Source organism: Promicromonospora sp. NPDC090134, from assembly GCF_044746965.1.
Lineage (GTDB): Bacteria > Actinomycetota > Actinomycetes > Actinomycetales > Cellulomonadaceae > Promicromonospora.
In genome coordinates, this window is sequence record NZ_JBIVCZ010000001.1 from 397,549 (window position 1) to 455,219 (window position 57,671).

Sequence of the window (57,671 nt, forward strand, 5' to 3'; positions counted from 1 at the left end):
GCGCGCCGTGGTGCGGTCTGCTGGGTGAGCACCGCGCGCGCCCCGTCGGCGTCGGGCGTGGCGAGCACCGTGGCCTGGCCGCGGAGGAGCCGGGCGATCTCGATGATCTGGTCCGAGGGGAGGCCCACGCAGACGACGAGGCCGGGGGTGGATCCTGGTGCGGGGTCGTGCGTCATTGACTCGCCCTCCATGGTCGACCGTTCAGTCGCGGACCGGGTTAAACCTGGCCGGCGCGCGCCAGTTTGCCTCCGAGTCGTACCGCTTGGGTCAATTTTTCGTTACCTGCCCGTTGCGTGCGGGATATGGCGCATTCCCGCCCGGATGACGGTATTGCGTCAATTGGAGTCATATAGGGTGAACTTTACAGCTCTTGGGGTGAAATTGATTCTGGACTCTTGACAAGGGCAACCGTCGGACTTCGCCCGTGTCTTGACCGGAAACTGACCTTTGCTCGACCGTGAACCGGCCTTGTTCCCAGGAGGCGTTCAGCGGACGGTAGGGGGCGATCCACAGCAAGTGGATCGCCGTCGCGCGCTCCCGTGGAATCGCAACGGGTGCGCCCGAGCATGGAGGCCCCATGTACCGTCGCAGGAAAATTGCAGGGAGGGCGACGACCGCCGTCACAACGGCGCTCGCGCTCCTGGCAACCTCAGCGGTGACCGTTGCGCCAGCAGCGCTCGCCCAGACCGTCCCGACGACCACCCTTGCCGCCGCCGACGAGCCCGAGGAGAAGCTCAGCGCCAAGGTCCTCGCCCAGCTCGAGGACAAGAAGACCGCGGACTTCTGGATCCAGTTCACGGACAAGGCGGACCTGGCGCCGGCCGAGGACATCGCCGACTGGGACGAGCGCGGCCAGTTCGTCTACGACGCGCTGCACGCCACGGCCAAGGCGTCCCAGGCCTCGGTGGCCAAGGAGCTGACGGCGGCCGGCGCGAACTACCAGAGCTACTGGATCAACAACGCGATCTTCGTCGACGACGGCTCGCTCGCGCTCGCCGAGAGCCTCGCGTCCAGCAGCACGGTCGCCGGCATCCACGAGCAGGTCACGATGCAGTACGAGAAGCCGGTCGAGAAGACTCCGTCCGGCGAGAAGACCGCGGCCGCCGTCGAGTGGGGCCTCGACGCGATCAACGCACCCGAGGTGTGGGAGCGCGGCTACACCGGCGCCGGCATCGTGGTGGCGAACTTCGACACCGGTGTGGACGGCACGCACCCGGCGCTGCAGAGCAAGTACCGCGGGTACAACGCCGACGGTACGTACGACAACGACTACAACTACTTCGACATCCCCGACACCTGCGGCGGCGGCGCACCCTGCGACTCCGGCGAGCACGGTACCCACACGATGGGCACCATCGTCGGCGGCACGGGCACCAACCAGATCGGCGTCGCGCCCGACGCCACCTGGATCGCCTCGAACTGCATCGACAACGCCGGCTGCGAGTGGGACGACTACCTCGCCAACGCGCAGTGGTTCCTCGCTCCGACCCGCACGGACGGCAGCGACGCGGACCCGTCGAAGCGGCCGCACGTGGTCAGCAACTCGTGGGGCATCCCGCCGGGCGTGAACCTGCCCCAGGACTGGATGAGCGCCGAGACGGAGGCCTGGAACGCCGCGGGCATCTTCGGCGCCTGGGCCGGCGGCAACGAGGGCCCGTCCTGTGAGTCCGGTCGGTTCCCCGGCTCGTTCACGCACACCTACTCGGTCGGCGCGTTCGACGTGAACGGTGCCATCGCGTCGTTCTCGGCGCGTGGTCCGGGACGTGACGGCACCCTGCTGCCGAACATCGCTGCCCCGGGTGTGAACGTGCGTTCCTCCATCCCCGGCGGTGGCTACGCGAACTACAGCGGTACGTCCATGGCCACCCCGCACCTCGCGGGCGCCATCGCGCTGCTGTGGAGCGCCGCTCCGTCGCTGGTCGGCGACATCGAGGGCACCATCGCGCTCCTCGACGAGACGGCCATCGACACCGAGGACCTCTCGTGCGGTGGTACCCCGGAGCGCAACAACGTCTGGGGCGAGGGCAAGCTCGACGTCGCCGCGCTCGTGGACGCTGCTCCGACGGCCGGTACCGGCACCGTCTCGGGCACCGTCGTCGACGCCTCGGGCACGCCGATCGCCAACGCGTCGGTCGTCGTCGACGGCGAGCGGGACCGGACGGTCTCCACGGACGAGTCCGGCGCCTGGTCGGCCGCGGTCCTCGCCGGCGACTACAGCGTGTCGGCCTCGGCCTTCGGCTACCTCACCTCGGCGCCCGCCGCCGTGACGGTGGACGTGGACGAGACCGAGACGGTCACCATCACCCTGGAGTCGGCCCCGCGGCACGCCGTCACAGGTACGGTCCAGCTCGAGGGGTCCGGTGAGCCGGTCGCCGGCACGCCGGTCACGCTCCGCGGCTCACCGTTCGAGCCGGTCACGACCGGTGCGGACGGCACGTTCGAGTTCGCCGACGTGCCCGAGGGCACCTACTCCCTGTCCGTCCAGCTGGGCGGCTGCGCCGCTCCGTACGACGGCGAGCTCGTGGTCGACGGCGCGGAGGACGTGGACATCGACATCGTCCCGAACGTCGACGCCGGCGGCTACTCGTGCTCGGTCACGACCGCCGACTACCGCCAGGGTGACACCCGCGTGACCCTGTCGGGCGACGACGCGTCGACGTCCGTGAACCTGCCGTTCTCCTTCCCGTTCTACGGCGAGGAGTACGCGCGGGCGTTCGTGACGACCAACGGCCACATCAACTTCCTGGCCGCCACCAACGCGTACGCCAACGTGTCGATCCCCGCGTCGGGCGTGCCCAACGCGGCGCTCTACCCGTACTGGGACGACCTCAACCTCGACTCGGCCGCCGGCCTGTACTCGGCGACGACCACCGTCGACGGCGTGGACGCCTACGTGCTGGAGTGGCGCAACATCCGGAAGTACGACACCGAGTCCGACCGGCTGAACTTCTCGGTGACGCTGCTGGCCAACGGTGACGTGACCTTCGGGTACGGCGCCGTGACCGACTCCGCCGGCGCGAAGGGCAACTCGGCCACGATCGGTGTCGAGAACGCGAGCGGTACCGTCGCCACGCAGTTCTCGTACAACTCCGCGGTGCTGTCCGAGGGCCTGTCGATCGCGTTCGACGCCCCGCCTGTCGCGACCGTGGCGGGCGTGGTCGAGGACTACAACACGCAGGAGCCGATCGAGGGCGCCGACGTCACCCTGACCGCGGCGGACGGCACGGAGGTCACCGCGACCACCGCGGCGGACGGCACCTACTCCACCCTGGTCAGCCTGGGTGACTACTCGGTCGAGATCGCGGCGGACGACTACCAGTCGTCCACCAGGACCGCGTCCGTCGTCGGCGAGGGTTCCGACGTCACCGTGAGCGCTCAGCTCAAGGCCGGCAAGCTGACGGTCTCGAAGACCGCCATCGATGCCAGCCTGGCGATCGGCGGCACCGCCTCGCGCAACATCAAGATCACCAACACCGGCTCCGCGCCGGCCGAGGTGGACCTGGCTGCGCGTGGCGGCGAGTATGTCGTCCTCGGCGGTGACAGCGCCTCGACGAGCGGCGTCGTGAAGGGTGTCCAGGGCAAGGCGACGGCGGCCAAGCTGCCGTTCTCCTCCGGCGGCAGCAAGCTCAGCGGTCTGCGCAGCAGCGCTTCCGCAGGCGTCGCCACGGGCCAGGTCGCCGCGGCGGCCTACCCGGACGTGGCCGCCGACGAGGTGGTCCTGTCGCACTCGACCTCGCACGAGATCGTCGCCAACGGCTCGGTTGCTTGCGGATCTGGGGTCACGAAGCTGTTGCGCACCTACACGCCTGGGGACTTCGGGATCACCAGCGGGTTCGCTCCGACCAGTGTGACCTTCGGGATCCAGGAGGCACCAGCGTCCACCGAGGCGACGGTGACTCTCTATACCCTGTCCGGCGCCTTCACCTATGCCAACTTGACACCGATCGGGTCGAGTCAGATCAATGTGACGGACGATTTCGGCTCTTGGTACACCGTCCCGATCGAGACAGCGACGACGATCGCCCCCAACGACATTCTCGTGGTCGAGATCGCGGGAACCGCGCTCTACGTGGGGGGCAATCCTTCCGCTGAGACGAGCCCGACCTACCTTGCCTCCGACGCGTGCGGCACGCCCGAGCCGACGACCGCCGACAGCCTGGGCTTCCCGGACTCCAACCTGGTCATCGATGTGACCGGTGAGGTGGCGGGCAGCGGTGGTGGCGTCGAGTGGCTGGACGTCCAGCCGCCGTCGTTCACCCTGGCGCCGGGCAAGAGCGTGACCGCGGTGGCGACCATCACGGCCGCCGTCGACCAGCCGGGCACCTACACGGCGTCGATCAACATCGGGAACGACACGCCGTACGACGTCACCCCCGTGACGGCCACCATGTCGGTGAAGGCGCCCGCGGGCTGGGGCAAGATCACGGGCACGGTGAGCGGCGGCGGCGCGCCGATCGAGGACGCGGTGGTGGCCCTCGACGGTGTCTCGTACGACGTGGTACTGCGGACGGACGCCGAAGGTACGTACTCGTACTGGATGCAGAAGTCCAACGCCCCGCTGCAGGTGACCGTCTCGGCCGACGGGTTCGTCCCGGCGACCAAGAAGGCCCAGATCATCGCGGGCCAGACCACGGTCTACAACTTCGGGCTGACCGCGCTGTAGGCGGTTCTGCAAGATAGGGACGCCTGTCCGGGTACTGAATACCCGGACAGGCGTTGCGCTGTCCCGATCTCAGCGATGCTGGGCGGGGCTGTGGCCACCGCAGACGCGAAGCGCACCGGCGCCGAGACGGTTGCCGTCGTTTCCGAGGCGGGCGGACACTGGCTGTTGCCAGCCAAGGGAGAACCAGCCTCCGTTCACGCGAATCTGCTGGTCCTGCCGTGGGAGAAGCCCTCGTGGTGTGCTGCAACATCAGCACGTCCTGGCCGGGCCGGCGTGCCAGGTCACGCACCGTGGCGTTCTCGTTCTCGCCGGTCACGGTGACTGATGTGGCCCAGGAGACCGGCCCGCGGCCGTGTTCGAACGCGCACGCTATCTCGTCCTGGGCAATCCACCCGCGCCGGGAACCGGCGGGCTCCCTTGGCGGTCCTGCCGTCGAAGGAAACCACTCCGCATTGGCACCGCGCCAACCGGTCCTGCCACTGTCTCTGGTAGAGCGCGTCCGAGACCCGTGGTGAGCCGTGACAACACCACATCAAGACGGTCCAACTCGATAGCGCACGGCACCCGGCGGAATGTGTCGGCCGACAGCGGAGCTCGCACGCACCCGACCCGGCCACGACCGCGAGGTCCAGATCCTGCGCGCTCTCGACAAACGTGGTCGCGTCGACGGCCACAAAGAACACTTTCAGACCTACGACCAGCGCCACCGAGAACCACACACCGCGCGGATCAGGAACGACCTCGAGCGCGACCGGGAAGTCCCCGACGACGACGCGGACAGCGACCTCCTTGGCGGCGGGCTGGCCAACAAGGGCAAGAACAAGACTGACTTCAAGCACGAGCACGGGTTCTGCAGAAGATCGGTTGGTGTGGTAACCCCGCAGGGGCCGCGCTCGCCCCGTCACAACAGCCCGCTCCTATCGGGCCGAAGCTGCGACGTGCCAGATCCGACGGCAAGATCTACCTTGCAAACGTCCTGGCTGGCAGGCACTCCAAACAGGGAGGCCCTGTCAGATCAAGAAGTCGACCCTAAGGTGAGTCGCCCGTGTCGATAAACCCATACAGATAGCGCGACAGCATATGTGAGAATCGTGGCACAAATAAGGACCCAGATTGGGAGGGCGGCTATGCCCACCGACGGCCACAGCACCGTGTAACCATCGGGCAGATAGTCGATCCAGGCCTCGGTGACACCAGCATGTATGGAGCCCGGCAAGTATGGGTAGTAACTGAACTGCTCGGCGAAGATCCAGGTGGCAGCGACGATGTATGAATATATCGTGCTGAGGGTAAGAGCGCTGACAAGCCAACCTATGCCAGCCCACAGGAGGAACCCCGTGTAAACGAGCAGGTTCGCAGTGAATACTCGAGTAAAACTTGCTCCGGAAGCAGGCGTGACACCACTGTCGATCGGCAAGACAATTGAACCAATCGCACACATTAAGTATGCGGCAGTGAACATTGCGCCGATGCTAAGGATCGCCACCAAGCTGCTGGTGAGCATCTTGATGAGAGCGAGCCTGGGCCAGCCGTGGCCGACCACAGCGGCTGAGTAGGCAGTACCGGACCGTATCTCATTAAGGGCGACAGAGATGCCGATGACGGTCCCCAATATTGGAGCGGCAGCTCGTCCCAAACCGGCGATGTACGTAGGTACGTACATCCAGGAAACCACGGTCACTTCCCTCATGACGGCGGAAGACGCGGAGATTTCGCTGAGGATCGGAATGCCATATGCGAAAATCGACAGCGAAGCGCTCAGAACGACAATCCACACCACGGTGCCACGTGCCTTGAGCAGTTCGTATCTTAGGATCCGGACCAATCTCATGCTCCCTGCTTGAAGTTCAGCCAGCCGAAGGAACCTAAAATGACAAGGGCCGCGATGAGTGACAGGCCAGGAGGCAGAGAACCATCGTCCGCGACTGTTGTCATCAGGGCAAATGTTCCGGCGTCCTGAATCTGCGGAGCGGTTGCGCGAATTGTGGAACTAAGTGCCGAAAAAGGAAGGATCCCAGGCGGGATCAGGTTGAGGAACCCCGTCGCGGTCGCGTCAAGCACATAGAGGCCGACTCCAATGAGCGCCCCGGACGCTGTTCGTCGGAGAATAAGCCCTCCAAAGAATCCTATCGCAGCAGGTGCCGCGCACAGTATTGAAGTCAGGAATACAACTTCCAGGCTTGGCCATTTGCTCGTGGCCGCCAAGTCGGAGAATCCAGGCAGGATGTTTTCGACACGACCTGTGATGTATGCGTTGACGATTATGCCTGAAAGCATTGCAACGAGTGTGATGCAAATTCCAGATAGAACGGCACATGCCAGCTTTACTGCCAGTACGCGAATCGGATTAAAAGCGAAAGCGGGCAGTGACATCCGCCGATCCCACTCGGAGCCGCTAAAGCTTGCACCTGCCAGGCAAAGGAGGAGCGCACCGAGAAATGATCCCGCTAGAAATGCCACTGCAGAGTCTTGGCCGTGAGCCGCTGTCAACGCCTGGAACTCTCTGGGAGCCTGACCGACGACCGTGCCGACAAACCCTGGAGAACCGGGTGGGTCGAAGCCGGCACCATCCATTCCACGAAACGCCAGGATCAGATCGGCGACATTTCGATACGCGAGAAGCTGGCCGGCTACGACCAGGGCGATTGTTGCGAACGTGACAACGAGGAGCGTGCGGCGTACCTTTATCCACTCGGCGTGAACTTGAAGAAGTGTCCACTCCAGATATCTCGGCTGCTGCACTTTCGAGACCTCATTCAATAATCTCGACATTATGGATGGATCCGGTCAGGCCGACTGAGGCGAGAACTTCCAGAAGTGGCCCCAGGTGTGTGCGTGGCCCCTTGACAGTCGCCTTTTCTCCATGGACCTCGATGTTCTGCGCCCACGAGCAATCCTCAATCGTCTTGAGAGTTGCGGCGTCTCGATATGTTACGACCAGACGGTAGTTCCCCGAATTGCTGGCGAGTTCAACCAGGTTCGATAACTTTCCACCCTCAATGACGTATGCGTGTTCGGCGATAACTCCAAGAATCGTGTGGTCCTGGCCGGTTGCGATGATTGATCTGCCGTCGCCTCTCATCGCCTCGCACTGCCGCGCGAATGTCGCACGTGCCGACTCGTCCAAGCCATTGGTCGGTTCGTCCATGACGACAAGCTGAGATCTACGGACAAGTGCTGCGACAAGCGTAACTTTCCGTCGTTGCCCGAAAGATAGGGTTCGAGCAGGCTTCCGCAACACAGGGCCCAGTTCGTAAAGCTCGACAAATTCCCTGTACCTGGGGTTGTCATCGGGGTGGATATTGCCGCTGAGGACCTCGATGTTCTGGCGCGCCGTGAGGTGTGGGTACAGGTTCGGATCTTCGAACACTGCGGCCATAGAATTCTGTAAGCCGTCCGGGAACCGGATCTCGCCCGTCGACGGCGAGCTCAGTCGGCAGAGCAGTTTGATAATGGTCGACTTTCCTGCACCATTCGGGCCGGTGATAGCTGTCGTCGAATTGAGATCGAAATCGACGTCCAGGCCGTTGAGGACAGTCTTCGACCTGTATCTCTTTGATACGTTGCGCAGACTGATCTGGTAGGGCCGGGGCCGGCCCGAATCGCTCGGACCGGCCCCGGAGTCCGCTGGAGCTACACCCACCGCGCGTTCCCGTAGCCATCGACGCGGATACGGATCAGGCTGTCGACTTCGGCACCGATCGGTCCCCACTTGGTGGGAACTCCGAAGACGAACGTCAAGAACGTTCGGGAGATACCGACGCCGCCGCTTCCAGAGCGGAACGATACCCAGCCCTTGCTGCGGTTCTTGCTGCTGCCTGGGGCGATGCTCGACGTTCGATCGATCGATCGAGGTGTGTTGTACAGGTAGCCAGAGCCGTTGTACGTGACCGTCGTGATCGAGCGGTGTTGTGCGATGCGGATGCCTGCCACCTCGTAGTTGCGTGTAGCAGTGAAGACACCAGTGCGCAGCGCTTCGCTGTCTTCGGTGACATCCTGGGTGAGGTCGCCGGTGACCGCGTTGCCTTCGCCATCGGTAGGTTCGAGCGCCGAGGATTCCTCAGTCTCGATAAACCCGACCTCTGCCGCGGTGGCGGGGACCCACTTGCCGGTCTCGTCCTCGATCCAGAATTCTCGGCCGATCGCAGGCTCGATCTCATCGGCTGTGGCTGGAACGGTCACCCCCGAAAGCAGGATCGCTGCGCCGATTGGCACCGCGACCAATCTTCTGAGCTTAAACATGTCGTTCCCTTCTCGTCACTTGTGGATCGGAATGGAGCTCATGTGTTCATGCCATCAACCTGCGGTGTGCGGCTGATGATCATGCTTGCGCACCCACGGAGGCATTGGCGTTCCGAGAGGCGTCGATGGCACGCTGAGAGTCTGACGGAAGCGGGCGTAATGTACAATTCGGACAAGCGTCCAAGTTTCCCGCACCGATAGCCGCGCATCGTTTCGATCTAGCGTCTTTTCACCCACGTTATCAACAGGGTGAATTTGCGATGCCTGACATTTCGGTCGAGGACCCGCGGGACTGCCTGTGGATGAACTTTTACATACGCGTTACATCGCCTGGCGTCGTGATCAGCGATTCTGCGTGCGCGCGCAGGTGCGCCCTGTCGGGCGGCGCGGGCCGTCCCGACAGGGCGTCGTCCGTCCCGCGTCAGCGCTCGATGTCACCGCGGATGAAGGCCTCCAGCTGGGCCCGGCCCGCGGTGTCCTCCATCTGCACGGGCGGCGACTTCATGAAGTAGGTCGCCGCCGACAGGATCGGGCCACCGACGCCGCGGTCCTTCGCGATCTTGGCCGCCCGCACCGCGTCGATGATGATGCCGGCCGAGTTGGGGGAGTCCCACACCTCGAGCTTGTACTCCAGGCTGAGCGGCACCTCGCCGAAGGCGCGGCCCTCGAGGCGCACGTACGCCCACTTGCGGTCGTCGAGCCACGCCACGTAGTCCGACGGGCCGATGTGCACGTTGCGGTCCTCCTTCTTGCCGGCCAGGGGGCCGGTGAGGTTGGACGTCACGGCCTGCGTCTTGGACAGCTTCTTCGACTCCAGCCGGTCCCGCTGCAGCATGTTCTTGAAGTCCATGTTGCCGCCGACGTTGAGCTGGTAGGTGCGGTCGAGGACGACGCCGCGCTCCTCGAACAGCTTGGCCAGCACGCGGTGCGTGATGGTCGCGCCGACCTGCGACTTGATGTCGTCGCCGACGATCGGCACGCCGGCCTCCTCGAACTTCGCGGCCCACTCGGGGTCGGACGCGATGAACACCGGCAGGGCGTTCACGAACGCGACGCCGGCCTCGATCGCGCACTGGGCGTAGAACTTGGCGGCCTCCTCGGAGCCCACCGGCAGATAGCAGACGAGCACGTCGACCTCGGCGGCGCGCAGCGCTGCGACGACGTCGACGGCCTCCTTGGTGGACTCGTCGATCGTGGCGCGGTAGTAGTCGCCCAGGCCGTCGAGGGTCGGGCCGCGCTGGACCGTCACGCCGGTCGGTGGGACGTCGGCGATCTTGATCGTGTTGTTCTCGGACGCGTTGATGGCCTCGGCCAGGTCGAACCCGACCTTCTTCGCATCGACGTCGAACGCCGCGACGAACTCGAGGTCCGACACGTGGTAGTCGCCGAACTGCACGTGCATGAGGCCCGGGACGGTGCTCGCCGGGTCGGCGCCACGGTAGTAGTGCACGCCCTGGACCAGGGACGAGGCGCAGTTGCCTACGCCGACGATGCCCACGCGGATGGAGGTCATCCTCGCTCCTTCTTCGTTTGTTCCTGCTGCGGGGCGGGGCCCTGCGCCGCGGCGCGTCCCCGCTCGGTGGAGATGAGGCTGTCGAGCCAGTGCACTTCGCGCTCGACCTTCTCGAGCCCGAAGCGCCGGAGCTCGAGCGCATATTCGTCGAGCCTCGACCGCGGATGGGTCGTGGACTCGCGGAAGGCCTCCAGGCGCTCGGTCAGCCGGGTGCGCCGGCCCTCCAGCACGCGGAGGCGGGTCTCGGCGTCGGTCTGCCCGAACAGAGCGAACCGCACGTCGAAGTTGTCGTCCTCCCAGGCCGCGGGTCCGGCGGTGGCCAGGACGGACTGGAGGTGCTCCTTGCCCTCGGCGGTCAGCTCGTAGACCACACGACGACGGCCGAGGGGGATGGGTTTGGCGGTCCGGCCGGGGATCCCGGCCTTCCCCTTGCGGGGTGCCGACGGCGTCGGTTCGCTCTCGGTGGTCGCGATCAGACCCCGCGTGACCAGGCCCTTCAGGGCCGGGTAGAGCGTGCCGTAAGAGAAGGCACGGAACGAGCCCAGCACCAGGTTGAGGCGCTTGCGGAGCTCGTAGCCGTGCAACGGGGACTCGTTGAGGAGGCCGAGGACGGCGGTCTCCAGCACGTCGGACCGACTACGCACGGCAACCTCCTTCCCGGAAAGAACCCGGCGGGCCGGGTCAAGGTCTTCTACACGATGTATCGAGTCGATACATCGGAGAATAAGCATGGTGCCGTCGGCGCGCAATCCGTCGGGGTCGGCCGGGGTTCCATCGTGAAGGTGAGAGAACTGTGAAATGAGGGCAGACGGACTGGGTTGACCATGCGGTGAAATGTCCCGCGTGGGGCGATGTGGACGGATCCGGCTACTGCGCTAGAGGGTGAATCCCCTATGGTTTCGGGTGGTCCGCCGTGCGGGTGCGTCAATGCACACCGGCAGGCCCCGAGTCCGAACGAGGAAGAGGCTGTTGTGTCGAACTGGAGTCCCCCTCCGATCTGGCCGCAGACACCCCGGCGCCGGGAAGGGATCTGGAACTACCCCCGGCCGTACCGCACCGGGATCCGCGCGTGGGTCCCGTCGTGGCGGTTCGTCGTGGGAACGCTGCTGACCGGCACGTCGCTCGTCGCCGGCGTCCTGATGGCCGCCTGGGTCAGCGTCCCCGTCCCGAACGAGCTGGGCACGGTGCGCTCCGAGACGACGACGGTGTACTACTCCGACGGCAAGCCCCTCGGGAAGTTCGCGGCGCAGGACCGCACGATCGTGGCGCTGGCCGACCTCCCGCCGCAGGTCACGCAGGCGATCATCTCGTCGGAGGACCAGAGCTTCCGGACCCACCTCGGCATCAACCCCCTGGGCATCGCCCGCGCGGCGCTCAACAACGTGACCGGCGGCGACCGGCAGGGCGCGTCGACGCTGACGCAGCAGTACGTCGAGAACTACTACGTGGGCGTGGAGTACGCGACGTACTCGTCCAAGCTCAAGGAAGCGATCATCGCCCTCAAGGTGACGCAGCAGCAGTCCAAGGACCAGGTGCTGGAGGGGTACGTCAACACCATCTACCTGGGTCGTGGTGCGTATGGCGTCGAGGCCGCGTCCCAGGCGTACTTCGGGCACCCGGCCAAGGAGATGACCATCTCCGAGTCCGCGTTCCTCGCGGGCATCATCCCGAACCCGACCTACTGGGACCCGCGGCAGGGCGAGGGCGCCGAGGCGCAGGCGAGGGCGCGCTGGGAGCGCACGCTGAAGCTGATGGTGGAGCAGGGCTACATCACCCAGGACGACCGGACCTCCGCCGAGTACCCCAAGCTCGTCAAGTACACCCAGGGGTCCGGCGACAACCGCACCGCCTACCTGCTGGAGCAGGTGGCCAACGAGCTCGACCGGAAGGGCATCACGGCGGACCAGCTCACGAAGATGGGCTACGAGATCCACACGTCGATCGACCGCAAGATGCAGGCCGCCGCGGCCGAGACCATGAAGCTGCCCGAGGACGCGAGCAAGTACGCGCGCGCGTCGCTGACGTCGATCGACCCGGCGACGGGTGAGATCAAGGCGATGTACGGGGGCCCGGACTACTCGACCTACCCGACCAACGCCGCGACCTTCGAGGCGCAGGGCGCGTCGACGTTCAAGCCGTTCACCCTGATCGGCGCGCTGACGGAGGGCTTCCAGCTCAACAAGAGGTACAGCGCGGTGGACGGGACGGTGATCGAGGGCTGGAAGCAGACGCCGGACGGCCCCGACGTGCCGCTGTACAACTTCAACAACGACTCGTGGAACAGCCTCGACCTGGTCGACGCCACCGCGAACTCGGTGAACGTGGTCTACGGCCAGCTCAACAAGGACATCGGCCCGGAGACGACGGCGCAGGTCGGCTACGACCTCGGCATCCCGCAGGCCGACGACGACCCGGACACCCGGGACTGCTGCGCCATCGGCGGCAACCTGGCCAACGTGCTCGGCACCGCCTACGTGACCAACGTGGACCTGGCGCACGCCTACTCCACCATCGCCGCCCAGGGCTACCGCACCACGCCCCACATGGTGGTCGAGGTGAAGAACGGCGAGCAGACCATCTACCAGGGGTCGAGCGCCGGCGAGGAGATGTTCGACCCCGAGATCATGGCCGCGGCGACGTACGCGATGAGCAAGGTCGTCGAGGAGGGCTCCGGCATGCCCGCGCTGGAGCTCGAGCGGCCGGCCGCGGGAAAGACCGGCTCCTCGAACGACAACATGTCGGCGTGGTTCGCCGGCTTCGTGCCGCAGCTCACCACCGTCGTCGGCCTCTACGAGTACAACATCGACGCGAACCGGTACGAGCAGATCAAGCCGTTCGGCGGCTACGAGCAGATCACCGGTGGTACCTGGCCGGTCACCGCGTGGACCGCCTACATGCTCAAGGCCACCGAGGGCATGGAGGTCGAGCAGCTCCCCGAGTACACGCCGCCCGCGCCGGAGCCGTCCGAGACGCCGTCGCCGTCCACGAGCCCCTCCGAGGAGCCCGAGGAGACGGTCGTGGTGCCCGACAACCTGGTCGGCCAGCAGTTCGTGGCCGCCGCGGCGGCGCTCGGTGGCCTGCAGCTCGTGCCCGTGCAGGTGGACGTGGACAGTGCCGAGCCCCCGGGCACCGTGCTCGACGTCGAGCGCGCGGGCGAGGAAGTCGACCGGAACTCGGAGATCGAGGTCCAGGTCTCCAACGGGTCCCAGGCCGAGGTGGAGACCACCACGGTGCCGTGGGGCCTGACCAACCGGGAGCAGGGCGACGCCGAGCAGCAGCTCCAGGACGCCGAGCTCTCGCCGGTGGTCCAGGAGGCGCCGTCGGACACCGTGCCCGAGGGCTCGGTGATCTCGGTGGACCCGGGCGAGGGCTCGGAGGTGCCGAAGGGCAGCGAGGTGACCCTCGTGGTCTCCACCGGGCCGGGTGACGACCCGACCGACGACCCGTCCGGGGACGGCGGGGGCATCTTCGGGTAGTGACGGGGACGGGCTCTGCCGGCGTCGGGTGAAGTACCGGGTGAAAAGGCCCGAAAGTCGCTGGTAGAGCCCGTTGAGACCTGCGTCTCGGACACGGGGCGTACACAGAGAAACCGCGTTTGTGCTACTTGCTGCCAACATCGATCCTCTATCGTTTCGACGGTTCAGTGCGCCCACTGAACCGAATCGAGGAACGAGGAAGACGTGGCGAACAGGAGTCCTTCTCCGATCTGGCCGCAGACGCCCCGACGCCGGCGTGGCATCTGGAACTACCCCCGGCCGCACCGCACGGGTCTGCGCGCGTGGGTCCCGTCGTGGCGCGTTGTCGTCGGCACGGCGCTGACCATGGTCTCGCTCGGCGTCGGTGTGTTCACCGCCGGGTGGATCGGCTGGGCGGTGCCCGACGAGCGCCCCGAGATCGGCTCGGAGACCACCACCGTCTACTACGAGGACGGCAAGGTGATGGGACGGTTCGCGGCCGTCGACCGCACGATCCGGTCGCTCGACGAGCTGCCGCCGTACATCGGCCAGGCCGTGGTGGCGTCCGAGGACCAGGGCTTCGAGGACCACATGGGCGTCGACCCGATGGGCATCGTCCGTGCGTTCATCAGCAACGTGACCGGCGGCGGCCGACAGGGCGCGTCCACGCTGACGCAGCAGTACGTGGAGAACACGTACTTCCAGCCCGGGCAGTCGTCCTACGCGGACAAGTTTCGCGAGATCATCCTCGCCCTCAAGGTGGACCAGGATAAGTCGAAGGACGAGATCCTCGAGGGTTACGTCAACAGCATCTACCTGGGTCGCGGCGCCTACGGGTTCGAGGCCGCGGCGAAGGCGTACTTCAACAAGCCGGCGGCCGAGCTCACCGTCTCGGAGACCGCGATGTTGGTGGGCATCATTCCGTCGCCGTCGTACTGGGACCCCCGCTTCGGCGAGGAGTCGAAGGCCGTCGCGGAGCAGAAGTGGTCCCGCGTGCTGCGCAACATGGCGGACATGGGCTACATCACTCAGGAGGAGCGGAACTCCGCCACGTTCCCCGAGCCCATCGAGTACAAGCCGGCCTCGCGCGCCGGCCAGGTCGGCTACCTGCTGGAGGAGGTCCGCAAGGAGCTCGCCGACGAGGGCATCGCCGAGGAGGACCTCATGAACAACGGTTATGAGATCCGCACCACGATCAACTCCAAGTTCCAGAAGGCTGCGGTCGAGGCGGCGAAGACCATCCCGTACGACGGAGAGAACCCCGCGTCCAAGAAGCTCGGCGTCTCGATCGTGTCGATCGACCCCAAGGACGGCTCCATCCGCGCCCTGTACGGCGGCAAGAACTACGAGGAGAACCAGTACAACTCCGCCACTATCGGCAAGGCGCAGCCCGGATCGACGTTCAAGCCGTTCACCCTCATCGGCGCGCTCGAGGAGGGCCACGAGCTCAACGAGTACTACAACGGCAACAGCCCGATGCAGATCCCGGGCTGGACCAAGGAGGCGGGCGGCCCCGAGGTGGAGCTCACCAACTTCGGCCCTGAGGGATCGGGCGGTGAGTCGTACGGCGACATCGACCTGATCGACGCCACGGCGAACTCCGTGAACACGGTGTACGCCCAGCTCAACGTCGAGATCGGGGCGAAGAAGTCGCAGGAGGTCGCGATCCGGGCGGGCATCCCCGAGGGGGACACCAACGCCACGCTGTCCAACGTGCTCGGTACGGAACCAGTGCGTGCGGTCGACCTGGCGGGGGCGTACGCCACGTTCGCCGCGCAGGGCACGCGGCACGAGACGCACATGGTCACGTCGGTGAAGAACGGCGAGGAGGACATCTACAAGTTCAGCGGCGAGACGACGAACGCCATCGACCCCGAGGTGATGGCCAAGGCCACCTACGCCATGGAGCAGGTCGTCAACGAGGGCTCCGGTACGCCCGCGAAGGAGCTCGTGGGCCCCGACGGCACGCAGCGTCCCGTCGCGGGCAAGACCGGATCCACCAACGGCAACAAGTCGGCGTGGTTCGCCGGCTACATCCCGCAGCTCGCGACGGTGGTCGGTCTCTACCAGACGGCCGAGGACGGCGTCGCCCAGGCCGAGATCACGCCCTTCGGCGAGTGGGCCGGCGGCAGCATCACCGGTGGTACGTGGCCCGTCACGGCCTGGACCCAGTACATGCAGGCCGTGACCGAGGGCATGGAGGTCGAGGAGTTCCCGGAGTACACCCCGCCGGCCCCGCCGCCCTCGCCGACGCCCACCCCGAGCCCGACGCCCACGGTGTCGGACGACCCGAACGAGAAGGTGATGGTCCCGACCGGGCTTGTCGGCCAGCAGTTCGTGGCGGCCGCGGCAGTGCTGTCGGGCGCCGGGCTGAGCCCGCAGCTCGTCGAGGTCCCGAGCGATCAGCCCCCGGGCACCGTGCTCTCGGTGGAGAAGGAGGGCCAGGAGGTCAAGCGGGGCACCAACATCAGGGTCGAGGTCTCGTCCGGGCCGGACGAGAACACCGCCACCGTGCCGGGCGGCCTGGTGGGCGGTGACGAGAACAACGCTCGCGGGCAGCTCCGAGGGGCGGGGCTCGATCCACGGATCGAGTACCAGGCGTCCGACGACGTGGCCGAGGGCACAGTCATCGCCGTGAACCCCGAAGAGGGTGCCACGGTGCCGGTGGGCAGCCCCGTGCAGGTGATCGTCTCGTCGGGTCCGGACGACATCGGGCTCCCGACCGAGGAGCCGACCGGTGGTCCCGGCGGCGGTGGTGGAGGCGGCAACGGGAACGGCAGCCCGTAACCGTCGTCCTGACGAACACGGCCGAGGGGCCGTCTCCTGCGGGAGGCGGCCCCTCGGCCGTGTTCGTGCCCGGCCCGCCCCAGCTGCAGGTACCGGGGCCGGTGTGAGAGGGGTCTCGCGCGCTCGATTCCGCCGTTGTCCACAGGGCGGGTAGGCTTGGCCCTTGCTGTGAACCCTCCTGTCACGGAACGACCGTGACCGCTGAGACCAGAGGAGGTGGGTATACACATGCGTCAGTACGAACTGATGGTGATCCTGGACCCGGAGGTCGAGGAGCGCACCGTTGCCCCGTCGCTCGACAAGTACCTGTCGGTCATCACGACCGAGGGTGGATCCGTCGACAAGGTGGACATCTGGGGTCGCCGCCGCCTGGCGTTCGACATCTCGAAGAAGTCCGAGGGCATCTACGCCGTCGTCGACTTCACCGCGACGTCGGACACCGCCAAGGAGCTGGACCGGCAGCTCGGCCTCAACGAGGTCGTCCTCCGGACCAAGATCCTGCGCACCGGCGACAAGTAAGTCGTCGGAACTGAACCTCCTACGCCCGCGCGAGTGTCAGTGGTTCGTGGTTGCATTCACCGCGAGCACGGACATCGCGTACGGAACGTCGACTGAATCGAGGAATTGGCATGGCTGGTGAAACTGTCATCACAGTGATCGGAAACCTGACCGGGGACCCTGAGCTGCGCTTCACCCCTTCCGGTGCGGCGGTCGCCAACTTCACGGTGGCGTCGACCCCGCGGACCTTCGACCGCCAGAGCAACGAGTGGAAGGACGGGGAGACCCTGTTCATGCGCTGCTCGATCTGGCGCGAGGCCGCGGAGAGCGTCGCGGAGTCGCTGACCAAGGGCACGCGCGTCATCGCGCAGGGTCGCCTGGTCCAGCGCTCCTACGAGACCCGTGAGGGCGAGAAGCGCACCGTCGTGGAGCTGCAGGTGGACGAGATCGGTCCGTCCCTGCGCTACGCCACGGCCAAGGTCACCCGGGCCCAGCGGTCCGGTGGCGGCGGCTTCGGTGGCGGCGGCGGTGGTGGCTACAACGGAGGCGGCGGCCAGCAGGGCGGCGGCTCCGGTGGAGGATTCAGCTCTTCCGGTGGCGGTCAGAGCAATGACGACCCGTGGGCCACGGCAGGCCCGGCGTCGTCGGGCGGCTCGTTCTCGGACGACCCGCCGTTCTGATCGGCACCACCCAGTTCACCTTTTTTGCTCGCGCGGCCTGCCAGGCCTCGTGAGCAGCACCTGACGAAGGAGCAACACCATGGCGAAGCCTGTGGTGCGCAAGCCCAAGAAGAAGATCAACCCGCTGAAGTCCGCGAAGATCGCCAACATCGACTACAAGGACACGGCGCTGCTGCGCAAGTTCATCTCCGACCGCGGAAAGATCCGCGCCCGTCGCGTCACCGGCGTCTCCGTCCAGGAGCAGCGTCAGATCGCGAAGGCCGTGAAGAACGCCCGCGAGATGGCCCTGCTGCCGTACACGTCGACGGCTCGCTGAGGAAGGGATCGAGAACAATGGCAAAGCTGATCCTGACCCACGAGGTGACCGGCCTGGGCGAGCCCGGCGACGTGGTCGAGGTGAAGGACGGGTACGCCCGTAACTTCCTCATCCCGCGTTCGCTGGCGACCCCGTGGACCAAGGGCGCCGAGTCCGACATCAACGCGATCCGCAAGGCTCGCAAGACCCGCGAGATCGCCTCGCTGGACGACGCGAAGGCCCTGGCCTCCTCGCTGTCCGCGAAGCCGGTCGTCGTCGCGGCGAACGCCGGCCCCGGTGGCCGTCTGTTCGGCGCGGTGACCACGGCGGACATCGCCGGTGCGGTTGCCGCTGCCGGTGGCCCGTCGGTCGACAAGCGCAAGATCGAGATCGGTCAGTCCATCAAGACGACCGGCGACTACACCGTGTCGATCCGCCTGCACCCCGAGGTGTCGGCCAAGATCGGCGTCCAGGTCGTCGCCGGCTGAGCTTCGGCCCAGCTGATCACCTGATCGCCAGAAGGCCCCGGTTCCCCCTGTGGGAGCCGGGGTCTTCTGTCGTGCGGGCACGAGCCGCGCGTCACGGCGCCGGCACGACGGCCTGCTCGTTCGTCAGCAGGACGTCCAGGGTCAGGGCCGCGGTCCAGGAGAACTGGCGGGTCCCACGGCCGGCACCGGTGTCGGGGTCCGTGTACTCGGGGAATCCCTGCGGCGCCGCGACGTCGAAGTGCGCGCGCAGGCGGGCGGCCAGGTCGTCGCGGCCCAGGGCCCGGACGGCGCGCAGCAACAGCCACGACATGTTGAACCACGCCGGCCCCCGCCAGTACAGGGCGGGGTCGAACGCCGGGTCGTCGCGCGAGGTGCTCGGCAGGTACGGGCCGCCGCCAAGAAACCCGGGACCGGCGAGCGTCGCGAGCAGGCGCTCGGTGCGGCCTCCTGGGGGATGGTTGCCGGCTCCCGGCAGGCCGGCCAGGAGCAGCGGGACCAGGCCGTTCACCGTCGCCCGCCGCACCTGCTCCCCGGTCGTGTCGTCGAGCGCCACGTACAGCCCCAGCTCCTCGTCCCACAGGTGCTCGTCCAGCGCGGCGATCAGGCGGGCGGCGGACGCCTCGTGCGCGCCGGCCCGCCCGTCGCCCCCGTCGTCCGGCAACGGCAGCCCGCACCCGCCGTCGGGCAGCGACTCCGCCATCCGGGCCAGGGCGACCTCCGAGACCGCCAGCACCGTGCTGAACAGGGGACACACCAGGGCGAAGCCGATCGCGACGTCGTCGGCGCAACCGGCGTCGCGGTACGTCTCGGCGAGCCGGTAGTAGCGCCGGTAGTCGCGGCTCCCCGGCCGTTCGCCGGTGCCGGCGTGCTGCAGGTCCGGCCGCCGGACGGGCGTGCGCGCCCGTGGCGGGACGCGTTCCAGCGCGGCGTCCCACAGGGGCGAGTTGTCCGTGCCGGTCTCCCACGGGTGCTTGGTAACCGGCAGCCCGACGCCGCCCGCTCGCCGGCCGTGCAAGTACTCGTGCCAGCGCGCGAGCCGGGGGTACACCCGCGCGAGGAAGCCCTCCCGCGCGGATCCGGCCGGGTCCGCGCAGTGCACCAGCCACGCCGCCCAGGCGTGCACCGGCGGCTGCACGAGCCCGGAGGTCGCCGCACCCCAGAACCCGGCTCCGGGGGCGTAGTCGTCGTCGCGCCCGATGTCGTAGACGATCTGCGGCACCCGCCCGTCGGGCCACTGGGCCTCGAGGAGCGCGACCAGCTCCGCCCGGGCACGCGCCGGTGCGCGGTGCCGGGCGCCGATCGCGACGAACGCCGAGTCCCAGCTCCATTGGTGGGGGTACAGGCCCGTGGCCGGGACGGTGTGCCGGCCGGTCCAGTTGGCCTCCAGGACGCGAGCCGCGGCGTCGGCGGGATCTTCCTCAAAGTCCTTGTGCATCTTTCGACAGTAGGCTAGACATAAGTGCCAGATCTACTCACTCGATGACGAGGAGAAGTCATGCTCCGGCACCACCGCGCGGCCACTGCCCGCCTGACGATCGCGGCCACGACCGCCGCGGCGGCGGTCCTCACGCTCACCGCCTGCGGCAGCGGCGGCCCCGAGTCCGACGGGATGATCACCGTCTGGACCGTCGAGACGCAGCCCGAGCGCCTCGCGATCCAGCAGGCTGCGATGGACGCCTGGGCCGAGGAGTCCGGCCTGGAGACGGACCTGGTGCCGGTCGAGGAGGACCAGGTCTCCCAGCTCCTGTCCGCCGCGGCCCTCTCCGGCGAGGACATGCCCGACGTCGTCAACGCGATCAGCCCCGGACTGGTCCGCTCCTTCGACCGGGACGGGTACCTCGACCGGGACGCCGCCGCGGAGGTGGTCGACGCGCTCGGCGCCGACACCTTCACGCCGCAGGCCCTGGAGCTGACCAGCGACGGCGACGAGCTGCTCGCCGTCCCGTCCGACGCCTGGCCCATGATGGTCTACTACCGCACCGACCTCTTCGAGAAGGCGGGCCTGGAGCCGCCCGCCACCTACGACGACCTGCGCGCGGCCGCCGAGGAGCTCACCGCCGACGGGCGGTACGGGATCACGCTGTCCACCGACGCGGCCGACCCGTTCACGCAGCAGACGCTGGAGTTCCTGGCCCAGGGCAACGGCTGCGAGCTCGTGGACGACGCCGGGGAGGTGACCCTCGACAGCCCCCCCTGCACCGAGACCGTCGAGCTGTACGGCGACCTGGCGGGCGAGTTCTCGCCCGAGGGCTCGCAGGGCGTCGAGTCCACGCGTGCGTCGTACTTCGCCGGGCAGGCCGCGATGGCCGTCTGGTCGTCGTTCCTGCTCGACGAGATGGCCGGGCTGCGGGAGGAGTTCACGCCGTCGTGCGACGAGTGCGCCGACGACCCGGGCTGGCTCGCCGACCACACCGGCGTGGTGCCCGTGGTGGAGGGGCCGTCCGCGGGCGGCGACGGCGGGGACGCCGCCGGCTACGTCGAGTTCGTGTCCTGGGGTATCACCGACGGCGCGGACCCCGAGACGACGGACTTCGTGGAGTACATGATGTCCGACGCGTACGAGGACTGGCTGGCCATGGCGCCCGAGGGCAAGGTGCCCGTGCGCACCGGTACGGCGGACAACCCCACCGAGTACACCGACGCGTGGTCCGGGCTGGAGATCGGCGTCGACTCCCGGCAGACGTTCTCCGACGTCTGGCCCGCCGAGGTGACCGACACCCTGGCCGCCGCCCCCGAGTCCGCGGACCGCTGGGCGCTGCCGCAGGGCCAGGGCGTCATCCTGGGCCCGATCACGAGCGAGCTGCCGCTCGCGAAGGCGGCGGCGGACCTCGGGTCGGGCAGCGTCGACGCCGCCGAGGCGCAGGCGACCATGCAGGAGGCGGTCGCCGAGATCGCCGGCCGCGACTGACCCGCCGGCCGGGGCAGAGACCATGGACAGGGGCCGGGTGCGGAGCGCGAGGCGCACGACGTCGAAGCTGCGTGGCCGCGAGAGCCGCGACGGGATCACGCTCGTCGCGCCGGTGGTGCTGGTGACGGCTGCGATCATCGTGGTCCCCATCGTGTGGACGGTGGTGCTGTCGTTCCAGGACGCGCGCTACGTGGACGTGGCCCGCAACGGCCTGTTCAACGAGCTCACTCTCGACAACTACGCCGACGTGCTCACGTCGCCGGCGTTCTGGCAGGCGCTCGTGACCACCGTCCAGTACTCGGTGGCGACCACGGTGGGCTCCATCGGCGTGGGCCTCGTGGCGGCACTCGCGTTCCGGGACCGGTTCCGGTTCCGGGCGCCGCTGCGGGCAGTGATGCTGCTCCCGTACGTGGCGCCGGTCGTGGCCACCACCTTCGTGTGGCAGGTGGCGCTCAACCCGCAGTACGGCGTGGTGAACGCGTTCGGCACGCGGGTGCTCGGCTGGGAGCACCCGGTCAACTTCCTCTCGGCCGCGCCTACGGCGCTCGGCACCGTGATCGTCTACGACATCTGGCGGTACTTCCCGTTCGCGTTCCTCTTCCTGGGTGCGGCCCTGACGGGCCTCAGCAAGGAGATCGAGGAGGCCGCGGTGGTCGACGGCGCCACACCGCTGCAGAAGTTCTGGTTCGTGGTGCTGCCCCAGCTCCTGCCCACGGTCGCCCTGCTCGTGCTGTTCCGCATGGTCATGGCCTTCAACGAGTTCGACGACGTCTACCTGCTCACCGGCGGCGCCGCAGGCACGCAGGTGGCCTCGGTGCGGGTGTTCGAGCAGCTCACCGGGTCGAGCGACATCGGCGGCGCCAGCGCGACCGCCGCCGTGATGGCCGTGTTCCTGGGGATCGCGCTGGCGATCTACCTGCGGCTCACGGCCCGGCAGCGGGAGGAGACGCGATGAGCACGGTGTCCGTCCAGAGCAGCGTGCTGCGGGTGCTGCGCGTCGTCGTCATCGTGGCCCTGGTCGCGGCGACCGTGCTGCCGTTCGTCTACATGCTGAGCCTCAGCTTCGTGCGCATCGACGACCTGCTGCGCGACCCGCTGCGGGTGTTGCCGCAGCTCGACCGGATCACCACCGAGACCTACCGCGCCGTCCTGGCCTCCGAGGAGGACGGCGGGTACGGGTTCGCGCGGTTCATGCGCAACTCCGCGATCGTGGCGGTCGCGGCGTCGGCGCTGACGGTCGCGCTCGTGGTGCCGGCGTCGTACGCGCTGACGCGGCTGCGCTTCGCCGGGCGCTCGCAGGTCTCGTGGCTCTTCCTGGCCGTGTACCTGTTCCCGACGATCATCATCGCGGTGCCGGTGTTCGTGGGCTTCCAGGTGCTGGGGCTCGGGTCGTCGCTGGTGGGGCTGGTCATCGCGTACGTGGCGCTGACCGTGCCCGTCTCGGTGCACATGCTGCGCAACTACCTCGCGGGCATCCCCGAGTCGATCGACGAGGCCGCGGTGATCGACGGGGCCTCCCGGTTCCAGATCATGACCCGCATCACCGTGCCGCTCGCGATGCCGACCATCATGTCGACGGCGCTGTACTCGTTCATGATCGCGTGGAACGAGTTCCTGTTCGCGCTCCTGTTCCTGTCCGCCAAGCAGGACCTGTGGACCGTGTCGCTCGGTCTCACCCGCCTCGCCGACGGCCAGGAGGTCTCGAAGACGGTTCTCATGGCGGGCAGCGTGCTCCTCACCGTGCCGATCGTGATTCTGTATGGAGTAGCCGAGCGTGCCCTCACCGAGGGACTGACCGCGGGGGCCGACAAGGGCTGATCGGCCCGGGAACGACGAGGGCCGACCGGCCCGAGAAGAACTGAGGAACGACGTGGCAGCAGGCGCGGGCGAGATCCTGCAGCTCATCCGGAGCGGACGGGCGACGACGCGGATCCAGGTGCTGGAGGCGACGGGGCTCTCCCGCGTCACCGTGGCGCAGCGGATGGACGCGCTCGTGGCGGCGGGGATCGTCCGCGCGGCGGGCGACGCCGGGGCGACGGGCGGACGGCGTTCGGAGCGGTTCGTGTTCGACCCGACCGACTCGCTGGTCCTGGTGGCGGCCCTGGAGCTGGGCCAGACTCTGCCTGATGCCGCGTCCTCGCGGGGCTCGCAAGCTCACTCCTCGGACACGGCGGTACTCGCGGTCGTCGACCCGCACGGGGCGCTCCTCGCCCGCGCGTCGCTGGCGGTGGACGTCGCGGCGGGACCGGAGGCGGTGCTGCCGCAGCTCCTCGACGGCTTCGACGACCTGCTGGCCGGCGCCGGGATCAAGCCCGCCGGCATCGGCGGGGTCGCGCTGTCGGTACCCGGCCCCGTGGACCCGCACGACCACCGCCTGTCCGATCCGCCGGTGATGCCGGGCTGGGGCGCATGGCCGGTCGTCGAGGCCGTGCGCGCCCGGTTCGACGTGCCCGTCCACCTCGAGAACGACGCCGACGCGATGGCGTACGGCGAGTTCACCGAGCTCGGCGCCGGGCGGGACCGCAGGCCCGAGCCGTTCGTGCTGGTCAAGGTGTCCCGATTCCTCGGGGCAGGCCTGGTCGTCGACGGACGTACCTACCGTGGGACCGACGGCGGGGCGGGCGACATCGGGCACGTCGACGTGGGTGGTGACGCCGTCTGCCGCTGCGGCCGGCGGGGCTGCCTCGCCGCGGAGGCGGGCGGGACGGCGCTGCTGCGCCGCCTCGGCGAGGCGGGGTCCGACGTCGGCTCGCTGGCGGAGCTGCGCGCGCTGGCCGAGCGTGGCGACGCCCTCGTGACGGCCGAGCTCGAACGGGCCGCCGGGCTCATCGGGCGCGTGCTGGCGGTCGTGGTCGGGGTGCTCAACCCGGCCGACCTGGTCGTGGCCGGCGAGCTTGCGGTGCCCGCCGTGATCGCGGGGATCCGCGCGGGCGTGTACGCGGGCGCGCAGCCCCGGGCGACCGCCCGCCTGCGGATCCGGGCCGCCGCGCTCGGGCCCGACGCAGTGCTCGTCGGGTTGGCCCGGGTCGCGATCGACGACCGCTTCTCGGCCGAGGCCGTGGACGCCCGGCTCGGCTGACTTCGGATCAGTAGAACCGATTCGCGCGAGCGGGTGATCTTCTCTCCTTTACTGAGTTGTGATCAGTAAAAGCGTTCCGCAGGGCCATGCCCCCAGGTAACTTCTGCGCAGACGCCCGCCACTACGGGCTTCGTGCTCGCCAACGACGGCGAGCCCGGCGGGCAGGGGCGCCGGTCCGACAACTTCCGCGGGGCGACGAAGCCCGCAGAACGAGAGGCGAACCGATGACGCAGCTTCATGCATCACCGAGACCACGATCAGGACCAGGGCCCACGATCCTCGCGGCCGTGGGTGTCGCCATGCTGTTGATCGGCGCCATCGTCGCCACGGCCTTCATGCTCCTGTTCCAGGGCGGCGTGGCGGACGGCGCGGTCAAGCTCGACGACGGCGCGAGCACCCTGAACGACGGCGTCCAGTCCGAGCTGGTCTCCGGCGTCGGCGACTTGAACGCCGGGGCCACCGAGCTCAACAACGGTGTGCAGAACGACGTGGTGCCGGGTGCGTCGAAGCTCGCGGACGGAACCGAGGAGCTCGACGCAGGCGCCGCGAAGCTGCGCGCAGGCGTGATCAAGCTGCACGACGGTTCCAAGAAGATCGCGGACGGCACCGCGGAGACCGCGGAGGACGTCTCCGACCTCGCGGACGCCTCGCTGCTGCTCACGGATGGTTCGACGAAGCTGAACGCGGGGCTCGGCGAGCTCAACGACGGTCTCGGTGAGCTGAACGCCGGGGCTCCGGCACTGTCCGACGGTGCTCAGCAGCTCGCGGGCGGTTCCCTGCTCGTGGCGGCGGGCGTAGCGACGGTCAGCGATGGCGTGACCCCGCTCGACGCGGGTGCGCGCCAGCTGGCCTCTGGGGCGCGCCTCGTCGCCGACGGCGTCGGCGAGGTCGACTCCGCCGCGGCGCAGATCGCGGGCGGTTCCGCACAGGTCCGCGACGGCAACCAGGAACTCAGCGCCGGGCTCTCGCAGCTCGCGGCCAACAACGGCACGATCCTCGGTGGAACCGCTGCGCTCCAGGCGGGTGCCGGCAAGCTGGCAGCCGGTGCCGTGACCCTCGACGCGGGGGCGGACCAGGTCGCCGGCGGCCTCGCGCAGCTCAACGCCGGTGCACCCGCGCTGGCCAAGGGCGCACAGGACGCGGCGGTGGGCGCGGAGGAGCTGAAGTCCGGTACCGCGACGGTGGCCGGTGGTGCTTCGGCGGCACAGTCCGGGGCGGGCACGCTGGCCGCGAAGATCGGTGACCTTGTGGCCGGGGCGGACAACGTGCAGGGCGGCAACCTGGCTCTTCAGGACAAGCTGACTCAGCTCGCCGGCGCCACCGACGACCCCACGCTCAAGGCGCAGCTCGCGGCTCTCGCAGAGTCGTCGGGTGACCTGGCTGCCGGTGCCGGTCAGGTCAGCGCCGGCGCCTCGCAGGCCCAGGCCGGTGCGTCGGGGCTCGCCTCGTCTCTCGGTGAACTGTCGGCAGGGGCGTCCAAGGTCGCCGGCGGTGCGGAAAAGCTGGCTGGCGGCACGGCTCTCGTGTCGGCCGGTGCGCAGAAGGTCGAAGGCGGCCTCGCGCCCCTCGCGGCCGGTGCGGCCAACCTGGCGGGCGGCTCGGAAGACCTCAAGGTCGGCAGCGCGAACCTGCAGGCGGGACTCGGGCAGCTCGCTCCCGGGATCCAGCAGTACGTGGCTGGTGTCGGCTCGGCGTACGCGGGCAGCACCGAGCTCGTCGCGGGTGCGAAGAGCCTGGCGGGCGGCTCTGCGACGCTGGCGCGGAGCACGCCGGTCCTGGCGGCGGGAGCCGAGACGCTCGCGTCCGGGAACGCCTCGCTGGCTGTCGGTACGGGACAGCTCAAGGGCGGCCTGCCCGCACTGCTCTCTGGTGCGACCCAGGTTGCCGGCGGAAACATCGCGCTGGCCGGCAAGACACCGGCCCTCGTCTCTGGCGTGCAGCAGCTGCACGACGGATCCGGGCAGCTCTACGACGGTTCCGGCCGCCTGGTCGTGGGCATCGTCGAGGTGCGCGACCGCGTCGTGCCGAAGGTCGAGAAGTCGCAGAAGCTGGCCGACGGGTCGGTCAAGGTGCGCGACGGGCTCAAGGAGGCCCGGACGGGTGCCCGCGACCTCGTCCAGGGCACGGGTGCGGTCGACGAGGGCACGCACACGCTGGCCGCGGGCGCAGTCACTCTGGCCGACGGCACGCAGCAGCTCGCCGACGGTTCCGCCAAGCTTGCGGCCGGCACGTCCGACGTGGCATCCGGGACCGAGCAGCTGTCCGACGGCACCGGTGAGCTTCGCACCAGCATGGACGGTTCACCGCTGGGTGCCGTCGGCGTCGGCGTCATCGTCCTCGCGGCGCTCGGCGTGCTGGCCGCCGTCGCGGGCCTGATCCTGCTGGGTCGGCGCCGCGCCTGACGTGATCGGCGGCGGCCTGGTGGGGCCGCCGTCGATCACCCTCGATCGCCGGGAACGGAGCACCCGCTCCGTTCCCGGCGATCGTCATGTCAGGGGCCCGCTGTCAGAGGCCGGCTGTCACAGCTCGGCGAGCATCTGGTCCAGGCGGTCGATCTCCGCCATCTGGTCGGCAGCGATGTTGTTCGCCAGCTCCAGCACCCGCTCCTCGCTGCCCGCTCCGGCGACGTCCTTGCACATGGCGAGCGCACCCTCGTGGTGCTTGATCATGCCCTCCAGGTACAGCCGGTCGAACTCCGCCCCGGACGCGTCCTCGATCTTCGCCATCTCGGCGTCGGTCAGCATGCCGGGCATGGCGGCGTCGTGCCCGTGCTCCGGCGCCCGCGGGCCCGAGCCGTCCCCGCCCTCCGCGGTCACGGGCACGGGATAGTCGTTCTCCTCCAGCCAGCCGGACATGAGGTCGATCTCGCTGCCCTGGACCACGTCGATCCGGCTTGCGAACTTCTTGAGCTGCTCCGACCCGGCGCGCTCCGGCGCGAGCACCGACATCTCGATCGCCTGCCCGTGGTGCCAGATCATGTCGGTCAGGAACTCGGCGTCCGCCTTCGAGAAGGGCGCCTCCCCGTTCGGCGCTCCCTCGTAGTCCTCGGGTGCGATGGTCTGCGCGGGCTCCCCCGGCTTGCCCGGCTGCACGACCACCGAGCTCGGCGTCGAGACCGCCTCCGGCTCCTCGTCCGGGCCGCAGGCCGACAGCACGAGGGTCGGCGCGAGCACGGCCAGGCCGATCACGGCCGTCCGGGCGCGGGCTCGTCGTCCGGCACCTGTCAGCGTCTTCACGGGCGGATCCTCTCGTACGGACTGAACCGCGTCATCGTTCGGTCATGGGCCGGGCGGCCGCACGCCATCGGACGACGTCTGCGCCGGAATCTACAACACGGCATGTCAGCCCGACACCACGGCCAGATGTCGCTTCCGCGCCGCTAGGTGACGCTTTGTCACCACCATGTTAAAGATCCCGAAACTCCTGGTCCTGAGAGGTCCCTGTGAGCAACACTGCCCTCAACCGACCTAGGAGGTGTGACGCCCGTGCGTCGTCCAACCTTTACCCGACCTCGTGTGCGAGGTGCCGCCGGCGCCGCTCTCGCCGCGATGATCGCGGCCACGGCCTTCGCGGCACCCGTTGCCGCGGACGTCGCAGCTCCGGACGTACCCCCGGGCGAGACCGCGTCCGAGAACATGACCCACCTGAGCAACCAGCCCAAGAACGGCGCCCTCCAGGGCACCGGCTCGGACATCGCGTTCCAGGGCAAGTACGCGTTCGCCGGCAACTACGACGGCTTCACCGTGTACGACCTCTCCGACAAGGAGAACCCGGAGCAGGTCGTGCAGGTCTACTGCCCGGGCTCGCAGAACGACATCTCGGTCTACAAGGACATCCTGGTGCTGTCCACGGACTCGTCCCGCAGCGACGACTCGTGTGCCTCGACGTCGCTCCCCGCCACCGAGAAGGCGGCCTGGGAGGGCATCAAGATCTGGGACATCTCGAACCCGCTCGCCCCGGAGTACATCAAGTCGATCGAGACCGAGTGCGGTTCGCACACGCACTCGCTCGCACCGTCCAAGGACGGCGACAACCTCTATGCGTACGTGTCGTCCTACTCGCCGAACGCGACCTTCCCGGACTGCCAGCCGCCGCACGACTTCATCTCGATCGTGAAGATCCCGGTGAAGAAGCCGACGTCGGCCACGCTCGTCGCCACGCCGAACCTGTTCCCGGACGGCGGCTACGAGGGCGACCCCGACCGCCGTGCCTCCACGACGAGCGGCTGCCACGACATCACCACCTACGCCAAGTACGACCTGGCGGCCGGTGCGTGCATGGGTGACGGCATCCTGCTGGACATCAAGGACCGTGAGCGTCCCCGGGTGATCAGCCAGGTGCGGGACACGGAGAACTTCGCCTTCTGGCACTCCGCCACGTTCAACAACGACGCCACCAAGGTGGTCTTCACCGACGAGCTCGGCGGCGGCGGTCTCGCGACCTGCACCGGCGAGTACGCGCCGGAGCTGGGCGCCAACGGCATCTACGACATCGAGCGCGGGCGCCACGGCAAGAAGGAGCTCGAGTTCGCGTCGTACTACAAGATCCCGCGCATCAACACGGCCAACGAGAACTGCGTGGCGCACAACGGCTCGCTGATCCCGGTCGAGGGCAAGGACCTGATGGTCCAGTCCTGGTACCAGGGCGGCGTGTCGGTGTACGACTTCACGGACTCGCACAACCCGCGTGAGGTCGCCTGGTTCGACCGCGGCGAGGGCATCAGCAGCGGCGGCACGTGGTCCACGTACTACTACAACGGCTACGCCTACTCGAACGACCTCGGCATCGGTTTCGACACGTTCGACATCGACGACTCGATCGACGGCAAGGCCGAGCGGGTCAAGCAGAAGTCGCTCAACCCGCAGATGCAGGAGTCGTTCGGGCGCTGACCCGGCCGGCGTCCTCCGACGTCTGACACCCGAGGCCCACCGGCAGTCCGCTGCCGGTGGGCCTCGGCATCTTCTTCGAGGCCGGGGTTGCTTCGCTTTGAACGGCCGCACAGCGGAGAAACCCCGGTCTCGAAGAGGAGTGCCTGGTCAACCCGTTGCGCCAAGCACACCGCATCAGGGTTTTCCGTGATGGCGCGGACGGTGCTTTCTGTGGGAACCTCCCGGACATGACGCCCCAGGACTCGACGACCGAGGAGACCACCCCGCCGTCGGGCAGCGTGACGCCCGCGGACGACGGCGGGACGCCGTCCGCCTACGGGCTCGGACGGCGGCTGCGCATCATGGGCGCCGTCCTCGCCGGCGGCCTCGCCGTGGTGCTGGCGCTGCTGCTCTGGCTCGGCGTGCTGGTCCCCGCCAAGCAGGAGGCGGCCGGGTACTCGGAGGCCGACTCCGGCTACGCCGCCGTGGCGATCGAGCACAACGCGCAGGCCGTGCAGCTCGCGGCCCTCGCGCCGGGACGTTCCACGGACGACGACGTGCTCGCCCTGGCCGTCGAGGTCGGCGAGGCGTCGGCGGGCCGGGTCGACGAGCTCGCCGCCTGGCTGGAGGCCCGGGACATCCCGGTCCCCGCCGCCGGCCGGGAGGCCCTGGCGCTCGCCGAGGGCGGCCTCACGACCGAGGTACCGGACGACGGCAGCGGGCCCCGGGCGGGCACGACGGCGCACTCCCACGAGGGCGGGAACCACGGCATGCTCACCGACGAGCAGATCGACGCCATGGCCGGTCTCCAGGGCTCGGAGTTCGACATCGCGCTGCTCGCCGCACTGGTCGAGCACCACTACGGCGGGCTGCAGCCGGCCGACAAGGAGATCGAGGGCGGCACGGACGCCGAGGCCATGGCGCTGGCCCAGTCCGAGGCCGACGCGATCCGGGTCGAGGTCGAGGACGTCCGTGACCTGCTTGCCGCCGTCGGCGGGCCGGGCTCCACGAACGACCAGACGAACTAGGGGCGCCGCGGCGCCCCCGTCAGGGCGCCGTGACGAAGATGTCGAACAGCTCCGGGTGGTGGCCGTGCACCAGTACGGCGAACACCACGGCGTCGAACAGCAGGTGCACCGCCACCACGTAGCTCAGCGACTTGAACTTGGCGAAGATCCAGCCCTGGACCAGCGCGAACGGCACGGTCAGCAGCGGCCCCCACTCGCGGTAGCCGAGCTCCCACAGGAACGACACGAAGATCATCGACTGCAGGATGTTCGCCTGCCACATCGGGAAGTGCTTGCAGTACAGGGCGAACACGACGCAGATGAAGAACAGCTCGTCCCAGATGCCCACGGCGTTCACGCCGATGAACAGCCGCCAGATGTCCCCCGTCCCCTCCAGGTCAGGCCAGTTCAGGTAGGCGCCCGAGCCCAGGAAGTAGAACGGCAGCAGGAAGTATCCGATGATCACCACGAGAGCGAGGTAGATCCACTGTCCGGGGCTCCAGCGCTGTCCGGTCGCCACCGGGAACCGGATGGTGTCCTGCTTGAAGACGAACCGGGACAGCGCCCACGGCACCAGCACCGACCCGCCGAGCGCGAGCGTGAAGCGCAGCATCCCGGCGTCGGACAGGTCAGCCTTGAGCGAGATCAGCGAGATGATCCCCATGCCCACGCCGACCAGCGCCAGGTCGCGGCCGAGGGCGCGGTCGGCCCACAGGCCGAGCGCGATGCCCAGCACCAGCGGCAGGTACGCGACCGGCCGGATGTGGACGGCGAACAGCAGGATCGCCGACGCCGACACGAGGAAGGCGGCGGTGAGGCGTGCCGGGCCGACCAGCGGCGTGGGCAGGGTAAGGGTCACGGGACGAGGCTCCCATACCGGGCGGGTACTCCGCTGACCTCGGGGCCTGGTTCTTGGTGCTCCGGGACAACTAGAGTCTGTCCGTAGTCAGGATTCACCCAGCATCCGGCCCGCGCCAGGGCCGGCCACCCGGCAAGGAGGCCGTCGTGCGCTCACCCGAGCACGTTGAGCTCGTTCGGAACGATCCGAACCTTCCCCCGGTCGCGGTCATCGACCGCAGACCCATGACCACCAGCAAGAAGCTGATCTTCGCCGTGATCGGGCTCGTCACGGCCATCGCGTGGGCCCTGGTCGCGTTCGTGCGCGGCGAGTCGGTCAACGGCGCGTACTTCGTGGTCGCCGCCGTCGGTACCTACGTCATCGCCTACCGCTTCTACGCCCGCCTGATCGAGTACAAGGTCGTCCGCCCGCGGGACGATCGTGCGACGCCGGGCGAGGAGCACGAGAACGGCCGCGACTACGCCCCGACCGACCGCCGCGTCCTGTTCGGCCACCACTTCGCGGCCATCGCGGGCGCCGGCCCGCTGGTCGGTCCCGTGCTCGCGGCCCAGATGGGCTACCTGCCCGGCACCCTGTGGATCATCATCGGCGCCGTGCTGGCCGGCTGCGTCCAGGACTACCTCGTCCTGTGGCTGTCCACCCGCCGCCGCGGCCGCTCGCTCGGCCAGATGATCCGCGACGAGATGGGCTCGGTCGGCGGCGCCGCCGGCCTGATCGGCGTGTTCGTCATCATGATCATCATCCTGGCCGTGCTCGCCCTCGTGGTGGTCAACGCCCTGGCGGAGTCGCCGTGGGGCGTGTTCTCGGTGGGCATGACCATCCCGATCGCCCTCTTCATGGGCGTCTACCTGCGGTACATCCGTCCGGGACGGGTGTCCGAGGTGTCGGTCATCGGCGTGGTGCTGCTGGTGCTCGCGATCGTCGCGGGCGGCTGGGTGGCCGACACCACCTGGGGCGCCGAGATGTTCACGCTCGACAAGGTGACCGTCGCCTGGCTCATCGTCGGCTACGGGTTCCTCGCCTCCGTGCTGCCCGTCTGGCTGCTGCTCGCCCCGCGCGACTACCTGTCCACGTTCATGAAGGTCGGCACCATCGTGCTGCTCGCCGTCGGCGTGATCATCGCGCAGCCCGCGGTGCAGGCCCCCGCCGTGTCGAGCTTCGCGATCGAGGGCAACGGGCCGGCGTTCGCCGGATCGTTGTTCCCGTTCCTGTTCATCACCATCGCCTGCGGTGCGCTGTCCGGGTTCCACGCGCTGATCTCGTCCGGCACCAGCCCCAAGCTGGTCGAGAAGGAGAGCCAGCTGCGGATCATCGGCTACGGCGGCATGCTCACCGAGTCGTTCGTGGCCATCATGGCGCTGGTCACGGCCATCTCGATCGACCAGCACCTGTACTTCACGATGAACGCCCCGGTCACGCTCACGGGCGGCGAGCCCGGCACGGCCGCGGACTACGTGAACGGGCTCGGCCTCGCCGGCCCGCCCGCCACGGCGGCCGACATCCAGGGCGCCGCGGACTCGGTGGGCGAGGAGTCGATCGTCTCGCGCACCGGTGGCGCGCCGACCCTCGCCTTCGGCATGTCCCAGATCCTGGGCTCGTTCCTCGGCGGCTCCGCGATGACGGCCTTCTGGTACCACTTCGCGATCATGTTCGAGGCGCTGTTCATCCTCACCACGGTCGACGCCGGCACGCGCGTCGCCCGCTTCATGCTGTCCGACACGCTCGGCAACCTCGGCGGCCCGCTCAAGCGGTTCCGCGACCCGTCCTGGCGCGTGGGCGCGTGGATCTGCTCGATCGTGGTCTGCGGCCTGTGGGGTGCCATCCTGCTGATGGGCGTGACCGACCCGCTGGGCGGCATCAACACGCTGTTCCCGCTGTTCGGCATCGCCAACCAGCTCCTCGCCGCGATGGCGCTCGCCCTGGTCACGGTGGTCGTGGTCAAGAAGGGCTACCTCAGGTGGGCGTGGATCCCGGCGGTCCCGCTGGTGTGGGACCTCGCGGTGACGATGACGGCGTCGTACCAGAAGATCTTCTCGCCCGAGCCGAGCCTGGGGTACTGGGCGCAGCACAACGCGTTCCGCGAGGCGCGGGACGCGGGCGAGACGTCGTTCGGCACCGCGGCCGACCCCGCGGCGATGGACGCCGTCATCCGCAACACGTTCCTGCAGGGCACCCTGTCGATCGTGTTCGCGGTGCTCGTGCTGGTCGTGGCCCTGGTGGCGCTGTGGGTGTGCGTCAAGGCGATCCGTGCGGGCGGCCTGCCCACCACGGAGGAGCCGGACGCCGAGTCGACCACCTTCGCGCCGTCGGGCCTCATCCCGACCGACGTCGAGAAGGAGGTGGCGGCCCAGTGGACCGCCTACTACGAGGCCAACCCGGACCAGGTCAGGACGGGGACGCACGCATGAGTGCGCTCGTGGCACGGACCCCGGGGCCGCTCGCCGTCGTGCGCCGGGGCTGGCGCGCCCTGACCTGGTACGTGACCGGCGTGCTGGGCGAGAGCGACTACCAGCGGTACGTGGCGCACCTGCGCCGCGCCCACCCGGACGCCGCGGTGCCGACCGTGGGCGAGTTCTGGCGGGACCGGTACGCGGCGCAGGACGCGAACCCGGGCGCGCGCTGCTGCTGACCCGCAGCCTCCGTGTCAGACGTACAGGTCACCGGAGTGACCTGTACGTCTGACACGTCCACGGTCGTCACGTCAGGTGGTCGAAGTCGCCGTTGGTCCAGGCCGCGTGGCGGTCCGCCGAGCGCAGCACGATGTCGCGGGCGTCGACCGGGATGACGCCCCGGAAGTTGTTGTAGAGCCGGTCGAACTCGAACCGCGCCACGTGGTGCGCCACGCGCCGCACGACCGGGCCCGACAGCGGGATCCGGTTCGGGTAGCTGCGCATGAAGGACACCGACGTGCGGTCGGGGTTGGCGAAGATGGTGTCACCGCTCAGCAGCACCCCCTTGCCCGCCGCGCCCGAGGCCCAGTGCGCCACCGCGGACCCCGGGAAGTGCCCGCCCGGCTGGCTCAACGTCACGCCGGGCAGGATCTCGCGGTCGCCCTTCCACAGCTCGACGGCGTCGTCGGGCCGGGCGAGCCAGCCGGCGTCGGCCTCGCTGACCAGGATCGGGACCCCGCCGAGGCGGCGGCTCCACTCGACCTGCACCCCGTACATGTGCGGGTGGCTCGCCACGATGAACGCCAGCCCGCCGAGCTCGCGCACGGCGTCGACCGCGGCGTCGTCCACGTAGCCGGGGACGTCGAACATGAGGTTCCCCGCCGGGGTCCGGACGATCTTCGCGGTGGGGCCGATGCCGACGTCGGGCACCGTGTCGAGGCCGTACAGGTCCGGCTCCAGCTCCTCGACCGCGATGCTCTCTCCCGCGGCCGCGAGCTCCTCCAGCGTGGTCCAGCGCTGGCCGTCGGCGGGCACCCACTGGCGTTCGTCGGCGCAGACGGCGCACATCTCGGGCCGGGACTCGTGCTCCACACCGCAGGTGCTGCAGATCCAGAACGTCATGCGAGGACTTCCCTTCGTCGGGCCGGTGCTCCGCCACGTCGCGTCAGCCGGTGCTCGCCACCTTGCGTCACCGTGCGGGCCGTGTCCAGCAATTCTCGTCCGGGACCTACGTCTCCGTCTCAAGGTGGAAGCGGCCGTGCCCCCGGTTTCCTACGCTGGGGGCATGGCCGTAGCCCTACCTCAGCCGGATTCCCGGCGCTCCGACGTCGACGCGCGGCGCCCCGACGTCGATGCCCGACGCCCCGACGTCGACGCCCGGCGGCCCGCCGCGCCGTCCGACCGCGCCCGGGCCGCCGGGAGCCGGCTGGCGGACTGGTTCGGCGTCGACGCCGACTGGGAGCGGGTGCCCGCCGGCCAGAAGGCCTACCGCCGGGACCTGTTGCTGGGGGCCGGCTTCGCGGTGTTCGCGGCCCTCTCGATCGAGCTCGGCCTCAGCATGGGCCTCTTCGAGGGCATCGACCTGCCGATGTGGCTCGTCTACCTGCTCGGTGTCGCCAGCACCGTCCCGCTCGCGTGGCGCCGCCGCTATCCCCTGATATCGCTGGTGCTCGTGTACGCGGCATGGCTCGGGCTCGGGCTGACCATCCCGTCGGCCACGATGCTCATGCCGATGCAGATCATGTACTTCGTGGCGATGTTCACCGCCGTGGCGTGGGCGCGGGACCGGCGGGCCATGCTCATCGTGGTCAGCGCGTGCACCATGGTGATGCTCGGGTGGGTGGTCTGGATGTTCGCGGTGCAGCAGGGCATCGAGACCATCCTGGACGAGTTCCCGACGCCGGCCGACTGGCCCGGCCAGATGGACCCGTACCTCGCCAACGCCATCTACCAGGTCATCATGAACGTCGCGTTCTTCGGCGGCGCGGTGCTGGCCGGCCAGATGCAGTGGAACGCGGCACGGCGCCGGGACCTGCTCGCGGAGCAGGCCGTCACGATCGAGCGGCAGGGGACCGCTCTGACCGATCAGGCCGTGGTCACCGAGCGGATCCGGATCGCGCGCGAGCTGCACGACGTGGTCGCGCACCACGTGTCCGTGATCGGCATCCAGGCGGCCGCCGCGCGCCGCGTGCTGGACCGGGATCCCGCGCGGGCCGCCGAGGCCCTGGCCACGATCGAGCGCGAGTCGCGCGAGGGCGTCACGCAGATGCGGAACCTGGTGGGCACCCTGCGCACGGTGCCCGACGGCGGCACGTCCGCCGGGCCGGACGGCGCCTCCCGCGCGCCCGAACCGGGTCTGGCCGACCTCCCGGCGCTCGCCGCCGCGGACGACGACGGTCTGGACACGACGTACCGGCAGGTCGAGGAGCCGCCCGGTGCGGCCCGTGACGTGCCCGATCCGATGGGGCTGAGTCTCTACCGCACCGCCCAGGAGGCGATGGCGAACGTGCGGAAGCACTCGACGGCCCGGTCCGCGACGGTCACGCTCCGCGTGGTCCGCGGCCCGGAGGCGCTGGCGGACGAGCGGTTCGCGCACGGCTACGCGGAGGTGGAGGTGCTCGACGACGGCCGGCCCCGCCACGGGACGTCCGGCTCGGGGCTGGGCCAGCTCGGGATCCGGGAGCGCGTCTCGACGCACCGGGGTGTGGTCGAGATCGGGCCGCGGGCGATCGGCGGGTACCGCGTGCGTGTGCGGCTGCCGCTGCCCGCCCCGGACACCCGGCCGGCCGCGCAGCCGGCGGCCCGGCCGGTTGCCCGGACCGAGGCCGCCGGATGACGCGCGTGCTGCTGGTCGACGACCAGGCGCTGGTGCGCTCCGGCTTCTCCCTCATCCTCTCGGTGGAGGACGACCTCGACGTGGTCGGCGAGGCCGGCGACGGCGCGACGGCGATCGAGCTGACGCGCGAGCTGCGTCCCGACATCGTGCTCATGGACGTGCAGATGCCTGTCATGGACGGCATCGAGGCCACGCGCCGCATCGTCGCGGAGGACCTCGCCAAGGTGCTCGTGCTGACCACGTTCGACCACGACGAGTACGTGTTCGACGGCCTCGCGGCCGGCGCCTCCGGGTTCCTGCTGAAGAACTCGGACGCGGAGCACCTCGTGGAGGCCGTGCGGACGGTGGCGGCCGGGCACGCGCTGCTGGCCCCGCAGATCACGCGGCGGGTGATCGAGCAGATGGTGGCGGGGGAGCGGCCGCCGTCGGGCACGGTGGGGGCCCCGCGCCAGACGGCGAAGCCGGCCCCCGCCGGGCTCGCGCTCCTCACCCCGCGCGAGCGGGAGGTGCTGGAGCTGGTCGGCACCGGGCTGTCGAACGCCGAGATCGCCTCGACGCTGTTCCTCGGCGAGGCGACGGTCAAGACGCACGTCTCGAACGTGCTGTCCAAGCTGCACGTGCGCGACCGCGTCCAGGCCGTGGTCCTGGCCCACCGCCTGGGCCTGGTCTGAACGGGGCCTGATCCGAACGACGTGAAGTGCGCTTCTACCCAGTCATCGGGCCCGAAACACAGCCTGTTCCGGGCCGAATGACTGGGTGGACGAAGAAAGCGGACTCAACCGTCCAGGCCCGCTTTCTTTCGTCCGGCATAAACGCCGGAAATGGACTATTCAGCCTATTCCGCGGAAGGGCTCGCCGAGGGTTCCGGCGACGGGCTCGTCGACGGCTCCGGGGTCGGTTCCGCCGAGGGCTCCGGGGTCGGTTCGGCCGAGGGTTCCGGGGTCGGCGTCGGAGTGGGCGACGGCGTCGGGGTGGGCGACGGCTCCGGGGTCGGCCGCGACGTCGGCTCGACGGAGGGCTCCGGCGTGGGCTCCTCCGACGGCGGGTCGGACGGCTCGGGCGTCGGCGTCGGGGTGGGCGTCGGCGTCGGAGTGGGGGTCGGCGTGGGCGTGGGCGTGGGCCGCGGCGTCGGCTTCTGCGTCGGCGGGTCGGTCGGCTTCGGCGTGGGCTTCGTGGTCGGCCGGGCCGGCGGCACGGGGTTGTCCACGCCGGGGTTGACGTCCGGGCCCGGGGCGACCGGGTGGTCGCTCGCCGGCGGCTCGTAGGTCTTCCCCGTGTTCCCGGGCGTGCCCTCCTGCGCTGGCGGCGGCGTGTACGTGAACGGGTTCTTCTGCGGCGCGGGCTTGCCGTGCACGTCGACCGTCCCGTTCTCGCCGGACCCAGGCACGGGCTCGCGCTTCAGCATCATGGGCGGCAGCCCCTGGAGGGTGTCGGCCGACGTCGCCCCCGCCGACGTCAGCCGGTTCTGGTCCTTGCCTGCCGGCTGCACGGCGACGGCACCCATGATTCCGGCCGTCAGCACCAAGGCCGCGGCCGTTCCTGTGACGAACAAACGCTTGCGCACGCTTCGCTCCCCCTGCGGGTTCAGATGTTGCCCGGTGCCCCTCTGCCACGACGCTCCGGCCCGTGGGGCCGGACCGCCGTTCGTCCGGCGGAGTGCCTTGCACATTCCTCCGCGGACGGGCTTTCGAACAGTTCAGCGCCGCCCTTGTTTCGAGCGGCGTTCCGGACGGGACAATACGTGGCAGAACGACGACGGCAACCGGAACCTGTAATACCAGATCAAAGCCTGCGCGCCGGGGTGCGTGGTCGGCAGAATGTCACAAGATCGGCAACTCGGAATGCCGAGTTCCTGACATTCTGCCGACCGCCACGCGGGCCGGACCGGCCGGCCCGTCCCGCGGGGGAGCGGGTTCCGACTTCCGGTGGATCCCGCGGGCGGTGCCGGGCCCTAGCGTGAGGGCCATGAGCGATCTGGAGGTGCGGGCGCTGACCCGCGTGTTCGCCTCGGGCGACACACCCCGGCGGGCGGTGGACGGCGTGAGCTTCACCGCGTCGTCGGGCCTGCTCACCGGGTTCGTCGGAGGGAACGGTGCCGGCAAGACCACCACCATGCGGATGATCATGGGCGTCCTGGCGATCACGAGCGGCGAGGTGCTGTTCGACGGCGCCCCCGTCACCCGGTACGACCGCCGCGAGTTCGGCTACATGCCCGAGGAGCGCGGCCTCTACCCCAAGCAGCCCGTGCTCGACCAGCTCGTCTACCTGGCGCGGCTGCGCGGCATCGACGCCCCCGCCGCCCGTCGCGAGGTGCTGGAGCACCTCGACCGGCTGGGGCTCGCGGGCCGGGCGAAGGACCACGTGGAGAAGCTGTCGCTCGGCAACCAGCAGCGCGTGCAGATCGTCGCGGCGGTCATGGGGCAGCCCAAGGCGCTCGTCCTGGACGAGCCGTTCAGCGGGCTCGACCCCGCCGCCGTCGACGCGATGGCCGACCTGCTGCGCGAGCACACCCGGCGCGGTGTCCCCGTGCTGTTCAGCTCGCACCAGCTCGACCTCGTGGAGCGGCTGTGCGAGCGGCTCGTCATCCTGGGCGGGGGCAGGCTCCTCGCGGACGGCACCCCCGACGACCTGCGCGCCCAGGGCGTGACCCGGCACCGGCTGGTCCTGTCGGGCGACGCCGGCTTCGTGCGCGGCGTGCCCGGCGTGCTCGCGGTCGACGTGGACGGCACGTCCGCCCTGGTCGAGGTGCACGACGACGCCGCAGCCGCCCGCCTCCTGACGGCCGCCCTGGACCGGGGCGCCGTCCAGGAGTTCTCCCCGGTGCGGCCGACGCTGGCCCAGATCTACCGCGAGGTGACCTCATGACAAGTGCCTGGATGCTGGTGGCGACCCGCGAGATCGTCGTGCGGGCGCTCAACAAGGGGTTCCTGATCGGCCTCGCGATCACCATCGCGATGATCGGCGGGCTGGTCGGCTTCAGCGCCTACATGGACGGGCGCACCGAGTCGTTCGACGTCGCCGTCGTGGCCGGGGACGACGCCGCGCTGACGGCCGTCGGGTCGGCCCGCGACGGGGCGGCGGCGTCGGACCAGAACATAGAGCTCGACGTCGTCCCGGTCGACGACGCGGCCGCCGCCGAGACCGCCCTCGAGGACGAGACCGCCGACGCCTGGCTCAGCTCCGCCGCGACCGACGGCTGGTCCCTCTCCGGCTGGCGCGAGCCCGACGGCGACCTCGCCGGTCTGCTCGGCGCCACCGTGCGCGACCAGGTCATGACCGACCGCGCGACCGGCGCCGGCACCACCATCGAGGCGCTCACGGCAGGGAGCGAGATCGAGACCCAGCGCCTCGACGGCAACCCCGTCGACCCGCAGGTCGTGTTCCTCGCGGGGTTCGTGCTCGCGTTCCTGTTCTTCACGGGCGCGGTCGGCTCGGGCGCGATGATCGCGGGCAGCGTCATCGAGGAGAAGCAGTCCCGGCTGGTCGAGATCATCGCGACCGCCGTACCGCTGCGGCAGCTCCTGGCGGGCAAGATCATCGGCAGCTCCGTGATCGCGCTGGCCCAGAACCTCCTGCTGGCCGCCGTCGGGCTCGTCGGGCTCTCGTTCACCGACCTCTCGGCCGTCCTGCCCGCGATGACGGCCACGATGATCTGGTTCGTCGTGTTCTTCACCGTCGGGTTCGTCGCCGTCGCGGCCCTGTACGCCGTGGCCGGCTCGCTCGCGTCCCGCACCGAGGACCTCCAGTACACGACGACCCCGCTGATGATGCTGCTCATGGGCGTCTACATCGTGACGTTCTCGGCCGACGGCGTGCTCGAGCGGGTCCTCTCCTACATCCCGCCCGCGTCCATCGTCTCGATGCCCGTGCGGGTGCTCAACGGCGACGCGCTCTGGTGGGAGCCGGTCGTGTCGCTCCTCGTCCTCGTGGTCACCACGCTGGGCGCCGTGCTGCTCAGCGAGCGCGCCTACCGGGGCGCGCTGATGCAGACCGGCGGCCGGGTCACGTGGAGATCGGCCCTGGCCACGGACCGGGGCACTACCCTCGGGGCGTGACCGAACGCACCCAGCCCGACTCCGCCGCGCCCGGGAGCTCCGACCCCGAGAAGGTGCACACCTTCGACCTGATCGACGAGGTCCCGGGCGCGTCCGGCCGGACCGCCGACCCGGGCGGCGCCCGTCCGGACGGCGCCCGTCCGGACGGTGCCGACCCCGACGACGGGTCCGGCACCGCGGCCGACCCGGCCGGGGCGTCCGCACTGCGGGAGCCCGGACGGGTCGGGGTGGCGCTCGCGGGCGCCCGCACCGCCGTCGGGCGGACGGCGCGGCGGGGCGGGGCGGCCGTCCGGCGGCGGCTGCCGACGACCCGCCGGGGCAAGGTGCTGCTGGCGGGCGGCACGGCCGCCGTCGTCGTGCTGGCGGTCGCGGCGGGTGTGCTGGTCGACGCCCGGCTGCGTCACCAGGCGCTGCTGGCCGCCCCGGGCGGTGTGCGGAGCCTGGCGGAGCAGCCCGCCGAGCAGTGGTCCGTCGACCTGGAGGACCCGATCTCGGCGACCCTGGTCGAGATGCCGGGCCTGCTCGCGGTCGTCGGGGACGAGCGGGTCCGCGGCGTCGACCCGGCCACGGGCGAGGTGCGCTGGACCGTGCACGTCGGGCAGTACCCGGACTGCGGCCCGACGGGGCGGCTCGGCGTGGGCGGCCCGGTGCCCGCCGAACCGGCCGACCCCCTGGTCTGCGTCAGCTCGGGTGGCGACCCGCAGGAGGTGACGGTCATCCGGCCGGACGGCACGACGGCGAGCCGCGAGCTCGACGAGGGCGCCGTGGTCGCCCCGTCCGCCGACGGCACGCTGATCACCTTCGAGCTCACGGGCAAGGTGCCGGAGGCGCGACCCGTCGTGGTCGACAAGATGGGCGCCGCCCACCTCCCGAAGGGATTCACGGGGCCCGACCTGGTGGTCCGCGAGGAGGACGCCGCCACCGGGACGGAGCGCTGGAGCGAGACCGTCGCGTTCGGCGCCCCGCTGCCCGAGAGCTGCGTGACCTACGCCGACGACGCGCCGAAGCTGGACGTCGCCGGTGCCCTGGGCTGGACCCTGCTCGACGGCGTCCTGGAGGTGCAGGGCTGCGGCGTCTCCGCCGCGTTCCTGCTCGACGGCACGCGGCTCGACGATCCCGAGGACCCGGCGGACGCCCCGGCCGGCGGCCTGGACACCGCGTCGTTCGCGGCCCTGCCCGACGGCGGCTGGGTGCAGCCGGCGACGGAGCCCGCCGCCGACGGCGCGCCCCGCGACGCGGTGCACCTCCCGGACGGCGGCGCCGTGACCCTCGACGGCCGGGCCCTCGTGCCGTGGGCCACCGACGGCCGGGACCCGGGGCTGCTGCTGACCCGTGTGGGCTCGCGGACGAGCGCCGTGTCCACCGACGAGAAGGACGCCGGGGAGGTGCTCTGGACCGTGCCCGACCTCGCCGTCGTCGCGGTGCTGGCCAGGGTGTCCGGTACCGCCGTGGTCATGGACGAGGAGGGCGAGGTGCACGGGATCGACCTCGGCACCGGCGCGGAGCGCTGGACCGTCGACCCGGACGTCCTCTCCACGCACGGCATGGCCTGGACCGTGGAGTCGATGATCTTCGGGGCCTACACGGACGGTGACACCGTGCTGTTCCCGGCGTCCGCGGACCCCGCGGGCGAGTCCTCCGGGCTGCGGCTGCTCGCGATCGACGTCCGCGACGGCTCGGTGCGCTGGGAGGTCGGGCAGGACACGCCCTACACGCAGGTGATCAGCGTGGACGGCTACATCGCGCAGATCACCCAGCAGGGTGTGGTGGGTCTCGGCTGACTCGGGGGCAGCGCGAGTAGGCTCCGGCCATGTCGCGTCCTGACCAGCAGGAACCCATCGTCTTCGAGCTGGTCGAGCGCTCCGGGCCGGACGGGGGCACCGACCACGGCGACGCGGGCCCGGGCGGCTCCTCCGGCCGGCGTCCGCACCGGTTGCCCCGGCTGCCCCGCGTGCCGCGGCGCACCTGGCTGGTCGCCGCCGCGGCCGTCGCCGTCGTGGTGCTGGGCGTCACTGCCGTCGACCTGGTGCGCGACCACCGGCGGGCCGAGCTGATGCGCACCTCGCCGATCGGGGTGGCGTCGCTCGACGACCCGCCCGCGAAGGCCTGGACCGTGCCGTTCGATGTCGCCGCCCCCGACGGGGACCAGCTGTTCATGGACCAGCAGCAGCTCTTGACCATGGACGGGCTGCTCGTGGTGCCCCCGGGTACGACGCGCGGTGTTGTCCAGGACGTCGGCACCGGGGCCATCAACCCTGCCCCGGTCGGGTTCGAGGACGTCGTGGCCGTGAACCCGGGTTCGGGCGAGGTCGCCTGGCGCGTGCCCCTGGGCGGGAACCCCGTGTGCGGGCCGTCCGGCTACGACGCGTCGGTGTCGGCCGACGAGCTGGTGTGCGTGCAGGGTCCGGCGGACGCGCGCGAGGTGCTGACCATCGCGGCGGACGGCGGCACGCGGACCCGGGCGGCGGACCTGGCGGACGGCGAGCAGATCTTCCCCGGGCCGGACGGCACGGCGGTGCGCGTGGTCCGGACCGGTACCGCCGCCGAGGAGGTGGTGTGCGACCTGGGCGCCTGCACGCCGTCCGTGCTCACCGAGGGGCGCGACGTCCGGGTCGTCGCGGAGGACGCCGTGAGCGGGGACGAGCGCTGGACGAGCACCGTCGAGTTCGCGCCCGCGGACACGATCAACTGTCAGCGGGTGGGCAACGAGTTCGAGCAGGGGAGCGTCGACGCGGACCAGGTCACCGTCTACACCAGCGCCGCGAGCGTCACCGTGGACGGCTGCGGCATCTGGGGCGCGCTGTCGATGCGGGGCGTCCGGCTCGACCTCGCGAGCGACGCCGGTGCCGAGGTCGAGATCGACGCCGGCACCGGCATGCCCACGCGCGGCTGGGTGACCGAGCTCGGCCCGGACCTCTTCGCCGTCGAGTACGACCCCATGCGGACCGTCGTCGTGGACGGTGCGGGGAAGGTTCAGCGCACCCTGGACGGCTGGCTGCGGGGCGGGAACGTGTCCCCCGACGCTCCCGACGACCTCTGGTTCGTGACGACCCGGTCGGGCGGCCACGGGTTCGTGGCGGTGCGCGAGGACGGCTCGGTGGCCTGGAAGGATCTGAACAGCCAGAGCGTCCTGCTCGTCGGCCGCGACGTGGTGGTCGCGGACCGCGGTTCCCGGGTGGTCGGGCTGGCCCGGGACACGGGCGAGCAGGTCTGGTCCTGGGAGAGCGGGGACATGGCAGGCATGTCCCGCTACCGGGCGCTGACCGACGGCGAGACCGTGGTCCTGGAGCATCTGCGACAGGTGGGCTCTGGCTCGGGCCTCCTCGTGGCACTCGACCTGGGCACGGGCGAGCAGGTCTGGGACGCGCCGCTCGCGGGTTCTGCCGTCGCCGTGGACGGGCACGTCGTGGAGGTCGGCCCGGAGGGCCTGGCCGGCCTGGGCTGACCTTCCGCGAGGGGCTGATCCGAGGCATCGGGCGGAGTTACGCTCGCCGCATGGCGCACGACCCGGACGAGGGCGCTGCGTACGTCTTCGACCTGGTCGACGACGACGCGGCCGAGCCGGGCGTGCTGCTGGGCGCGACCCCGGCGGGCGGCACGGACGGTCAGGAGCCCGCCGACGGCCGGGCCGGTGCGGACGGCGCCGGCGCCTGGGCGGGCGGGCCTGCGCCGTCGGGCGGCCAGGTCGTGACGTGGCGCCGCGCGGCGCCGCTCCTGGCGCTGCTGGCGGTGGCGCTGGGCACGGGCGTGGCGGTCGACGGCGCGCGCGACGCCGCCCGGATGGAGCGGATGCGCGACGTCCCCGGGGGCGTCGCGGACCTGTCGGCGCCCCTCCACGAGACCTGGGCCTGGCAGGGCAAGGTCGACCTCGGCGAGGGCATGACCGACGTCGCGGTGCTCGGCGGCGACCTGGTGTTCGAGTCGGAGGGCGAGCTGGTCGCGCTGGACCCGGCCACGGGCGAGGAGTCCTGGACCGTCGAGCTCGGCGCGGGCCCGGAGTGCGGCCCCACGGTGTCGCCGGTGTGGGACGACCCGCGGACGCCGGCGCTCGTGTGCCTCCAGGAGCGCGGCCGCGAGACCGAGGTGGTCGTGGTGCGGCCCGGCGGCGCGACGTCGGCCCCGCGCCTGCTCCCCGCAGCGGACACCGCCCGGTACGGGCAGCCGCACACCGGGCCGGACGGGACGGTGCTGCGCGCGCTGCGCGTCGGGCCCGAGACGCCGCTGGGCGAGGACGTCCGGTGCGACGAGTCGGGCGACTGCACCGGGCAGATCGTCGACGGACGGGACCTGGTGCTCCGTGCCGAGGACGCCGTCACGGGCGAGGAGCGCTGGAGCGTGACCGTGCCGTTCCACGCCACGGAGGCGGGGCGGTGCACCAGCACGTTCAGCGCGGCCTGGGGCAGCTCGGAGAACCGCATCCACCTCAGCGGGCAGCTCGCCCCCGAGGCCTTCGGCGCCCGCGTCCTTGCGGACCTCGTGAACGTGGAGGGCTGCGGCGTCCAGGCCGCGGTCACGTCGTCCGGGGTGCTGCTGGGCAGCCGCCTCGAACCGGGTTCGAGCGTCGTGGGCCGGCTCGACTCGGGTGGATACCTCGGGATGACCTGGGACGACGTGACACGCACGCTCCTGTACGACGCCGACGGCGCGACCACGGGCGAGATCAGCGGGTACGTGATCGACCCGAGGTCCACGGACGAGGCCGGCCCGGCCACCCTGCTCGCGATCGACGAGCCGCGGCGACGCCTGTCGGCCCACGAGGCCGACGGGACCGCGCGCTGGGACATCGCGCTCCAGTCCGGCGGGCAGGAGTTCCTCGCCCAGGTGGGCGAGACGGCGGTGATCACCACCGGGGCGGGGACGGTCCGGGGCCTGGACCTGGCGACCGGCGAGGAGCGGTGGACCTGGGACGGCTCGGACCCCGACGTGACGGCCGAGGGCGGCTACTTCGGCACCGCCTACGTGGCCCAGGCGTTCACCGACGGCGAGGTCGTGCTCCTGCTGGCCGAGGGGAACGGCAGCGTGGCGCGGGGCATGGTGGCGCTCGACGCGGGCACGGGCGAGGTGGTCTGGGACGAGGCCGGGGGCGGGCCGGGCACCACGCTCGACCCGCACGACGGTGACGTGGTCCGGCAGGGTGTCACCGGCGACCTGATCGCGGTGGACGGGCACCTGATGGAGGTCGGGTCGGTCGGCGTCCGCGGTCTCGGGTGAGCCGGAGGCGGCTCCGGCATACCCTCGACTCCATGGCGCGAGAACCGGGCGAGGGCGGTCGGCTCGTCTTCGACCTGGTCGACGACGCCGCGGGGTCCGGGGTGCCGGTCACCCGGTCCGACCCCGACGATCAGCGCTCTCCGGACGACGAGGGCGGCGCCGGACCCGACCCGGGCGGCCCGTGGCCGCCGTCGGGCGCGCCGAGCGGCAGGCTCCGGGTCCTCGTGCCGGTCGCCGCGGTGCTCGCCGTCGTGCTCGGGACGGGCCTTGCCGTCGAGGGCGCGCGGGACGGGGCGCGGATCGAGCGGATGCGCGACGTCAGCGGCGGGGTCGCGGACGTGTCCGTCCCGCTGGCGGAGACGTGGCGGTGGGAGGGCCTCGTCGGGTCCCGGACGGCGATCGACGAGGGGCGCGGCAACGAGGTGGCCGTGCTCGGCGACGTCCTGGTGTTCGAGTCCGACGGCGAGCTCGTCGCGCTGCGCCCGGCGACGGGCGAGGAGGCGTGGACCGTGCCGCTCGGGGAGGACCCGGACTGCGGCCCGTTCGGGGCTGCGGGCTGGGCCCGGACGACCACCCCGTCGCTGGTGTGCCTGGAGGGCTCCGGTGCGGACCGGGCGGCCACGACGGTCGGGCCCGACGGCGTCGTCTCGGCCCGGCGGGAGCTCCCGGCCGCGGACACCGACCGGTTCGGGCTGCCCCGGCCCGGCCCGGACGGCACCGTGCTGCGCGCGCGGCGGGCGGGTCCCGGGTCGGCCGTGGACCTCGGCGACGCGCGGTGCACGGACACGGGCGAGTGCTCCGGCACGGTGGTGGGCGGCCAGGGCCTCGCGCTCCGCGCCGAGGACGCCGGCACGGGCGCCGAGCGCTGGAGCACGGTCGTGCCCTTCCGGCCGACCCGGGCCGACCAGTGCAACAACTGGCTCGGCTCGTCCTGGGACGGCGCGGGCAACGCCGTGGACCTCGCGCAGATGATCGACCCGCGGGTCTTCGGCGCGCGGATCGGCGCCGACCTCGTGCAGCTCTACGGCTGCGGCATCGAGACGGCCGTCACCCCGGGCGGGGTGCCGCTCGGCACGGACATCGAGCCGGGGACGGGCGGTGTGAGCAGCCTCGTCTCGGGCGGGTACACCGAGTTCACCTTCGAGGGCATGGTGCGGACGGTCCTGTACGACGGCGACGGCGCCGTCGTCGGCGAGATCGAGGGGCACGCGCTGGAGCCGGGGGTGACGGACGGCGAGGGGCCCGGCGTGCTGCTGGCCATGGACACGGCCGGCCCGCGGCTGCGGGCCTACGAGACCGACGGGACGCCCCGCTGGGATGCCACGACGCGCGCCGGCGGCCAGCTCTTCCTCGCCCAGGTGGCCGGGACGATGCTCGTCATGACCGGGGCCGGGGACGTGCGGGGCCTGGACGCCGCGACCGGCGAGACGCGCTGGGTGTGGGACGCCACGGACGACGCCGACGGCCGGTACCTCGAGGACCTCTTCGTGTCCCGCACGTTCACGGACGGCGAGTCGGTGCTGCTGCTCACCGAGAACGGCTCCGGCGGCGCGGGCCTGGTGGCGCTCGACGCGGCGTCGGGCGAGGTCGTCTGGGAGCAGCACGGCGACGCGGCGGTCACCGGCGGCATCTACCAGGGGTTCGACACGTCGCTCGTGGCCGTGGACGGGCATCTGCTGGAGGTCACGCCGTCGGGCGTCCGCGGCCTGGGCTGACCGGGAGTCGCTGGCGGCCCGCGCTCTGGGTGAGCGGACGGCCCGTGCGGCATACGCTCGGTGGTATGGCTCGTCACGCGGACGACGACGCCGTCGTCTTCGACCTGGTCGACGACGAGGGACGCCGGACCGCGTCGCCCACCCCGCCGTCGGCCGAGGCCGAGGCCGAGGCCGAGGAAGGGGGCGGCCCCGGGGCCGGCGGACCGCGGCCGACGGGCGACCCGGAGCGTGCCGCCGTCCGGCGGCGGCGCACGCTCGTGGGCGCCGTCGTGGTCGCTGCGGTGCTGGGCACGGGGCTCGTCGTCGACGGCATGCGCGACGCTGCGCGGGCCGAGCAGATCAGGTCCGTGCGCGGTGGCGTCGTGGACGTGTCCGCACCGCTGGACGAGGTGTGGGCGTGGAGCGGCGCCGTCGGCTCACGCCGGGCGTTCGTGCGGGGTGAGGGCAACCAGGTCGCCGCCCTCGGCCCCTTCCTCGCGTTCGAGTCCGACGGCGGGCTGCTGGCCCTGCGCGCGGCCACGGGCGAGGAGGGGTGGACCGTACCGCTCGGCGACGACCCGGACTGCGGGCCGACCGGTTACCTGGGCTGGTCGGAGGTGGCGACCGACGTCCTGGTCTGCCTCCAGGGTTCCGGGGCCGGACGCGAGGTCTTCACCGTGGGGCCCGACGGCGTGCCCTCCGCACCGCGCACCCTCGACGCCGGGGACGAGCAGCGGTACGGGTCCGCCCGGCCCGGCCCCGAGGGGACCGTGCTGCGCGCCCGGCGGATCGGGCCCGAGCCGGTGGACGGAAGCGGCGCCCAGTGTCCGGACGAGGGGGAGTGCAGCGGGACGGTCGCGGCGGGCCGGGACCTGCTTCTGCGCGCCGAGGACGCGCTGACGGGTGCGGAGCGCTGGAGCGTTGTCGTCCCCTTCCGGGCGATGGCGGCCGAGGGCTGCCGCGCCGGGCCCCTCCTGCCCTGGGACCGGAGGGACGACATCGTCCGGTCCGGCGCGCACCTCGACCCCGAGGGGTTCGGCGCGCGGATCGAGCCGGGGCTCGTCCAGGTGTGGGGGTGCGGCTTCCGGGCCGGCGTCACCGCGGACGGCGCCCTGCTGATGATGGAGGGCGTGCCGGGGTTCGCGTCGGTGGTCGGCCTCGACACGGGCGGGTACGTCGCGCAGACGATCACCCAGCGGTACGCCGGCAGGATGGACAGCGCGCTCTACTCCGCGGACGGCGAGGCGGTCCGGAAGGTCGCCGGGACCCTGAACCGCCCGGGGACCACGGACGACCCGCGTGCGGCCACGCTCCTCTCGACCGAACCGCCCGGGGGGCGCCTGCGGTCGTACGCGGCGGACGGGACGCAGCGCTGGGACGTCGCGGTACGGGACGGCACGGCCCAGTTCCTCGCCCAGGTGGACCGGACGGTGGTGACCACGACCTGGACCGGGGGCGTGCGCGGGCTGGACCTCGACACCGGCGCGGTCCGCTGGACGTGGCGCACGCAGGGCGGCCTGTACGACTGGTCGTACGAGAGCAGCTACGTGTCCCAGGCCTTCACCGACGGGCAGTCGCTCCTGCTGCTCCTGGAGAGCGGGAGCGGCGACCAGGGGCTCGTGTCGCTCGACGTGGCCTCGGGTGAGCTGGTCTGGGACGGGACCTCGTCGCACCTCCTCACCCCGAAGCCGGAGACGATGCTGCTCGCGGTGGACGGGAACCTGCTGGAGGTCTCGCTGGACGGGGTCCGGCGGTTGGGCTGATCCGCGCTGCCGCCGCCGGATGTCGGTGAGCCGTCCTAGGGTGGGCCCATGGTGAGAATCGGCGCGCACGTTGACCTGGCCGACGCGATCGGGGCGGCCAAGGCGCTCGACGCGGACGCGGTGCAGGTGTTCCTCAGCGACCCGCAGGCCTGGAAGGTCCCGGACCTGCCGTACGAGGGCGGCGCGGAGGCGCTCAAGGCCGACGCCGCGGCGGCCGACGTGGACCTCTACGTGCACGCGCCGTACGTGATCAACGTGGCGTCGACCAACAACCGCATCCGGATCCCGAGCCGCAAGCTGCTGCAGCAGATCATGGACGGGGCGGCCGCGATCGGCGCCAAGGGCGTCGTGGTGCACGGCGGGCACGTCACCGCGGACGACGAGCCGGCCAAGGGCTTCGACAACTGGCGCAAGGCCGTCGACGCGCTGGAGACCGACGTCCCGGTGCTCATCGAGAACACCGCGGGCGGCGACTACTCGATGGCCCGCCGGCTGGAGCGCATCGAGCAGCTCTGGGCGGCGGTGACCGCCGCGAACGGGGGGGACGCCGTCGGCTTCACGCTCGACACCTGCCACGCGTGGGCCGGGGGCATCGACCTCGCGACGGCCGCCGACCAGGTCCGCGCGATCACGGGCCGCATCGACCTGGTGCACGCCAACGACTCGCGCGACGACGCCGGGTCGGGCGCGGACCGGCACATCAACTTCGGCCGGGGCCTGATCCCCGAGGAGCTGCTGGTGGGCGTGGTCGCCGCCGCGGGCGCCCCCGTCATCTGCGAGACCAAGGGCGACATGGCCCCCGACATCGCGTGGCTGCGGGAGCGCCTGGCCTGACCCGTCCGGCTCCCGGTGGTCGAGCGTGCCGGGGCGACCTGGCAGGATCGGACGCATGGCGACGACGCAGCGGGTAGTGGTCACGGGCGCGAGCGGCAAGCTCGGCCGGTTCGTGGTGGAGCACCTGGTGGACTCCGGGTACGACGTGGTCGCGACCGACCGCGTGGCGCCCCCGCAGGGCAGCCCCGGTGACTTCACGGTCGCGGACCTGACCGAGCTGGGCCAGGTCGTCGAGCTCCTGTCCGGCGTGGACGAGGGCCGGGCGGCCGACGCCGTCGTGCACCTGTCCGCGATCCCCGCGCCCGGCCTGGCCACCAACGCCGCGACCTTCCGCAACAACGTGCCGAGCACGTACAACGTGCTGCGGGCCGCCCAGGTGCTGGGCGTCCGGAACGTCGTGACGGCCTCCTCCGAGACCGTGCTGGGCCTGCCGTTCGACGTGCCGCCGCCGTACATCCCGGTGGACGAGGAGTACGACGTGCTGCCGCAGTCCACCTACTCGCTCGGCAAGTCGCTCGAGGAGGAGATGGCCCGGCACTTCACGCGCTGGGACCCGGAGCTGAAGGTGGCCGCGCTGCGGTTCTCCAACGTGATGCGCCCCGAGGACTACGCCCGCTTCCCGTCCTGGCAGGACGACGCCGCGGCCCGGCGCTGGAACCTGTGGGGCTACATCGACGGGCGCGACGGGGCGCAGGCGGTGCGCCGCGCGCTGGAGGCTGACTTCACCGGGTTCGAGGCGTTCGTGATCGCCAACGACGACACGGTGATGGAGCGGGACTCGGCGGACCTGGTGGCCGAGCAGTTCCCCGACGTGCCGGTCCGCCGTCCGCTGCAGGGGCACGAGACGCTGCTGAGCATCGACAAGGCCCGCCGGGTCCTGGGCTACGCGCCGCGGCACCGCTGGCAGGACGAGGTCTGACGCCGGCGGCTGCTACGCCCCGGCGGCCGCGCGGGGCGCGCTGCCGACGACGGCCCGGCAGCTCCGCAGGAACGAGGCGCCGACCCGCGACGGGTCGCCGAGGTAGCCCGCGACCATGACGCCGTCGCGGAGCAGCATCAGGTCCTCCGCGACCGCGGCCGGCTCGGCGAGCCCTAGCGGGGCGACGAGCCGCTCGAACGCACGCACCCACCACCCGCGGTGCTCGTCGACGATCTTGCGGACGGGACTGTCGGGATCGGGGTACTCGGCCGCGGCGTTGATGAACGGGCACCCGCGGAAGTCGGGTTCGCACGCCATGGCCCCGGTGTGCCCGGCCATCAGGCTCAGTGTGACGTCGACGTCGCCGTCGCCGTGGGCGATGGCCGCGTCCACGCCGGCGCGCTCCCGCGCCGCCCGGTGCTCCAGGTAGGCGACCACGAGGTCGTCCTTGCTCTGGAAGTGCCGGTAGAACGTCACCTTCGTGGTGCCGGCGCGCTCGATCACCTTGTCCACGCTCACGGCACGCAGGCCGTGCGCGTAGAAGAGCTCGTTCGCCGCCTCGATCAGGCGGTCCGACATCGATCCGCGCACGGTCGTGATCATACGAGGCCCCTTTCGCCGTTCCCCTTGCGCTCGACGCCCGGGGATGTGTACTGTCTCGCTAGGTAGAGGTACTAGTAAGTCTACCTAGACAAATGGCCGGGCGGATTGATTCCCGCCCGGCCGCTACCGAGGGGAACTCACATGTCCACCACCGTGGAATCAACGTCGGCCGTTGCCACGGCCCGCGCGCTGCGGAACCTGTACTTCGTCCGGTTCGGCTTCGCGATCGTCTGGGCAGCCCTGCTGTTCGTCGTCGGGGGGAGCCTGGGCCCGGTCACGATCGGCCTGCTGGTGCTCTACCCGCTGTTCGACGTCGCGGCGGCCGTGACCGACCTCCGGTCCTCGACGGCCGCGCGCCCGACGGTGGGCCTGTACTTCAACATGGTGCTGAGCCTGGCGACGGCCATCGGCCTGGGCGTCGCGGTCACCTCCGGCATCCCCGCCGTGCTGCGGGTCTGGGGCGTCTGGGCGATCACCGCCGGCCTCGTGCAGCTCATCGTCGCGATCCGGCGCTACAAGCTCGGCGGCCAGTGGGCGATGATCCTCAGCGGCGGCATCTCGGTGCTCGCCGGTACCGGCTTCTTCATGATGGCCGGCGGTCCGAACGCGGCCCTGACCTCGCTGGCGGGGTACGCCACGCTCGGCGGAATCTTCTTCCTGGTCTCGGCGTTGCGCCTGGGCCGCGTCATCAAGAAGGAGAGCTGACATGACCGAGAACACCTTCGACGTCGTCGTCATCGGTGCCGGACCCGTGGGCGAGAACGTCGCCGACCGCGTGGTCCAGGGAGGCCTGACCGCCGCGATCGTGGAGCGCGAGCTCGTGGGCGGGGAGTGCTCCTACTGGGCGTGCATGCCCACCAAGGCGCTCCTGCGCGACGCCGCCGCGCTGCGCGCGGCCCGGAGCCTGCCGGGCGCCGGTGCCGCCGTGACCGGTGAGCTGGACCCCGCCGCCGTGTTCGCACGTCGCGACGCGTTCGCGGCGCACTGGCACGACGACGGCCAGGTCGACTGGCTGCAGAGCGCCGGGATCTCGCTGTTCCGCGGTGCCGGTCGGATCAGTGCCACCCGTACCGTCGAGGTGACGGACGCCGACGGCGGCACGACCGTGCTCACGGCGCGCCACGCCGTGGTCGTCGCGACCGGCAGCAGCGCCGTCCTCCCGCCGATCCCCGGGCTGGCCGACGCCGCGCCGTGGACCAGCCGCGAGGCCGCGTCCGCGCAGGCCGTCCCCGCACGGCTCGCGGTCATCGGCGGCGGCGTCGTGGGAACCGAGATGGCCACCGCGTTCGCCGCCCTCGGGGCGCAGGTCACGATGATCGCCCGCGACGGGCTGCTCCCCAGCGTGGAGTCGTTCGCGAGCGAGCTCGTGGCCGAGGCGCTCAAGGCGCAGGGCGTGGCGCTGCACCTGCGCACCCAGCCCGTGGACGTCCGGCGTGACGACCAGGGCACGGTGCACGTCGCGCTCGCGGACGGCACGAACCTCACCGCCGACGAGGTGCTGGTCGCGACCGGCCGCCGGCCCAGTACGGACTCGATCGGCCTGGAGAACGTCGGGCTCACCCCCGGGGACTGGCTGACGGTCGACGACTCCCTGCGGGTGCTCGGCGGCGACGGCGTACCGGTCGGCGACGGCTGGCTCTACGCCGCCGGCGACGTCAACCGCCGCGCGCTCCTGACGCACCAGGGCAAGTACCAGGCCCGGGCCGTGGGCGACGCCATCGCCGCCCGCGCCAACGGCACGCCCGTCGACGTCGCACCCTGGGGCCGGCACGCCGCCACGGCCGACGAGCGCGCCGTGCCGCAGGTGATCTTCACCGACCCCGAGATCGCGAGCGTCGGCCACACCGCCGCCTCCGCCGAGGCCGCGGGGCTGCGCGTGCGCTCCGTCGAGTACGACCTGGGCGCCGTCGCCGGCGCCTCGCTGCACGCCGACGGGTACACCGGCCGGGCCGCCATGGTCGTCGACGAGGACCGCAAGGTGATCGTCGGGTTCACCGCCGTGGGCCCCGACGTGGCCGAGCTGCTCCACGCGGCGACGATCGCGATCACCGCCGAGGTGCCGATCGACCGGCTGTGGCACGCCGTGCCCGCCTACCCCACCGTCAGCGAGGTGTGGCTCCGGCTCCTCGAGACCTACGGGCGGTCGGCGTAGGCGGGACGCGGCCGGGCAGGACGATCTGGTCGGGGGCCCGGATCTCCGACCACGCCCGTGCCCGCGGGAGCCGGTGGATCGTGATGTCCGTGGGTCGCGTGCCGGCCGGCTCCACGGGCGGCACCGCGAGCACGTCCGCGCCGGCCAGGGGGCCGAGGTCCAGCCGCGTCAGCGCCGCGACGTCGCGCACCGGCACCTGGTAGGTGCGGAACGGGCCGAGCGGCGGGATCTCGTCCCTGGCCAGGGCCTGGGCGGTGATCTCGTACAGGCGGGCGTCGTCGAGCTGGGGCGTCTGGTCCAGCACGAACGCCGTCGCCCGCAGCGCGGCGGGCGCGGCACCGGCGGGGGCGGGCAGGCCTGGCGCACCGGCCGGGTCCACCCAGGCGACGACCTTCCAGAACAGGCGCGGGAGGCGGACCCCGCGGTACGGCGGGTCGTCGGCGGCGAAGACGGGACCGGTGTGGACCGCCAGGCGGTGGTCGTGGGCCGCGGCGTACCGGAGCACGTGGTCCTCCAGCCCGTTCCAGAGCTCCTTGGACTGGTTGAACCGGTTCACCTGCGGCGCCGCGTTGGTGTAGGTGAACGTGTCGTGGTTGGCCCGCGCGGCCGTCTCGGCGTCACCCCAGACGGGGTCGAGACGGCGCACGAGGTGGCCGCGGTCCAGCGGGTTGCCCGCGTAGAGCTCGCTGCCGGCCTGCTCACCGCTCGGCACGCGGGAGTCCAGGCGCCAGCGGCCCGAACGGCGCAGCGCCTGGAGCGTGGCGCCGTCGATGGTGCAGGCCGTGGCCGCGGCGAGCCGGCGGACCGGGTCGAGCAGCACGGAGAAGTGGGTGTAGTCGAGCACACGCAGCCCGACCGGGGAGACGGGGAGCGGGACGCCGAAGCCGAGGAACTGTGCGTCATATCCGGTCACAGGCCGACAGCCAACCAGAGTGAGCCAGGTCATGACCAGACCAACAATCGGACGAGGTGGACGCCGGAAGGCAATCTCGTCCTAGGCTCTAGCCCGTGAGTGAATCAACTCAGACCGTCCGCGGCAACGCCCGGCACGAGGTACCTGACCCGCTGCGCGAGGACGTGCGCCTGCTCGGCGGCCTTCTCGGCAGGATTCTCCGCGAGGACGGGGGGCAGGACCTGCTGGACGACGTCGAACGTCTCCGCGAGCTGACGATCCGCGCCTACGGTGACCCGTCGCCGCACGCGCTGGACGAGGCCGCCGACGTCGTGGCGTCCTTCTCCGTGGAGCGCGCCGAGCAGGTCGCCCGTGCGTTCACCTGCTACTTCCACCTCGCGAACCTCGCGGAGGAGTACCACCGGGTGCGCGTGCTGCGCGCCCGCGAGGCCGAGACGACGACCGGCCCGGCCGTCCTGGAGGACACGATCCCCGCGGCCTTCGCACGGCTCACCGAGGAGGTGGGCCGGGACGAGGCGCTGCGCCGGCTCGGCGAGCTGGAGTTCCGACCGGTGCTCACCGCGCACCCGACCGAAGCCCGCCGTCGGGCCATCAGCGGGACCATCCGCCGCATCTCGGACCTCCTGGCCGAGCGGGACATCCGCCGGCTCGGCGGCGTGACCCTCGCGGAGAACGAGCGGCGCATCCTCGCCGAGATCGACACCATGTGGCGCACCGCGCCCGTGCGGACCAGCAAGCCGTCCGTGATCGACGAGGTCAAGACGGTCATGGGCGTGTTCGACGCCGTGCTCGTGGACGTGTTCGGCGACGTGTACCGGCGGCTCGACGACTGGCTCCTGGCCGAGGACGCCGGCCGCGTGGCCCCCGTGGCCAAGCCGTTCGTGAAGCTCGGGACCTGGATCGGCGGCGACCGCGACGGCAACCCGAACGTCACCGCGGAGGTCACCCGGCAGGCCGCGGGCCTGGCCGCCGAGCACGCCCTCGCGGCACTCGAGAGCCTCGCGGTCGAGACCGGGCGCAAGCTGACGCTCGACGCCGAGGGCACCACGCCGTCGTCGGACCTGAACGCGCTCTGGCGGCGCATCCGGCTCATCTCCGAGGAGATGGCCCGGCGCTCCGAGGAGGCGTCGCCGAACGAGCCGCACCGTGCGGTCATGCTGGCGATCGCGGAGCGCATCGCCGCGACCCGCACCCGCGACGCCGACCTCGCGTACGCGAACGCGGAGCAGCTCGAGGCGGACCTGCTCGTGGTGCAGGACTCGCTGGTGGCGACCGGCGCGGCGCGTGCCGCGTACGGCGACCTGCAGCGGCTGGTCTGGCAGGTGCAGACCTTCGGGTTCCACCTGGCGGAGCTCGAGGTGCGGCAGCACTCGCAGGTGCACGCCGCGGCGCTCGCCGAGATCCGCGAGCTCGGGGTCGACGGCGCGCTCGGCGACCGCACCCGTGAGGTGCTGGACACCTACCGGGCCCTCGGCGCCATCCAGAGCCGGTTCGGCGAGCGGGCCGCTCGTCGCTACATCGTCTCGTTCACGCAGGCGCCGGAGCACCTCGCCGCCGTCTACGAGCTGGCGTCGTACGCCTTCGCGGACGACCCGGACGGCGCACCCGTGATCGACGCCATCCCGCTGTTCGAGACCTTCGCGGACCTGCAGAACTCGGTGCCGATCCTGGACTCGATGCTGACGCTGCCCGCGGTGCAGAAGCGCCTGGCTGAGAACGGCCGCCGCGTCGAGGTCATGCTCGGCTACTCGGACTCGTCCAAGGACGTGGGCCCGGTGGCGGCCACGCTCGCGCTGCACGACGCGCAGTCGCGCATTGCGGAGTGGGCGCGGTCCAACGACCTGAAGCTCACCCTGTTCCACGGCCGTGGCGGTGCGCTCGGCCGCGGCGGCGGCCCGGCCAACCGCGCCGTGCTCGCGCAGCCGCCGCACTCGGTGGACGGCCGGTTCAAGCTGACCGAGCAGGGCGAGGTCATCCTGGCCCGCTACGGCGACCCGGTGATCGCGTCCCGGCACATCGAGCAGGTCGCCGCGGCGACCCTGCTGGCCTCCGCGCCGTCCGTCGAGGCGGTCAACGAGAGCGCGACGGCCAAGTTCGCAGGGCTCGCCGAGTCCCTCGACGCGACCTCCCGCGCCAGGTTCCACGAGCTCGTGAAGGCCGACGGGTTCCCGCAGTGGTTCGCGCAGGTCACGCCCCTGGAGGAGGTCGGGCTGCTGCCCATCGGGTCGCGCCCCGCCAAGCGCGGCCTCTCGGTGAACTCGCTCGACGACCTGCGCGCCATCCCCTGGGTCTTCTCCTGGTCGCAGGCCCGTATCAACCTCGCCGGCTGGTTCGGCCTGGGCACGGCGCTGGCCACGGCCGGTGACGTCGAGCTGCTGCGCGCGGCGCGTGCCGAGTGGCCGCTGTTCGCGACCATGCTCGACAACGTCGAGATGTCGCTCGCCAAGACCGACGAGCGGATCGCCGCGCAGTACCTGGCGCTGGGCTCGCGCGACGACCTCGCCGAGATGGTGCTCGACGAGCTGCGCCTCACCCGGGAGTGGGTGCTGAAGATCAGCGGCAACGAGTGGCCGCTGGCGTCCAAGCGGGTGCTCGGCCGCGCCGTCCAGCTCCGGTCGCCCTACGTCGACGCCCTCTCGTTGCTGCAGGTCCGCGCGCTGCGCGGGCTGCGCACCGGGTCCGACGGCGGCTCCGCGGTGGACGGCGACTACGCCGGCCGGCTGCAGCACCTGCTGCTGCTCACGGTCAACGGTGTCTCGGCGGGCCTGCAGAACACGGGGTGACCCCCCGGGGTGCGAGTTCGGTCGGTTGCTTCGAGATCGGTCGGTCGATTGACCGGTCTCGGGGCAACCGACCGAAGTCAGCACGGCCCGTGATGTGTGAGAACCACAGGGAGAGACCATGAGCGCGACCTTGATCGGCACGTCCCACGGGACCGACGACCCCGCGGGCCAGGCGG

Annotated in this window: 45 protein-coding genes (2 of these 45 only partly in view); 32 read left to right on the forward strand and 13 right to left on the reverse strand. The window is 70.9% G+C overall.

Translation table 11 applies throughout. The annotated features are described in order from the left end of the window. A protein-coding gene (locus ACIPN7_RS01770) for a winged helix-turn-helix domain-containing protein (RefSeq protein WP_400537379.1) crosses the window boundary here: on the reverse strand, nucleotides 1-176 show its 5' portion. It extends 628 nt beyond the left edge of the window; the window shows 176 of its 804 coding nt (coding positions 1-176); the start codon lies at nucleotides 174-176; its stop codon lies off the left edge, out of view. 479 nt (nucleotides 177-655) lie between these two features. Here ACIPN7_RS01770 and ACIPN7_RS01775 point away from each other — a divergent pair, with 479 nt between their 5' ends. Further along, entirely contained in the window at nucleotides 656-4,663 is a 4,008-nt protein-coding gene (locus ACIPN7_RS01775) for a carboxypeptidase regulatory-like domain-containing protein (protein WP_400537381.1), read from the forward strand. A 1,015-nt stretch (nucleotides 4,664-5,678) separates the two neighbouring features. On the opposite strand, the gene ACIPN7_RS01780 is transcribed toward ACIPN7_RS01775, so the two are convergent. The 6 genes from ACIPN7_RS01780 to ACIPN7_RS01805 all read right to left on the reverse strand — a co-directional run bounded on the left by ACIPN7_RS01780 (nucleotide 5,679) and on the right by ACIPN7_RS01805 (nucleotide 11,062). Next, nucleotides 5,679-6,494, reverse strand: a complete 816-nt coding sequence (locus ACIPN7_RS01780) for a hypothetical protein (RefSeq protein WP_400537383.1) — start codon at nucleotides 6,492-6,494, stop codon at nucleotides 5,679-5,681. Next, nucleotides 6,491-7,423: a hypothetical protein gene (locus ACIPN7_RS01785; protein WP_400537385.1), complete on the reverse strand. Its 933-nt coding sequence runs from the start codon at nucleotides 7,421-7,423 to the stop codon at nucleotides 6,491-6,493. Before ACIPN7_RS01785 ends, ACIPN7_RS01780 begins: the two co-directional genes overlap by 4 nt. Beyond that, nucleotides 7,416-8,306, reverse strand: a complete 891-nt coding sequence (locus ACIPN7_RS01790) for an ATP-binding cassette domain-containing protein (protein ID WP_400537387.1) — start codon at nucleotides 8,304-8,306, stop codon at nucleotides 7,416-7,418. Before ACIPN7_RS01790 ends, ACIPN7_RS01785 begins: the two co-directional genes overlap by 8 nt. After that, complete coding sequence (locus ACIPN7_RS01795) at nucleotides 8,297-8,905, reverse strand: hypothetical protein (protein WP_400537389.1); 609 nt, start codon at nucleotides 8,903-8,905, stop codon at nucleotides 8,297-8,299. Before ACIPN7_RS01795 ends, ACIPN7_RS01790 begins: the two co-directional genes overlap by 10 nt. 421 nt (nucleotides 8,906-9,326) lie before the next feature. Further along, complete coding sequence (locus tag ACIPN7_RS01800) at nucleotides 9,327-10,418, reverse strand: inositol-3-phosphate synthase (protein ID WP_400537391.1); 1,092 nt, start codon at nucleotides 10,416-10,418, stop codon at nucleotides 9,327-9,329. Then, nucleotides 10,415-11,062, reverse strand: coding sequence for a PadR family transcriptional regulator (locus tag ACIPN7_RS01805; protein WP_400537393.1), 648 nt, complete (start codon nucleotides 11,060-11,062; stop codon nucleotides 10,415-10,417). Before ACIPN7_RS01805 ends, ACIPN7_RS01800 begins: the two co-directional genes overlap by 4 nt. Before the next feature lie 450 nt (nucleotides 11,063-11,512). Here ACIPN7_RS01805 and ACIPN7_RS01810 point away from each other — a divergent pair, with 450 nt between their 5' ends. The 6 genes from ACIPN7_RS01810 (at nucleotide 11,513) to rplI (ending at nucleotide 18,621) form a co-directional block, all read left to right on the forward strand. Then, nucleotides 11,513-13,894 carry a transglycosylase domain-containing protein gene (locus ACIPN7_RS01810; RefSeq protein WP_400537395.1) on the forward strand — a complete coding sequence of 794 codons (2,382 nt, stop codon included), beginning with the start codon at nucleotides 11,513-11,515 and terminating at the stop codon, nucleotides 13,892-13,894. Between the two features lie 204 nt (nucleotides 13,895-14,098). After that, on the forward strand, nucleotides 14,099-16,660 hold the full coding sequence (locus ACIPN7_RS01815) for a transglycosylase domain-containing protein (protein WP_400537397.1): 2,562 nt from the start codon (nucleotides 14,099-14,101) through the stop codon (nucleotides 16,658-16,660). A gap of 228 nt (nucleotides 16,661-16,888) precedes the next feature. After that, on the forward strand, nucleotides 16,889-17,179 hold the full coding sequence (gene rpsF, locus ACIPN7_RS01820; RefSeq protein WP_285101724.1) for a 30S ribosomal protein S6: 291 nt from the start codon (nucleotides 16,889-16,891) through the stop codon (nucleotides 17,177-17,179). A gap of 110 nt (nucleotides 17,180-17,289) precedes the next feature. Then, nucleotides 17,290-17,838 (forward strand): single-stranded DNA-binding protein, encoded by a 549-nt coding sequence (locus ACIPN7_RS01825; RefSeq protein ID WP_020013533.1) that lies wholly within the window; start codon nucleotides 17,290-17,292, stop codon nucleotides 17,836-17,838. 79 nt (nucleotides 17,839-17,917) lie between these two features. After that, nucleotides 17,918-18,154 (forward strand): 30S ribosomal protein S18, encoded by a 237-nt coding sequence (gene rpsR, locus ACIPN7_RS01830; RefSeq protein ID WP_020013532.1) that lies wholly within the window; start codon nucleotides 17,918-17,920, stop codon nucleotides 18,152-18,154. 17 nt (nucleotides 18,155-18,171) lie between these two features. Further along, nucleotides 18,172-18,621 (forward strand): 50S ribosomal protein L9, encoded by a 450-nt coding sequence (rplI, locus tag ACIPN7_RS01835; protein WP_182620110.1) that lies wholly within the window; start codon nucleotides 18,172-18,174, stop codon nucleotides 18,619-18,621. A 91-nt stretch (nucleotides 18,622-18,712) separates the two neighbouring features. Here the strand turns inward: rplI and ACIPN7_RS01840 are convergent, their stop codons facing one another. After that, entirely contained in the window at nucleotides 18,713-20,056 is a 1,344-nt protein-coding gene (locus ACIPN7_RS01840) for an MGH1-like glycoside hydrolase domain-containing protein (protein ID WP_400537400.1), read from the reverse strand. Between the two features lie 60 nt (nucleotides 20,057-20,116). Here ACIPN7_RS01840 and ACIPN7_RS01845 point away from each other — a divergent pair, with 60 nt between their 5' ends. The 5 genes from ACIPN7_RS01845 to ACIPN7_RS01865 all read left to right on the forward strand — a co-directional run bounded on the left by ACIPN7_RS01845 (nucleotide 20,117) and on the right by ACIPN7_RS01865 (nucleotide 27,010). After that, the gene (locus tag ACIPN7_RS01845; RefSeq protein WP_400537402.1) at nucleotides 20,117-21,529 is read left to right on the forward strand and encodes an ABC transporter substrate-binding protein; all 1,413 of its coding nucleotides are present in this window, start codon (nucleotides 20,117-20,119) and stop codon (nucleotides 21,527-21,529) included. Nucleotides 21,530-21,551: 22 nt separating this feature from the next. Further along, nucleotides 21,552-22,484 (forward strand): carbohydrate ABC transporter permease, encoded by a 933-nt coding sequence (locus ACIPN7_RS01850; RefSeq protein WP_400537404.1) that lies wholly within the window; start codon nucleotides 21,552-21,554, stop codon nucleotides 22,482-22,484. After that, nucleotides 22,481-23,347, forward strand: a complete 867-nt coding sequence (locus ACIPN7_RS01855; RefSeq protein ID WP_400537406.1) for a carbohydrate ABC transporter permease — start codon at nucleotides 22,481-22,483, stop codon at nucleotides 23,345-23,347. Before ACIPN7_RS01850 ends, ACIPN7_RS01855 begins: the two co-directional genes overlap by 4 nt. A gap of 52 nt (nucleotides 23,348-23,399) precedes the next feature. After that, complete coding sequence (locus tag ACIPN7_RS01860) at nucleotides 23,400-24,608, forward strand: ROK family transcriptional regulator (RefSeq protein ID WP_400537408.1); 1,209 nt, start codon at nucleotides 23,400-23,402, stop codon at nucleotides 24,606-24,608. Nucleotides 24,609-24,895: 287 nt separating this feature from the next. Beyond that, nucleotides 24,896-27,010 carry a hypothetical protein gene (locus tag ACIPN7_RS01865; RefSeq protein WP_400537410.1) on the forward strand — a complete coding sequence of 705 codons (2,115 nt, stop codon included), beginning with the start codon at nucleotides 24,896-24,898 and terminating at the stop codon, nucleotides 27,008-27,010. A 117-nt stretch (nucleotides 27,011-27,127) separates the two neighbouring features. Here ACIPN7_RS01865 and ACIPN7_RS01870 read toward each other — a convergent pair whose 3' ends face one another. Further along, complete coding sequence (locus ACIPN7_RS01870) at nucleotides 27,128-27,844, reverse strand: DUF305 domain-containing protein (protein WP_400537412.1); 717 nt, start codon at nucleotides 27,842-27,844, stop codon at nucleotides 27,128-27,130. A 279-nt stretch (nucleotides 27,845-28,123) separates the two neighbouring features. On the opposite strand from ACIPN7_RS01870, the gene ACIPN7_RS01875 reads away from it, so the two are divergent. Together ACIPN7_RS01875 and ACIPN7_RS01880 are read left to right on the forward strand one after the other, a co-directional pair. After that, the gene (locus ACIPN7_RS01875; protein ID WP_400537414.1) at nucleotides 28,124-29,497 is read left to right on the forward strand and encodes an LVIVD repeat-containing protein; all 1,374 of its coding nucleotides are present in this window, start codon (nucleotides 28,124-28,126) and stop codon (nucleotides 29,495-29,497) included. Between the two features lie 227 nt (nucleotides 29,498-29,724). Next, nucleotides 29,725-30,504, forward strand: coding sequence for a DUF305 domain-containing protein (locus tag ACIPN7_RS01880; protein ID WP_400537416.1), 780 nt, complete (start codon nucleotides 29,725-29,727; stop codon nucleotides 30,502-30,504). 19 nt (nucleotides 30,505-30,523) lie between these two features. Here the strand turns inward: ACIPN7_RS01880 and ACIPN7_RS01885 are convergent, their stop codons facing one another. Further along, on the reverse strand, nucleotides 30,524-31,342 hold the full coding sequence (locus tag ACIPN7_RS01885; RefSeq protein ID WP_400537418.1) for a type II CAAX prenyl endopeptidase Rce1 family protein: 819 nt from the start codon (nucleotides 31,340-31,342) through the stop codon (nucleotides 30,524-30,526). Between the two features lie 224 nt (nucleotides 31,343-31,566). Between ACIPN7_RS01885 and ACIPN7_RS01890 the strand changes: the two genes are divergently transcribed. Both ACIPN7_RS01890 and ACIPN7_RS01895 read left to right on the forward strand, forming a co-directional pair. Continuing rightward, nucleotides 31,567-33,750, forward strand: coding sequence for a carbon starvation CstA family protein (locus ACIPN7_RS01890; protein ID WP_400537420.1), 2,184 nt, complete (start codon nucleotides 31,567-31,569; stop codon nucleotides 33,748-33,750). Beyond that, nucleotides 33,747-33,971 carry a YbdD/YjiX family protein gene (locus ACIPN7_RS01895; RefSeq protein WP_400537422.1) on the forward strand — a complete coding sequence of 75 codons (225 nt, stop codon included), beginning with the start codon at nucleotides 33,747-33,749 and terminating at the stop codon, nucleotides 33,969-33,971. The genes ACIPN7_RS01890 and ACIPN7_RS01895 overlap by 4 nt, the downstream gene beginning before the upstream one ends. A 67-nt stretch (nucleotides 33,972-34,038) precedes the next feature. Here the strand turns inward: ACIPN7_RS01895 and ACIPN7_RS01900 are convergent, their stop codons facing one another. Beyond that, nucleotides 34,039-34,854 (reverse strand): hydrolase, encoded by an 816-nt coding sequence (locus ACIPN7_RS01900; protein ID WP_400537424.1) that lies wholly within the window; start codon nucleotides 34,852-34,854, stop codon nucleotides 34,039-34,041. A 163-nt stretch (nucleotides 34,855-35,017) separates the two neighbouring features. Between ACIPN7_RS01900 and ACIPN7_RS01905 the strand changes: the two genes are divergently transcribed. The 12 genes from ACIPN7_RS01905 (at nucleotide 35,018) to ACIPN7_RS01960 (ending at nucleotide 51,044) form a co-directional block, all read left to right on the forward strand. Next, nucleotides 35,018-36,568 carry a sensor histidine kinase gene (locus tag ACIPN7_RS01905; protein WP_400537426.1) on the forward strand — a complete coding sequence of 517 codons (1,551 nt, stop codon included), beginning with the start codon at nucleotides 35,018-35,020 and terminating at the stop codon, nucleotides 36,566-36,568. Continuing rightward, nucleotides 36,565-37,239: a response regulator gene (locus ACIPN7_RS01910; RefSeq protein ID WP_400537428.1), complete on the forward strand. Its 675-nt coding sequence runs from the start codon at nucleotides 36,565-36,567 to the stop codon at nucleotides 37,237-37,239. Before ACIPN7_RS01905 ends, ACIPN7_RS01910 begins: the two co-directional genes overlap by 4 nt. 150 nt (nucleotides 37,240-37,389) lie before the next feature. Beyond that, complete coding sequence (locus tag ACIPN7_RS01915; RefSeq protein WP_400537430.1) at nucleotides 37,390-37,833, forward strand: hypothetical protein; 444 nt, start codon at nucleotides 37,390-37,392, stop codon at nucleotides 37,831-37,833. 700 nt (nucleotides 37,834-38,533) lie between these two features. After that, entirely contained in the window at nucleotides 38,534-39,433 is a 900-nt protein-coding gene (locus ACIPN7_RS01920) for an ABC transporter ATP-binding protein (RefSeq protein WP_400537432.1), read from the forward strand. Beyond that, nucleotides 39,430-40,623: an ABC transporter permease gene (locus ACIPN7_RS01925; protein WP_400537434.1), complete on the forward strand. Its 1,194-nt coding sequence runs from the start codon at nucleotides 39,430-39,432 to the stop codon at nucleotides 40,621-40,623. Before ACIPN7_RS01920 ends, ACIPN7_RS01925 begins: the two co-directional genes overlap by 4 nt. Beyond that, nucleotides 40,620-42,404 (forward strand): PQQ-binding-like beta-propeller repeat protein, encoded by a 1,785-nt coding sequence (locus tag ACIPN7_RS01930; RefSeq protein WP_400537436.1) that lies wholly within the window; start codon nucleotides 40,620-40,622, stop codon nucleotides 42,402-42,404. The genes ACIPN7_RS01925 and ACIPN7_RS01930 overlap by 4 nt, the downstream gene beginning before the upstream one ends. Nucleotides 42,405-42,433: 29 nt before the next feature. Continuing rightward, nucleotides 42,434-44,068 carry a PQQ-binding-like beta-propeller repeat protein gene (locus ACIPN7_RS01935; protein ID WP_400537438.1) on the forward strand — a complete coding sequence of 545 codons (1,635 nt, stop codon included), beginning with the start codon at nucleotides 42,434-42,436 and terminating at the stop codon, nucleotides 44,066-44,068. A gap of 50 nt (nucleotides 44,069-44,118) precedes the next feature. Next, nucleotides 44,119-45,834, forward strand: coding sequence for a PQQ-binding-like beta-propeller repeat protein (locus tag ACIPN7_RS01940; protein WP_400537440.1), 1,716 nt, complete (start codon nucleotides 44,119-44,121; stop codon nucleotides 45,832-45,834). Nucleotides 45,835-45,866: 32 nt separating this feature from the next. Then, the gene (locus ACIPN7_RS01945) at nucleotides 45,867-47,549 is read left to right on the forward strand and encodes a PQQ-binding-like beta-propeller repeat protein (RefSeq protein ID WP_400537442.1); all 1,683 of its coding nucleotides are present in this window, start codon (nucleotides 45,867-45,869) and stop codon (nucleotides 47,547-47,549) included. A gap of 65 nt (nucleotides 47,550-47,614) precedes the next feature. Next, complete coding sequence (locus tag ACIPN7_RS01950) at nucleotides 47,615-49,291, forward strand: PQQ-binding-like beta-propeller repeat protein (protein WP_400537444.1); 1,677 nt, start codon at nucleotides 47,615-47,617, stop codon at nucleotides 49,289-49,291. Between the two features lie 48 nt (nucleotides 49,292-49,339). Beyond that, on the forward strand, nucleotides 49,340-50,125 hold the full coding sequence (locus ACIPN7_RS01955) for a deoxyribonuclease IV (RefSeq protein WP_400537446.1): 786 nt from the start codon (nucleotides 49,340-49,342) through the stop codon (nucleotides 50,123-50,125). 55 nt (nucleotides 50,126-50,180) lie between these two features. Then, on the forward strand, nucleotides 50,181-51,044 hold the full coding sequence (locus tag ACIPN7_RS01960; RefSeq protein ID WP_400537448.1) for an NAD-dependent epimerase/dehydratase family protein: 864 nt from the start codon (nucleotides 50,181-50,183) through the stop codon (nucleotides 51,042-51,044). Between the two features lie 12 nt (nucleotides 51,045-51,056). Here ACIPN7_RS01960 and ACIPN7_RS01965 read toward each other — a convergent pair whose 3' ends face one another. Beyond that, complete coding sequence (locus ACIPN7_RS01965; RefSeq protein ID WP_400537450.1) at nucleotides 51,057-51,647, reverse strand: TetR/AcrR family transcriptional regulator; 591 nt, start codon at nucleotides 51,645-51,647, stop codon at nucleotides 51,057-51,059. A gap of 141 nt (nucleotides 51,648-51,788) precedes the next feature. Between ACIPN7_RS01965 and ACIPN7_RS01970 the strand changes: the two genes are divergently transcribed. Further along, the gene (locus ACIPN7_RS01970; RefSeq protein ID WP_400537452.1) at nucleotides 51,789-52,352 is read left to right on the forward strand and encodes a hypothetical protein; all 564 of its coding nucleotides are present in this window, start codon (nucleotides 51,789-51,791) and stop codon (nucleotides 52,350-52,352) included. Nucleotide 52,353: 1 nt separating this feature from the next. After that, entirely contained in the window at nucleotides 52,354-53,799 is a 1,446-nt protein-coding gene (locus ACIPN7_RS01975; protein ID WP_400537454.1) for a dihydrolipoyl dehydrogenase family protein, read from the forward strand. On the opposite strand, the gene ACIPN7_RS01980 is transcribed toward ACIPN7_RS01975, so the two are convergent. Next, nucleotides 53,750-54,712: a DNA/RNA non-specific endonuclease gene (locus tag ACIPN7_RS01980; RefSeq protein ID WP_400537456.1), complete on the reverse strand. Its 963-nt coding sequence runs from the start codon at nucleotides 54,710-54,712 to the stop codon at nucleotides 53,750-53,752. The two genes, ACIPN7_RS01975 and ACIPN7_RS01980, sit on opposite strands and share 50 nt — an antisense overlap. A gap of 95 nt (nucleotides 54,713-54,807) precedes the next feature. Between ACIPN7_RS01980 and ACIPN7_RS01985 the strand changes: the two genes are divergently transcribed. Both ACIPN7_RS01985 and ACIPN7_RS01990 read left to right on the forward strand, forming a co-directional pair. Beyond that, entirely contained in the window at nucleotides 54,808-57,495 is a 2,688-nt protein-coding gene (locus tag ACIPN7_RS01985) for a phosphoenolpyruvate carboxylase (protein ID WP_400537458.1), read from the forward strand. Between the two features lie 118 nt (nucleotides 57,496-57,613). Next, nucleotides 57,614-57,671, forward strand: the 5' portion of a protein-coding gene (locus ACIPN7_RS01990) for a sirohydrochlorin chelatase (RefSeq protein ID WP_400537460.1). 704 nt of this gene lie beyond the right edge of the window; 58 of the gene's 762 nt are visible here — the first part of the coding sequence; the start codon lies at nucleotides 57,614-57,616; its stop codon lies beyond the right edge, outside the window.

Coding starts and splice junctions, on each gene's coding strand:
- ACIPN7_RS01780 (WP_400537383.1), bottom strand. CDS start 6,494: ATGAGATTGGTCCGGATCCTAAGATACGAACTGCTCAAGGCACGTGGC.
- ACIPN7_RS01795 (WP_400537389.1), bottom strand. CDS start 8,905: ATGTTTAAGCTCAGAAGATTGGTCGCGGTGCCAATCGGCGCAGCGATC.
- ACIPN7_RS01800 (WP_400537391.1), bottom strand. CDS start 10,418: ATGACCTCCATCCGCGTGGGCATCGTCGGCGTAGGCAACTGCGCCTCG.
- rpsF (WP_285101724.1), top strand. CDS start 16,889: ATGCGTCAGTACGAACTGATGGTGATCCTGGACCCGGAGGTCGAGGAG.
- ACIPN7_RS01825 (WP_020013533.1), top strand. CDS start 17,290: ATGGCTGGTGAAACTGTCATCACAGTGATCGGAAACCTGACCGGGGAC.
- rpsR (WP_020013532.1), top strand. CDS start 17,918: ATGGCGAAGCCTGTGGTGCGCAAGCCCAAGAAGAAGATCAACCCGCTG.
- rplI (WP_182620110.1), top strand. CDS start 18,172: ATGGCAAAGCTGATCCTGACCCACGAGGTGACCGGCCTGGGCGAGCCC.
- ACIPN7_RS01840 (WP_400537400.1), bottom strand. CDS start 20,056: ATGCACAAGGACTTTGAGGAAGATCCCGCCGACGCCGCGGCTCGCGTC.
- ACIPN7_RS01845 (WP_400537402.1), top strand. CDS start 20,117: ATGCTCCGGCACCACCGCGCGGCCACTGCCCGCCTGACGATCGCGGCC.
- ACIPN7_RS01850 (WP_400537404.1), top strand. CDS start 21,552: ATGGACAGGGGCCGGGTGCGGAGCGCGAGGCGCACGACGTCGAAGCTG.
- ACIPN7_RS01855 (WP_400537406.1), top strand. CDS start 22,481: ATGAGCACGGTGTCCGTCCAGAGCAGCGTGCTGCGGGTGCTGCGCGTC.
- ACIPN7_RS01880 (WP_400537416.1), top strand. CDS start 29,725: ATGACGCCCCAGGACTCGACGACCGAGGAGACCACCCCGCCGTCGGGC.
- ACIPN7_RS01890 (WP_400537420.1), top strand. CDS start 31,567: ATGACCACCAGCAAGAAGCTGATCTTCGCCGTGATCGGGCTCGTCACG.
- ACIPN7_RS01895 (WP_400537422.1), top strand. CDS start 33,747: ATGAGTGCGCTCGTGGCACGGACCCCGGGGCCGCTCGCCGTCGTGCGC.
- ACIPN7_RS01900 (WP_400537424.1), bottom strand. CDS start 34,854: ATGACGTTCTGGATCTGCAGCACCTGCGGTGTGGAGCACGAGTCCCGG.
- ACIPN7_RS01905 (WP_400537426.1), top strand. CDS start 35,018: ATGGCCGTAGCCCTACCTCAGCCGGATTCCCGGCGCTCCGACGTCGAC.
- ACIPN7_RS01910 (WP_400537428.1), top strand. CDS start 36,565: ATGACGCGCGTGCTGCTGGTCGACGACCAGGCGCTGGTGCGCTCCGGC.
- ACIPN7_RS01915 (WP_400537430.1), top strand. CDS start 37,390: ATGGACTATTCAGCCTATTCCGCGGAAGGGCTCGCCGAGGGTTCCGGC.
- ACIPN7_RS01920 (WP_400537432.1), top strand. CDS start 38,534: ATGAGCGATCTGGAGGTGCGGGCGCTGACCCGCGTGTTCGCCTCGGGC.
- ACIPN7_RS01925 (WP_400537434.1), top strand. CDS start 39,430: ATGACAAGTGCCTGGATGCTGGTGGCGACCCGCGAGATCGTCGTGCGG.
- ACIPN7_RS01935 (WP_400537438.1), top strand. CDS start 42,434: ATGTCGCGTCCTGACCAGCAGGAACCCATCGTCTTCGAGCTGGTCGAG.
- ACIPN7_RS01940 (WP_400537440.1), top strand. CDS start 44,119: ATGGCGCACGACCCGGACGAGGGCGCTGCGTACGTCTTCGACCTGGTC.
- ACIPN7_RS01945 (WP_400537442.1), top strand. CDS start 45,867: ATGGCGCGAGAACCGGGCGAGGGCGGTCGGCTCGTCTTCGACCTGGTC.
- ACIPN7_RS01950 (WP_400537444.1), top strand. CDS start 47,615: ATGGCTCGTCACGCGGACGACGACGCCGTCGTCTTCGACCTGGTCGAC.
- ACIPN7_RS01955 (WP_400537446.1), top strand. CDS start 49,340: ATGGTGAGAATCGGCGCGCACGTTGACCTGGCCGACGCGATCGGGGCG.
- ACIPN7_RS01960 (WP_400537448.1), top strand. CDS start 50,181: ATGGCGACGACGCAGCGGGTAGTGGTCACGGGCGCGAGCGGCAAGCTC.
- ACIPN7_RS01965 (WP_400537450.1), bottom strand. CDS start 51,647: ATGATCACGACCGTGCGCGGATCGATGTCGGACCGCCTGATCGAGGCG.
- ACIPN7_RS01970 (WP_400537452.1), top strand. CDS start 51,789: ATGTCCACCACCGTGGAATCAACGTCGGCCGTTGCCACGGCCCGCGCG.
- ACIPN7_RS01975 (WP_400537454.1), top strand. CDS start 52,354: ATGACCGAGAACACCTTCGACGTCGTCGTCATCGGTGCCGGACCCGTG.